Source organism: Rhizobium ecuadorense (genome assembly GCF_001187535.1).
Lineage (GTDB): Bacteria > Pseudomonadota > Alphaproteobacteria > Rhizobiales > Rhizobiaceae > Rhizobium > Rhizobium ecuadorense.
The window spans coordinates 1-55499 of record NZ_LFIO01001075.1 but is presented as its reverse complement, the minus strand read 5'-3'; the positions used below and the strand labels follow the sequence as shown (position 1 = coordinate 55499).

Below are 55499 nucleotides of genomic sequence, written 5' to 3'. Positions count from 1 at the left end.
AAAGGCGAGTCGAGATAGGCCTTGTTCAGCAGGCCGAGGAAATTCGTGTAGAAGCGGTTGAAATCGCGGGCGGTTTCGATGAGGGCGATATCGCGCATGGTGATCTCCAGATGGAGATCTGGCCAGACCTGATAAGGCTCGCTCCTCGCTCGGCGTCATCCTCGGCCTTGTGCCGAGGATCTGCTGTCCTATCGAACGGAGGCAGATGCTCGGGACAAGCCCGAGCATGACGGAAGAGAGGTTGGCGACTGTCCGCACAGCTGACTAAAATCTCCTGATGGAAACCTTTGTCATGCATTTGGTTGACTGGGTCAACTAAATTAACTGCGCACTCACGCTGCCGCTTCCGTTTCCGCGTCCTCCGCGCCAAGTGCGAACTCGACGGCCGCCCGGGCATGGATCGTGGTCGTGTCGAAGCCCGGCAATGGCAGGCGGTTAGGATCGAGGATCAGGCAGATTTCGGTGCAGCCAAGGATGATGCTGTCGGCGCCGTTATCCATGGCGCGGTCGATGATGTCGATCAGCTTTTCGCGCGAACTGTCGTGCACCCTGCCGGCGCAGAGTTCGTTGAAGATGATGTCGTGCACGGTGGTGCGGTCGGCGGCGTCGGGCACCATGATATCGAGGCCGTGGCTCTTCATGCGGTCTGCGTAGAAGCCGTGCTCCATCGTGTAGCGGGTGGCGAGCAAGAGCGGGCGCTTGCGGCCGGCGGCATGCAGCGATTTCGCCGTCTCGTCGATAATATGGATCAGCGGCACGGATACCTTGGCCGCAACCTCGTCAGCTATCAGGTGCATGGTGTTGGTGCAGATCAGAACGCAGCCGGCGCCTGCCGCCTCCAGGCGTTCCGCCACCTCGCCGAGGCGGCGGGCCGCTCCAGCCCAGTCGCCGGCCTTCTGAAGAGCGACGATCTCCTCGAAATTGACCGAATGCAGGATGAGTTCGGCCGAGGCAAGGCCGCCTTTGCGGGCGCGCACCATCTCGTTGATCAGGCGGTAATAAACCGCCGAACTTTCGAAACTCATGCCGCCGATCAGGCCGATCGTTTCCATCTCTTCATGCTCCTATGCATTGAACTTTCGAAAATGATGCCGCAATGACGGCGCGGGGTGTTTGCGTTGTTTGTCCTTCGTGGAGGATGCATGCTATGATTTTGCGCAATTTCGGCAAATTGCGCAAAATTGGCGCGTAAGGTTCGATTTATACACATGCTGGATGACCGCGACAGACGCATACTCGACATGCTGCAGAGGGATGCAGGCATATCCGTGACCGATCTGGCCGAGCGCGTGGCGCTGTCGGTCTCGGCCTGTTCGCGGCGCATCCAGCGGCTGGAGGAAAGCGGCCATATCCTTCGGCGCATCATCGTGCTCGACCGCGAGCGGATGGGCGTGCCGACGACGGTCTTTGCGCTCGTCAAGACAGCGCATCATTCCGACGAATGGACGGAAACCTTCCGCAGGATCATCGGCGACATCCCGGAGATCGTCGAGGCACACCGGCTGACCGGCAATCACGATTACATCCTGAAGATCGTGCTGCCGCGCGTCGAGCATTACGACGTCATCTATAAGCAGATCGTGCGCAAGCTGGAACTCTTCGACGTTTCGGCGTCGATCTCGATGGAAGAATTGAAACATGGGATGGCGATACCCGTGGGCTATGCCCGGTGATCGTTGCCCAGAACGGGATGATTTCAGGCCAGATCGGCCTAAATATGAATCCTGTTCTACATCAAATAGTTAGGGCATGGCGCCATCAGAAAACCGCTCACATTTTTCGGCATCATGCTCCAGAGGCGAAACCGATAGTTCTCCGCGACATCGATAGCGATTAATGCGTCGCTATATGGAACGTTTTTCGACATACTACGTTCACCTTTGGTTCAGGAGGAGGGGAGGATATTCTCTCCTCTTGGAGGAGTAGAGGAGGACAGTCATGAGAAAGCTAACCGTCGCTGCGTTATGCTTGATCATAGGGATCCCCGGCGTCACGCCGGCTCAGGCATTTCCGGCTATCAATCCACCCAGGATCGAACCTCAGCAGCAGATAGAGCAGGTGCAATGGCGTGGCCGAGGCGGCCACTGGGGTGGCGGCCATCACGGCGGCTATCATCATGGTCATGGATCGGGCTGGGGCTGGGCCTTAGGTGGTCTGGCCGTTGGTACGATCATAGGAGGCGCATTGGCCCAGCCCTATTACGGCTCGTATTACGGCTCGCCATACGGCTATTACGGTCGGCCCTACGGTTACTACGGTCGGCCCTATGGCTATTACGGTGCGCCCTACCGCTATTACGGCCGGCCCTATCGCGCCTATGCATCGTCAGCCTATTATGGAGGCGGCGGGAGCCACGAGGCTTGGTGCTATGCGCGCTATCGTTCGTACAGGGCTTATGACAATACCTTCCAGCCCTATCACGGGCCCCGTCGCCAGTGCGTCGGTTCCTATTGATCGGCGGGTTATGCATCTGCGCTGTGAACTGGTTCCAGGCTGCACCTCAACCGAGGCTCGGCCTGGGCAGCTATAACTCTTTCTGATCTCCGCTCCATAAGCTTCGCCGGACTCGATTACCTGAAAGCCAATAATCCTGAGTGCCCCGACTGCCGTCGGTGGCGCAGGGCAGGCATGCCGAAACGGCGGTTGCAACATTCGCGGCAAAAGCCACATTGGTTTCGAGCGAAATGGCGCAAAAGGGGCAGTGCGTGAGCGATCATCATGTCGTCGTTGTCGGTGGAGGTTTCGGCGGGCTGCAGCTCGTCAACGGGTTGAAGGGGGCGGGTGTGAAGGTCACGCTCGTCGACCGGCGCAATCATCATCTCTTCCAGCCGCTACTCTATCAGGTGGCGACCACCATCCTCTCCACCTCGGAGATCGCCTGGCCGATCCGCCGCCTCTATGCCGACCGGCCCGATGTGACGGTGCTGCTCGGCGAGGTCACCGGTGTCGACAGCGGCGCGAAGACGGTATCTCTCCGCAACGGCATGACTCTGGTTTACGATACGCTGGTGCTGGCGACCGGGGCGACGCATGCGTATTTCGGCCATGACGAATGGGAGCCGGTGGCGCCCGGCCTGAAGACGCTGGAGGATGCGACGACGATCCGCCGGCGCGTGCTGCTCGCCTTCGAAAAGGCCGAGATGGAGAGCGATCCCGCCGTGCGCGAGGCGCTGCTGACCTTCACCATCGTCGGTGCCGGCCCGACCGGCGTCGAGCTTGCCGGCATCATTGCCGAGCTCGCGCATTTCACCCTGCCCAAGGAATTCCGCAACATCGATACGCGCAAGACCCGCGTCGTGCTGGTCGAGGCCGGTTCGCGGGTGCTGCCGACCTTCGCCGAGGAGCTTTCGGCCTATGCTCAGACGGCGCTGGAGAAACTCGGGGTCGAGATCCATCTCGGCAGGCCGGTAACCGACTGCAATGCCGACGGCGTGAATATCGGCGAGACCTTTGTCGCCAGCCGGACGATCGTCTGGGCGGCCGGCGTCACCGCTTCGCCGGCGGCGCGCTGGCTTGACGTGCCGGCCGACCGGGCCGGGCGCGTCGTCGTCGAAAAGGATCTGAGCGCGCCGGGGCTGCCCGACGTTTTCGTCATCGGCGACACGGCCTCGGTCATGCGCGAGGACGGCAAGCCAGTGCCAGGCATTGCACCGGCGGCCAAGCAGCAGGGTGGCTACGTCGCCAAGGTCATTCGCGCCCGCCTGTCCGGCAAGCCCGCACCGGCACCCTTCCGCTACCGGCATCAGGGCAGCCTGGCGACGATCGGCCAGAGTGCGGCGATCATCGATTTCGGCCGGATCAAGCTCAAGGGCTGGATCGCCTGGTGGATCTGGGGCCTTGCCCATATCTACTTCCTGATCGGCACCCGCTCCCGCTTCTCGGTCGCCTGGAGCTGGCTGTGGATCTATCTGAGCGGCCAGCACAGCGCCCGGCTGATCACGCAGCGGGAGACGATGCGGGAGGAGGGGTAGGTGTTTAGTCCCGGCATTTGATGGTGCATTATTTTCCTTGGCATGGAGGGACGCACTATGGGCCGTGTTCTACACGGGAGCGCCACGACGACAGAGGGAAGCCGGAGGACAGCAAGAGAGGGCATGCCGTGGTAGCCCCCTCTGGCCTGCCGGCCATCTCCCCCACAGGTGGGGAGGTTGGCTGGGCGTAAAGGCTTCCCCAAACAATCAGCGTTCAGCGAAGTGAAACGATAGACGGGCCGGACGGGTTGAGCCGCTTGTAATCTCCCCACCTGTGGGGGAGATGCCCGGCAGGGCAGAGGGGGGCGGCCACGGCACGCCGGTACAGGAAGCCGGCCACGGCGCGTTTGCGCCGTGAAGGCATTACTCCCAACCTTGACACATCTCCCCACACCGCCTTAGCATCCCGCCCGCGTCTCCCCACCACCCGGGAATGCCGCATCCAGCCGTATCAACGGATAGAGGTTCCAATGCGCCGAGTCACTTCTCACGAAAATCACATCCGAATTTCTGAGAAGTTGGTGGTTTATGCGCACTTTGAATCTGGGCATCCTCGCCCATGTGGATGCAGGCAAGACTAGCCTTACCGAAAGACTGCTTTTTGACGCCGGAGTCATCGACAAGCTGGGCAGCGTCGATACCGGCAATACACAGACGGATACGCTCGAACTCGAACGGCAGCGCGGCATCACGATCAGGGCCGCGGTGGTGTCGTTTACGATCGGCGGCAGGACCGTCAATCTGATCGACACGCCCGGCCACCCCGACTTCATCGCCGAAGTGGAGCGGGTGCTCGGGTTGCTGGACGCGGCGGTCGTCGTCGTCTCGGCGGTCGAGGGCGTGCAGGCGCAGACGCGTGTGCTGGTGCGGGCGCTGCGGCGGCTCGGCGTTCCATTCGTCTTCTTCGTCAACAAGGTCGATCGCCTCGGCGCCCGGTATGGGGAGGTGATGGAGGCGCTTGCCGCGCAGCTTGCCGTCCGGCCGATCGCCATGTCTTCGGTCATCGATGCCGGCAGCAAGCTTGCCCGGGTGGAGGCCCTGGACCCGGGACGCGAGCCGCTCTTTTCGGCGCTCTGCGAGGCGCTCGGGGAAAACGACGAAGCGCTGCTCGACGACTATGTGCTCGCCCCGGAACGCCTGACGCGGGAAAGGCTCAGCCGCGCTCTGGCCGATCAGGCGGCGCGCAGCCTGGTGCATCCCGTCTTCGCCGGCGCGGCCATGACCGGCGCCGGCGTGCCCGCGCTGGCCTCGGCCATTGCGGCGATCTTGCCCGAGCAACATCCCGATCCGGATGGGCCGGTCGCCGGCAAGATCTTCAAGATCGAGCGCGGCTGGGGTGGCGAGAAGCAGTGTTATGTGTATCTGACATCCGGCACGGTGCGGCTGCGGCAATATCTCGATCTGCCGAAAGGCCCGGAAAGAGTAACCGCAATCCAGCTCTTCGGGCGCGGGCGCAGTCATGCCGCCGAGAGCTTTGGCGCCGGACAGATCGCGCGCCTCAGCGGACTTTCCGGGGCCCGGATCGGCGATGCGGTGGGTGGCGATCCGGGTGCGACCGGAAGGGTTCACTTCGCGCCGCCGACGCTAGAAACCCGCGTCCTTGCGCGGCGGCCTTCGGACAGGGCGGCGCTGTGGCTGGCGTTGAGCCGGATGGCCGAACAGGATCCGCTGATCAACCTGCACCGGAACGAAGAGACCGACGAGGTCTTCGTATCGCTCTACGGCGAGGTGCAGAAGGAGGTGATCCAAGCGACGCTGCTGACGGATTTCGGCCTCGAGGCGAGCTTCGAGGAAAGCACGGTCATTCTGGCCGAGAGGCCGGCGGCAACCGGAACCGGCCTGCAGATCCTCTTCAAGGAGCCCAATCCGTTTCTCGCCACCGTCGGCCTGCGGGTCGAACCGCGTCCTGCCGGGACGGGCAACAGCTTTGCGCTCGAGGTGGATGTCGGCCAGATGCCGGTCGCCTTCTACCGGGCGGTCGAGGCGACCGTGTTCGAAACGCTGAAGCAGGGCATTTTCGGCTGGCAGGTCATCGATTGCCATGTGGCTATGACGGCGGCGCGTCATAGCTCGCCGGCCAGCACCGCCGCCGATTTCCGGCAACTGACCTCCTGGGTGCTGGCATCGGCGCTCTCGGCCGCGCAAACTGTCCTCTGCGAACCTTTCGACCGCTTTCACTTGGAAGCGCCTGCCGAGAGCCTGAGCAGCGTGGTGACTCTGTTGGCGAAATCCGCTGCGGCGACGTCGGGTTCCGTGATCGCCGATGGCGTGGCGCGGCTCGAAGGCACTTTGGCGTCTCAGATGGTTCAAAGCGTCCAGCAGCAATTGCCGGGCCTGACGAGCGGGGCAGGGACGATGGAAACCGCTTTCGATCACTATGCCCCTGTGGCCGGGCCACCGCGCCTGCGCCGGCGCTCCGGGCCTGATCCATTCAACCCGGTCGAATATCTGTTGCGGCTGCGGGGGAGTGCGGCGGGCGTGTCGTGAGGCGATCAAGAAGTCCGCGTAAGTAGAGAGTGGCGGCCCCCGAAGGAGCCGCCTCTCATTCCTCAAGCAGCCAGTGAGGCGATATCGATGACGAAGCGGTAGCGGACGTCGCTCTTCAGGACGCGTTCATAAGCCTCGTTGATGTCCTGGATCTTGATCTTCTCGATCTCGGAGACGATGTTGTGCTTGCCGCAGAAGTCGAGCATTTCCTGGGTTTCCTTGATCGAGCCGATCATCGAGCCCGCAAGGCTCTTGCGCCCGCCGATGACCGAGAAGGCGTGGACCGGAACCGGGTGCTCGGGAACGCCGACCAGAACCATTGTGCCGTCAGACTTCAACAGGTTGAGATAGGCGTTCCAGTCGATCGCCGTGCCGACCGTGTTGATGATGAGGTCGAAGCTGCCGGCGAGCTTGGTGAAGGTCTCGGCGTCGCTCGTTGCATAATAGTCCTTGGCGCCGAGCTTGAGGCCGTCTTCCTTCTTCGACAGCGACTGGGAGAGGACGGTGATGTCGGCACCCATGGCAGCACCGATCTTCAAGCCCATATGGCCGAGACCGCCCATGCCGACGATCGCGATCTTCTTGCCGGGACCGGCTTTCCAATGCGCGAGCGGCGAATAGAGCGTGATACCGGCGCAAAGCAGCGGGGCACCGGAATCGAGCGGAATATTGTCGGGGAAGCGCAGCACATAACCTTCCTTGACGACGATCGAGTCGGAATAGCCGCCGAAGGTCGGGGTCGTGCCATCGGCTTCGTAGCCATTATAGGTCGGGACGAGGCCCGGCAGGAAGTGCTCGTAGTCCAGATCACGCGCGGCGCAGCCGACGCAGGAATCGACGAAGCAGCCGACGCCGACGCGGTCGCCGACCTTAAATTGCGTGACCTTGGAGCCGACGGCGGAAACGACGCCGGCGACCTCGTGGCCAGGTACCATCGGGAATATGGAATTGCCCCACTCGTTGCGGGCCTGGTGAATGTCGGAGTGGCAGACGCCGCAATATTGAACTGCGATGACGACGTCGTCATCGTTGGGTTCGCGGCGCTCGAAGGTGAAGGGGGTCAGCGGTTGCGACGCGTCGGTTGCGGCATAGCCTTTTGCGATAGCCATCTGAAGCTTCCTTTGGGTTGGGAGGGGTTGAGCGTGATGGCGGACTATTGCCCGGATGTTGGCAAAGGCGTTAGAGCGATCCTCTCAGCTTCTTGCACGATCCTGCAAAAGTGCGGCGCCCACCTGTTTGCGAAATCGCAAAGGCACTCTAGATAAGGGCGGTAGCGTCGGCATCAGACAGCTGACAGAAAGAGTTGCCGCATGACTTTGCCTTTCAGCCCCTACCAGGAAATCGTCGACATCGCGATGCGCTTCGCGCCTGGCGACGGCGAGTTCTCGACTACAATCGGCAATCTTCACGTCAGCCGCCGGTCCAGGCCCAGCGATCCCTCGTACAGTAGCTACCGGCCCTGTTTTGGCTTCGTGCTGCAGGGGGCCAAGAGCCTGCAACTCGGCACTGAGCTTATCAGCTACGGGACGGGGGACTATCTGCTCACCTCGCTCGACCTGCCGGTCGCCTGGCGCGTCACGGAGGCAAGCCCCGAGGTCCCGCATCTCTGCCTGGGGCTGGCGATCGATTCCGAAAAGCTATTGGAACTGCTCAGCCGCATCGATATTCCCCGCCCGGCTGCTCATACCGACGGGCAGCGCGGCCTGGTGGTGAACGTCGCGCCGCCGGAGCTTATGGATGCTGCCGTCCGGCTGCTGCGTTTGCTCGATCGTCCAGGCGATATTCCTGCCATGGCGCCGCTGATCGAGCAGGAAATTCTCTACCGGGTGCTGACCGGGCCGCATGGCGCCCGTCTGATCAACATCGCCACGTCGGACAGCCACAGCAACAGGATCGCGCGCGCCGTCGCCTGGCTGAAGGAGAATTTCGCCCGGCCGCTGCGGATCGAAGATCTTGCCGACCGCGTCAACATGAGCGTCTCGTCCTTCCATCACCACTTCAAATCGGTCACGGCGCTGACGCCGGTGCAGTATCAGAAGCAGCTCCGCCTGCATGAAGCGCGCCGGCTGATGTTCGTCGAGCGTCTCGATGCCGGCACGGCCGGTCATCGCGTCGGCTATCAGAGCCCGTCGCAGTTCAGCCGCGAATACAGCCGCCTCTACGGCGCTTCGCCGGCTCGCGATGTCGACGGCGTGCGCGAGATCATCGCGGCGGAATAGCTCGGGGGCGCTCAGGGGCTGCCATCCAGCCATTAAAGGATGTTTGACGTTTCCCGGCTAGGCTGGCGCCATCAATCAAGCAGGCACCGCCGTCCGCATGACGCAAGCACCGTTTCTTTCCATCGTCGCGCCTTGTCATAACGAGGAAGAAGGCCTGCGCGAATTTTGCCGCCGCGCTAGCGGTGCCGCGCAGAGCATCGCAGGCGACGCCTTCGAACTCATTCTCGTCGACGACGGCTCGTCCGACGGCACCTGGGAGATCATTTCGGAACTGGCCGAAAAAGTGTCGCAGGTCCTCGGCGTGCGTCTGTTGCGCAATCACGGCCACCAGCTGGCGTCAACGGCCGGTCTTTCCGCCTCGCGCGGCGAGCGTGTTCTTTTGATCGACGCCGATCTTCAGGATCCGCCCGAGCTGCTTTTGATGATGATGCCGATCATGGAGCGCGGCGCCGACGTCGTCTACGGCCAGCGCACGCGGCGCGAAGGCGAAACCTGGTTCAAGCTCGCCACCGCTTCGCTTTTCTATCGTGCGCTCTCCAGGCTCGCTTCCGTGACGATCCCGCGCGATACCGGCGATTTCCGGCTGATGCGCCGGCGCGTCGTCGATATCCTGCTGGCGATGCCGGAGCGCGATCGGTTCATCCGCGGCATGGTCAGCTGGATCGGCGGCAGGCAGGTCGCTTTGCCCTATGAGCGTGACGCCCGCTTTGCCGGCACGACGAAATATCCGCTGCGCAAGATGATCAATTTCGCGCTCGATGCGATCACCAGCTTTTCGACGACGCCACTGCGCATCGCCACATGGCTTGGCATGATCAGCGCCGGCGTCGCGATGGCGCTGCTCGTCTATACTTTCGTGCGCTGGCTGCAAGATGAAACGGTCACCGGCTGGTCGTCGATCATGGCCGCCGTCAGCGCCTTCAGCGCCATCCAGCTGATCTGCATCGGCATCATCGGCGAATATCTCGGCCGCCTCGTGCAGGAGAGCAAGAGGCGGCCGATGTTTATGATCGAGACCATCCTGCGCGGAGGCGAACATGCCGAGCTGCCGACGGCTTTTTCGGAAATGAGCGCCGGCGACAAGCGCGCCGCGCTGGATGCGGCCTTCGTAGCCGGTGAGCCGCCTGCGCAGCAGAAGAGCAGCTTGCAAAAGAACAGTCGGATCGGCTGATGGACCGGATTGCGGAGTCTCGTCTTGCCACGGCCGAGCCTGGGGAATTGATAACCCGACAGGATTCTACCGTTGCGATCCTCGTTTTCGTCGGGTTTGTTGCGATCCTTGTCGTGCTCTTTCCCTTCCCGCCGGTGCTCGACTATGCCAATCATTATGCCCGCATCTGGCTCCTTTCCGGCGGGATCAGCGAGCAGCCGTTTCCGGAGATCTACGCGATCGATTGGAGCCGCACCTTCACCAACGTCGGCATCGATCTTCTCGCCATCTGGCTGGGACCTATTGTCGGCGCCGATAGGCTGGCACGGACGTTGCTTTTCCTGGCGATCGTGCTGCCGTCGCTTGGCGCGATCAGCCTGCACCGGGCGCTTTTCGGCGGCCGCCACTATTGGCAGATCGCCATGCTGTCGCTTGGGTGGTGCGCCACCATGATCGGCGGCTTCATCAATTTCCAGATTGGCCTCGGCATGGCCTTGGTCTTCGGCTGCGTCGACCTGCGGCTGCAGCGCGGAAATCTCGCTCTGCTTTTTGCCTGGCGGCTTGCCGCCGCGCTGATGCTGACGGTGATGCATATCTTCTCGCTCGGCTTCTATATGGCGATCGTTTGCGGCCTGGAATTTTCCTGGCGTTTCGACATCTTGCGATCGAGGGTAGGGCTGCTGAGGCTCGCCGGCCGTTTGACGCTGGCGCTGGGCGCCTGTGTCCTGCCGCCGTTCGCACTCTATCTCCGTGCGCCAGCTTTACCGAATGCCGGTGGCAACGGCCTTGCCCTTGCCTGGAACGACGGCGTCCTCCTGATTGTCATGAATTTGCTCTCCGCCATCACCTCGTATATCCCGGTGGTAGACGTGGTGCTGGTTCTGCCGCTGATCCTCATCTGCACGCGTGCCGTACGCGCGGGCGATATCCGCATCCATGCCGGTCTTGCCGTGGCCGCCGGCGGCCTGCTGCTGCTCTCCTGTGTTTCACCTCGCCACATGCTCGGCACCGGATGGATCAGTTGGCGCTTTCCGATCATGACGGCACTCGTCGCCATGGCGATGGTGTGTCCTTTCGCCAATCTGCCACGCCGACAGGCGCTGTTGCTGGCGCTCGTCGTTAATCTCGCGGTTTTCGGCCGGACCGGCTGGATCGGCTGGAATTGGTGGCTGGGACAAAAGGACGTCGCCGCCGTCGAGACCGTACTCAAAAAGGTGCCGGTCGGCGCGGCCGTTCTGCCTCTGGGGCATGACCCCAAGATGGTGAGCGGCTTTGCCCACTCCAACCGGTATTTTTTCTTCAGAGAGGAGACCTTCTGGCACCTGCCGACGCTTGCCACGCCTTTCGCGCATGCGTTCGTGCCGACGCTCTTCACCGCGAAAGGCAAGCAGCCGCTATCGGTTCTGACACCATGGTCTGAGATCGCGGTTCCCGAAGGCAATCTGTTGTCGATCGGCGTGCTTTTGTGCCCGGCAATGATGCAGGTCTATGAAAATTTCACGCCCTATCTGTCGGACTGGCGCGGACGTTTCGATTTCATCCTCGTCGTCAATGCGGATACGTCCGACCGTTATGTTGGTACCTCGATGCCGGCAGGACTGATGCTGATCGAGGATGCCGGCTTCGCTAAGCTCTATGCGATCGAAAAGGCGGTGCCGACGGAGCCTCCTTCGGTGCCTGCCGGTTGCGCGGCCGCTCTATAAACCGCTGCCTATTTTGAGATCCAGCGCAAGCTGTCGCGCTTGCCGGGCCGTGTCTTCGTCGCAGATCAGCACATTGCCCAGACCCGACAGCAACACGGCAGCAATAGCCTGCGCCTTGTTCAGGCCCCCTGACGCGAAGATGACGTTCGGAATAGCGCGCAGGGCTTCGAGTTCGGGAGCGATCGCGCACCTGTTGATCGCGTGCTTGATCGGATGCCCGGTATTGTCGATGAACTGGCCGAGCACGTCACCACAGGCGCCAGCCGCGACCAGTTCCTCGATATTGATGTTGCTCGGCAGGCCGTAGCGCATCAGCAGCGAGCGTTCGGTCATGTCGCCGATGCTGAGCACGATGACGTCATTGGCCTCGATCTGCCGAAAGGCCGTCTCGAAAACATCCTGTCTGATAATCGCCATCCGCGACTCCGGACTGCCGGCATAGATCGGTGCAGCAAGATAGGAGCACTCGGCATTGAGCTGGCGGGCAAGATCGCTCGCAATGTCAAAAGTGTTGATTTCGATGCCGTGGGTCAGCCCTCCCATGACCGAGTTGACGCAGATATCAGGGCGTCGGAGTGACGGCATGTGACGCACCATTTCGCGGAGCGTCGCCCCCCAGCCGACGCCGACGCCGCGGATATTGCCGCCGTTCAGCAATTGCACGAGATAATCGGCGGCTGCCTGGCCGAGCAGGACAGGGATGAGTTCCGCATCCTCCGGCGTCGGTACGATGATCGCCCGGTTGAGCGAGAATTCTGCCGCCAACTGCTGTTCCAGGGCGACGCAGGATGTCAGCCGGGAATTGAGGGTGATCGTCACCAGGCCGGACCGGCGCGCCTCGGCGATGATCTTGTTGACGCGAAGCCGGTTGGTCGAAAGCGCTTCTGCAATCTCACCCTGGGTGCGTCCCTCCATGTAATAGAGCCAGACCACGCGCACCTGCATCTGCTCGTCGGGGAGCGCCATCGGCTGGAAAGAAGCACCTCTGTTTTGTGACATGCAATAATCTGCGCCTCCAATTCGATGGCCATGGATCTCAAATCCCTGACGCTTGTCAATCGCAAGGGTCAGCCGTCATCTGCTTCGCTCCCTCAATCGGTTCGCCGCCCTGTCGTCCTGTTGAAGAGATGCAGACCGTCCTTTCGTATATGACATGAAGTGCGATCGCCTTCCTGCAGACGTCGATCGGTGGGTACGCTCGCCACGATGCGCTTGTCGCAGCCATCGATGCGCAGATGGACGTTGTTCTCGTCACCGACGGTTTCGATCAATTCGACATGGGCGTCGAACCGGAGATCATGCGCCGATCCATCACCGAGGTTGATCGCACTTGGCCTGATACCGATGAGATCCGTGTCTCTGGGAAGTGCCAGGTCACAGGGTCCCAGCTCGTCGAGATCGACCAGGTTCATCGGCGGAGAGCCGATGAAGCCGGCAACGAAGACGGTCTCGGGACGGCGATACACCTCGATCGGTGTCCCGATCTGCTCGATCCGGCCGCCGTTCATGACGACCAGCCTGTCGGCGAGCGTCATAGCCTCGAGCTGGTCGTGCGTGACATAGAGGCTCGTTGTCTTGAGCTGCCGCTGCAGCCTGCGGATCTCGACGCGCATTTGCACGCGCAGCTTCGCATCGAGGTTGGACAGAGGTTCGTCGAACAGAAAAGCGGCGGGATCGCGGACGATGGCGCGGCCCATGGCAACGCGTTGGCGCTGTCCGCCCGAGAGCTGGCGGGGGCGCCGCTCGAGGAAGTCGCCGATTTCCAGGATGCCGGCGGCGTTGGCGATCCGCCGGTCGATCTCGTCGCGCGGCACGCGGCGATTCTTGAGGCCGTATTCGAGATTCTGCCGAACGGTCATGTGCGGATAGAGCGCATAGTTCTGGAAGACCATGGCGATGTTGCGGTCGGCCGGATCAACGTGGCCGACGTCGCTGCCTGCTATCCTGAGGTGCCCGGAGCTTATGGCTTCGAGGCCCGCGATCATCCGCAGCAAGGTCGATTTTCCGCATCCTGAGGGCCCGACCAGAACGATCATTTCGCCGTCGGCGACGGTGAGATTGATCCCCTTTACCGCCGGAACCGCCCCGTAATTCTTCTTCAGGTCGATCAGTTCGATAGCTGCCATGGCATCCTCCTCTAATGTCGTCATACATTTGTAACATGCTATTGACATTTGTAACAAGTGGCCCCAACCTTGTTTTATCGCCACTCTGGGAGGGGTTGACCGGCGCCGGGCGCGCCGGTCGGCGAACAACGGCAATGGAGAGGAAAACGAAATGACGGCAAAGTCTTCGATAGGCGCCCGCATGGGGCGGACGATCCGGTCGTTCGCGGCGGGTGTTGCACTGGTGACGCTCGGCCTGGCCAATGCGGGCGACGCCGGCGCGGCCGATCGCGTCAAGATCGAATGGTGGAATGCGGCAGGCGGCCGCCTTGCCGAGATCACCAACAAGCTGATTGCCGACTTCAACGCCTCACAGGACAAATACGAGGTCGTCGGCATCGGCAAAGGCAATTACGAGGAAACCATGGCGGCGATGGTGGCCGCCTACCGCGTCCACCAACAGCCGGTGCTGATCCAGGCCGCTGAGCGGGGTTTCCTGACCATGTACAATTCCGGCGCCATCATTCCGGTGCCGGCGCTCATGGAGAAGGAAGGCTACAAGATCGACTGGAACGATTTCCTCGCCCCGGTGGCCGGCTTCTATCTCGTCGATGGCAAGCCGGCGGCGATGCCCTTCAACAGCTCGACGCCGATCTTCTGGTACAATGCCGATCATTTCAAGGCAGCCGGCTTCGACAAGCCGGGCGAGACCTGGCAGGAGCTCGACAAGCAGCTCAGCGCTATCAAGGAGAAGGGAATTTCGAAGTGCCAGATGGCGCTTGCAAACGACTTCTATTGGAGCCTGATCGAAAACTACGCGGCCATCCAGGATCAGCCTTACGGAACCAAGGCGAACGGCTTCGGCGGTCTCGATACCGAGTTCATCTTCAACAAGAGCCCGCTGGTCGTCGCTCAGGTGACGCGCCTCAAAACATGGCTCGATGCCGGCATCCTGCAGATCGCAGGTCAGGGCCTCTCGCCCGACCAGCTGTTTACGTCGGGCACCTGCTCGACCTATGTGGCCTCCACCGCGGCCCATGCTGCCGTCGAGAGCGGCGCAAAATTCAATTGGAGCGCAACGTTCCTACCGCATGAGGAGGGTATCGAGCCGAAGAACAGCACCATCGGTGGCGGCGCGCTCTGGGTCCTGAAAGGCAAGTCGGAGGATGAATATGCGGGTGCTGCCGCCTTCCTGAACTTCCTCGCTTCGCCGAAGACGCAGGTCTGGTGGAGCAAGCAGACCGGCTATGTGCCGGTCACGAACGCCGCCTATGAACAAGCCAAGTCTGAGGGCTATTTCAAGGATCACCCGACCCGCGAGATCGCCATTCTCCAGCTGACGCGCGGAACGCCGACCGACAATTCGCGCGGCTTCCGCTTCGGCAATCACAACCAGTCGATGGCGCTTTTGGTGGAAGAGATCCAGGGCGTCTGGACCGGACAAAAGACACCACAGCAGGCGCTGGATGCGGCGGCGGCCCGCGGAAACCAGATCCTTCGCCAATACGAGCAGCTTCATGCAGCAAAGTAGGACTTTGGGAAAGATGGAGGGCGCCGCCAGGCGCCTTCGCATCCCGGATATTCTCTCGACTGGCCGGAGGAGCGCGCAGCCCTTGGAACCCGGGTTGAAGTCGGCTAATTTTAACAAGCCCTGGCTCGCTTTCGGCCTGGTCGCGCCGCAACTGCTGATACTGCTGTTCTTCTTTTTCATCCCCTCCTACAAGGCGCTGTCGCTGGCCTTCGTTCAGGTCGATCCCTTCGGCGGCACCGAAATTTTCGTCGGGCTGGAGAATTTCTACAATCTGTTCGCAAGTCCGGAATATCGCGCCAGTGCGCTGTTCACGCTGTGGTTTACCGTCGCGCAGAATGCCGCAACGCTTCTGCTTGCCGGCCTGTTTGCCTTCGCCACCGATTTCGTGATCAGGGGCAGGGGAATTTATAAGAGCATCATCCTGCTTCCCTATGCGATCGCGCCGGTCATATCAGGGGTGATCTGGGCCTTCCTGTTCAATCCGGCTGTTGGGCCGATCGCGCAGTTTCTGCATGGGTTGGGCGTCGAATGGGATCCGAACCGGCGGCCGTTCGATGCGCAGCTTCTGGTGACGATCGCCTCGGTCTGGAAGAATGTCTGCTACGACTACATTTTTCTCGTCGCTGCATTGCTGGCTGTGCCCGCTTCGCTGTTGGAGGCGGCAAAGCTCGATGGCGCAAGACCCGTGCGGCGCTTCTTCACCATCTCGCTGCCGCTGATTTCGCCGACGATCTTCTTCCTCGTGGTGATGAACTTCGTCTACGGACTGTTCGAAACCTTCGGCATCATCGATGCGGTCACCCGCGGCGGCCCGGCGGGAGCAACGAACAGCCTGGTCTACAAGGTCTATCAGGACGGCTTCGTACAACTGGACCTCGGTTCGTCGGCCGCCCAGTCCGTGCTGCTGATGCTGATCGCCATCCTGTTCACCGTCATTCAATTCCGCGCTCTCGAGCGCAAGGTCAATTACCAGGTGTAGTCATGCCCGAACGTCATCTCGGTCTTTCGATCTTCTGCCACGCGGTGCTGCTCATCGGCGCGGTCTTCGTCTGCCTGCCGCTCTACTTCGCCTTCGTCGCCGGTTCGCTCACCTTACAGGAGGTTCAGCAGACGCCGTTCCCGGTCATGCCGGGCTCGCATTTCTTCGAAAACCTGGCTGCCGCCTGGCAGCAGGGCGAATTCTCCCGGCTGTTCCTGAATTCGATCATCGTCACCGCCGGCATCGTCATCGGCAAGCTGGCGATCTCGCTGATCGCCGCTTTCGGTGTCACCTATTTCCGCTTCCCGTTTCGCATGACGGCGTTCTGGCTCATTTTCGTGTCGCTGATGCTTCCGGTCGAGGTCCGCATCATCCCGACCTATGAAGCGGTCGCCGATGCTGCCGGGCCGCTTCGCTGGCTGGCTGCGACGATCGGTCTGTCCGGTGTCGTCGAACAACTGACGGGATACAGCATGGAAGCCTCGTTGAAATGGAATATGGTCAACAGCTATAGCGGCCTGATCCTGCCGCTGATCGCCTCGGCCTCCGCAACCTTCCTGTTCCGGCAGTTTTTCCTGACCGTTCCCGATGAGCTTTGCGAGGCGGCCAAGCTCGACGGCGCCGGTCCGCTGAAATTTTTCAAGGATATCCTCCTGCCGCTGTCGAGCGCCAACATAGCGGCGTTGTCGATCATCCTGTTTCTCTACGGCTGGAACCAGTATTTGTGGCCGTTGCTGTTCACCACCGACAAGGAGATGGGAACGGCGGTGCTCGGGCTGAAGCAACTCGTTCCGGTCTCGGACTCGGCGCCGGCCTGGAACATTGCCATGAGCGCGGCGCTGCTCGTCATGCTTCCGCCTGCGGCGGTCATTCTCTTCATGCAACGCTGGTTCACCAAGGGGCTGGTGGACTCCGGAAAATAACACGAAGATCTCAAGGATATTTAGACGATGGTGCATATCATCGGCCACCGCGGTGGCCGTAATCTCTGGCCTGAAAACAGTCTTTCGGGCTTCCGAAAACTTGCGCAAATGCCGGTCGACGGCGTGGAGTTCGACATCCACCTGACACGATCGGGAGAAATGCTGGTCATTCACGACCCGACGCTCGAGCGCACCACGGATGCGCGCGGGCCGGTCGCCGACCTCAGCCTCGGAAAACACCGTGAAATCAGCCTCACGCAGAGCGACGGGGAGACGATCCCGACGCTGGAAGAGGTGCTTGCCGTTTTCAAGGATACAGCGCTCGAACTTCACATCGAACTGAAGACCCATGCCGATGGAACGCCGTATGAGGGGCTTGCCGCCAAGGCATTCGCCGCCGTCGAGCGGTTTGGTCTGGCCGAGCGATCGGTTCTCACCAGCTTCCATCCCGACGTGCTCGCCGACATTCGCAAGGTTGCTCCCGGCATCCGGACTTTGTCGTCCTTTGATGCCAAGTCGGCCGAGCGTCTTGGTCTGACGAGCGGCCTCAGCCTGATGACGCAATGCTCGGATATCATCGCCGTCGAAAAGTCGCTGCTTCAGGCGCACTGGGATGAGATAACCCAGCTCGTGCCGCTCGACCGTCTCGGCGCCTGGGTTCCGAACGAAATCAGCGATCTCGAATACTGGCTTGCCAAACCGATCCGGCAGATCACCACCGACCGGCCGGATCTCGCCTTGCGGGCGCGGGGGTGACGCATGCTCGATAACCGCATCGATCATCCCGGTATGACGGGCACCATGGACAGCATCGACCTCGTGATCTTCGATTGCGACGGCGTGCTCATAGACAGCGAGCCGATCGCCAGCCGCACTTTGGCGGAAACGCTGCAAGGCGCCGGCATCGCGATCAGCGCAGCGGAGGCACATGTCAAATTCACCGGCAATTCGGAAAGCATCATCGCCGAAATGTGTCGGCGCGATTACGGGATAGTCGATATCGCCGCGCTGTTCGAGACCTGGCATCTCAATCTGTTCGAGGAGTTCGCGCGCTCGCTGACGCCCATTCCTGGCATTTCCGCCATCGTCCATAATCTCAACCGGCCGAAATGCGTCGCGTCGAACAGTACGATGCAACGGCTTCGCAACAGCCTGGGGAAACTCGATCTGTGGAGCGCGTTCGGCGAGGACGTCTTCAGCGCCGAAGTCGTGCCGCGGCCGAAGCCGGCGCCCGATCTCCTGCTACATTGCGCTGAACGCTTTCGAGCCTGTCCCGCCAAATGCGTCATGATCGACGACAGCGCTCATGGCATTGCGGCAGCCGTAGCCGCAGGCATGACGGCGGTCGGATTCGTCGACCCGGCCGATCCGAGACCTGGCCGCCGTGCGGTGCTCGACGCTGCCGGAGCGGTCGCCGTTGCGACAGGGGCGGTGGAGCTCGCCGCCATTCTGGAAAATGTCGGAGAGAGGCTATGACGGCGATCGTCTCGCATGCGGCTTTGGCTCTCAATGCCGTCGGGCGTCGCTTGGCTCGCGCCTCGCTGTCCTTGCCATGCTGTCGCGACCGCGTAATGTCAGCGTCCCTGGATGGGCGATCTCTCCGGATATAGTGAACCTTTGAAATCGGCCGCGGCTGCCAATCAACCCCGATCCCTGGCGATCTGAAACGAGAGACCATGAGCGACACATCTCATACCCCGGAAGCCGGCGCCAATTATGTCGTCGGCGTCGATGTCGGCACCGGCAGCGCCCGGGCCGGCTTGTTCGATATGGCCGGCAGCATGCTTGCCTCCGCCAAGCGGAATATCAGCCTGTTTCATGAAGCCGGCTCCATCGTCGAGCAGTCGAGCCGCGAAATCTGGAGCGCCGTTTGCGCGGCCGTGCGAGAGGCGGTTTCCGCAGCCGGCGTCGATCCGGCCTCCGTGGTGGGGCTGGGATTCGACGCCACCTGTTCGCTCGTCGTCCTCGGCGAAGGCGGCAAGCCGCTGCCCGTCGGGCCCTCGGAAGATCCGGACCGGAATATCATCGTGTGGATGGACCACCGCGCTGTCCGACAGGCGGAGCGCATCAATGCGTTTGGGCATGACGTGCTGCGTTACGTCGGCGGCCGTATCTCTCCCGAAATGGAAACGCCGAAGCTTCTCTGGCTCAGAGAAAACCGTCCCGAGGTGTTCGCCGCCGCCTGGCAATTCTTCGATCTCGCGGATTTCCTGACCTGGCGGGCGACCGGCGACCTGTCGCGCTCGACCTGCACGGTCACCTGCAAGTGGACCTATCTCGCCCATGAAAAGCGCTGGGACAGCAGCTATTTCCATCAGGTCGGCCTCGGTGCGCTGGCAGACGAAGGTTTTGCCCGCATCGGCACGTCCATCGTCGAGCCGGGGTCGGCGCTTGGCCAGGGACTGACCGCTGCGGCAGCTGATGAACTTGGCCTGGTCCCGGGCACGGCCGTCGCGGCCGGGCTGATCGACGCCCATGCCGGCGGCGTCGGAACCGTCGGCGCCGATCCGCAGGTCAATCTTGCCTATGTCTTCGGGACCTCCTCCTGCACGATGACCTCGACGGCGGAACCGTCTTTCGTTTCCGGCGTCTGGGGTCCTTACTATTCGGCGATGGTGCCGGGCCTCTGGCTGAACGAGGGCGGCCAGAGTGCCGCCGGCGCGGCGATCGACCAGCTCCTCTCCTTCCATCCGGCGGCCGGCGAGGCGAGGGAGCTTGCGACGAGCGCGGGCACTGCGCTGCCGGTCCTGCTTGCCGACATTGCCGCCGGCAAGGCGGGCCGTGCTTCCGATGCGGTCAAGCTGGCGGCCGGGCTGCACGTCGTTCCCGAGTTCCTCGGCAACCGCGCGCCCTTTGCCGATCCGCACGCCCGGGCTGTTATCGCCGGCCTCGGCATGGAGCGGGATCTCGACAGCCTGGTTGCGCTATACATCGCCGGGCTTTGCGGCATCGGCTACGGCCTCAGGCAGATCATCGAAACGCAGGCCGAGGCGGGCGTCAACGTCGGAACCATCGTCATCAGCGGCGGCGCCGGCCAGCACGATTTCGTCCGCCAGGTGCTCGCCGATGCGAGCGGCAAGCCGGTGGTCGCCACGAAGGCCGAGGAGCCGGTGCTGCTCGGGGCGGCCATCCTCGGCGCCGTCGCCGGCCGCCAATTTGCCGATGTGCGCGCGGCGATGAGCGAACTCACCAGGGAGCAAACACGCTTTCAGCCGTCCGAGGGTGAGATTTCCGATCTCCACCGCAAGCGTTACGAAGCCTTCAAGGAACTTCAGACGCTGGCGCGCAAGCTTCGCGGCGATGGCTGACATTGCTGCGCGACGCTAATTATTGATGGCGATGATCGCCCAGTGGCTCTCTTGGCAGGCGTTGTCGTCGCAGACCGCGCCCATCCAGACGGCGCCGTTGGCGAGCATGACGCCGTCGCTGTTGACGAAGAGATCCTGATATTGCTGATGCCCGACGGCGCGGCGGGTCTCCGGCGTCACCAGATCGTCGAAATTCTCGACGAAATCCTCGGCGTTCTCGACATCATAGGTCTCGCCGTTGGCCTTGACGGTCAGCGGATATTCGGTAAGGCCGGCGATGGTCTCGGCGTCGCCGGAGCGCATCGCCACAACGAGCTGGCGCAGCGGCCGGTCGAAGCCCGCGGCATCGCCGTGTAATTCCTCGATGCGATTATAGACCTCGTTTTCCGACTGCGCGAAGGCGCCGGCGCTTAGGAGCGGTGCTCCCAGGACTATTGCTCCAGCAAAGAGAAGGGCGGCAGGCAGGCGCGACATGGAAAGCTCCCGGCAATGGCATGGGGTGACATTATGCGGTGCTGACGGATGCGCGCCTATCCCATTCTGGCGTCTGCCGGCGCTTTCCCGTATAAAAATCTGCCGGGCCTGCTTGACGGCTCGATTGGTTTGTCGCATAAACTTCACGAACCGTACCGTACGGTACGTATATGGGAGCCGTGACCGTGTCCGTCGATACTGCAGAGCCGAGCGAATTTTCGCCGCGCCAGAACGCCGTTCTGGAGCAGGCGCTGCGGCTGCTCGTCGATGGCGGCGAGAAGGCGCTGACGACCTCGGGGGTGGCGCGCGCCGCCAATTGCTCCAAGGAAAGCCTCTACAAGTGGTTCGGCGATCGCGACGGTCTGCTCTCGGCGATGATTGCCTATCAGGCAAGCAAGGTGCGCACCTTCGAGCGCAACGGCGAGCGGCTGACGGCGGCGAGCCTGCATGACCATGTGGTCATTTTCGCGCGCGACCTGCTGGAGGTTCTGGCCGGCGACGTCTCGCTGGCGCTGAACCGGCTGGCGATCGGCCAATCGAACCGCGACGGTTCGAAGCTCGGCAAGCTGCTGCTGGAGCGCGGCCGCCGGCAGATCGACCGCCGCGCCATGGCGCTGATCGATGCCGGAAAGAGGGCGGGGCTGCTGCGGTTTTCCGATGCCGATGAGGCTTATCACACGCTTTACGGCCTTGTTGTTTCCGACCTGCATGTGCGCATGCTGCTCGGGGAACCCGGCCTCAAGGATACCGCGCGTCAAGCGGAGAGGGCGGTGACCGCCTTCCTCCGGCTTTACGGCACGGACAAGGTTCTGGCGGAGATGCCGGTTCTCGGCTGATTTCGCCTTAATGACAGTCAACAAGACAAGCACAAGGGAAGGAACTTCAAATGCGCGTCTATTACGATCGTGATGCCGATCTCAACCTCATCAAGGCCAAGAAGGTCGCCGTCATCGGCTACGGTTCGCAGGGCCGTGCCCATGCGCTGAACCTGAAGGACAGCGGCGCCCAGAACCTCGTCATCGCCCTCAAGGCCGGTTCGCCCACAGTCAAGAAGGCCGAAGCCGATGGCTTCAAGGTCATGACGGTTGCCGAAGCTGCCGGCTGGGCCGACCTGATGATGATGGCGACGCCTGACGAACTGCAGGCCGACATCTACAAGGCCGACATCGCGCCGAACATCCGCGACGGCGCTGCCATCGCCTTCGCTCACGGCCTCAACGTTCACTTCGGCCTGATCGAGCCGAAGGCTTCGGTCGACGTCGTCATGATCGCGCCGAAGGGCCCGGGCCACACGGTTCGCGGCGAATATCAGAAGGGCGGCGGCGTTCCCTGCCTGGTTGCCGTTCACCAGAACGCGTCCGGCAATGCGCTTGAACTCGCGCTCTCCTACGCCTGCGGCGTCGGCGGCGGCCGCTCCGGCATCATCGAAACCAACTTCCGCGAAGAGTGCGAAACCGATCTCTTCGGCGAACAGGTCGTTCTTTGCGGCGGTCTCGTCGAGCTCATCCGCGCCGGTTTCGAAACGCTCACCGAAGCCGGTTATGCGCCTGAAATGGCCTATTTCGAGTGCCTGCACGAAGTGAAGCTGATCGTCGACCTGATCTATGAAGGCGGCATCGCCAACATGAACTACTCGATCTCCAACACAGCCGAGTGGGGCGAATACGTCACCGGTCCGCGCATCATCACCGAAGAAACCAAGGCGGAGATGAAGCGTGTCCTCAAGGACATCCAGACCGGCAAGTTCACCTCCGAGTGGATGCAGGAATACCGGTCGGGTGCGGCCCGCTTCAAGGGCATCCGCCGCAACAACGACAGCCACCAGATCGAGGAAGTCGGCGCCAAGCTGCGCGGGATGATGCCCTGGATCGGCAAGAACAAGCTGGTCGACAAGAGCGTGAACTAAGCGGTTCCGATGAAATAAACAAAAGAGGCCGGAGTGAAAGCTCCGGCCTCTTTTGCTATTGGTCCGTTGTCGAAGCTGCCATAGGGGATCTGACGTGCTTGAAACGATTGTGCTGACGGCAAAGCAGGACCTGGAAGATAGCCTTAAGACCCTCTATCCCACATTCTTCGAATATCCGTTTCCATCTTCGCTGGACGCTTCACCGCTCCGTGATGCCGAGAAAATTCTGGCGGCCCTTAGGTCGGCGCCTTTGCGAGAGATCGATGCAGCGGCACTCGGCCCGTATGCGGCAAGTGCGATAACGACCGTCGGCTCGGTCGATGATTTCAGGCACTTTCTGCCGCGTATTCTCCACTGCGCCGTCTTGGGCGCGTCAGCATATGGTTTCGAGCCGCCCATCATCGCTTCCAAGCTTCTATCGTGCGACTGGCAGCAATGGCCGGTAGCCGAGCGGACGGCAATCGCGAATTTCTTCTACTCGGCCTGGGCCTATAAGAGGTTGCAGGATCCCGATTTTGATGCATCGGCTTGGGACTGGATAGTCGCAATGGCGAAGCTCGATCTTCAGTTCCGGGCATGCCTTGATCTGTGGCTGAAGCAGCCGACGCCGAACGCCCTTCTGCAACTCGCCGGCGCTGATCTCAAAAGCCTCTACAGGGGCACGGGGTTCTGGCAGGACATCGCATCGGCAGATCGTCATCTTGTCCTCGAATGGATCAAGAGCGATATCGTTGAAAATGCATTTATCGGTCTGATTGATGCGATGCCGCCGCAGCGGCATTGGATCGTCGATCGCCTCCTCGACGAAATCGGAGAGTTGCGGCGTTTGCCTTTTCGCGTTGAAACGCTGGAGTGATAATCTCGGGAGGCCTCCGATCCTTGCACAGCGAGCGTTTTTCGGTTCAAGGTCGTGAAACAGTTCCGATCAAATGGTTTCGGACCTCTGCCTCTACCGCTCCGCACTGATTGTCAGCCAGCGGGTCGGCTTGCCGTCGTAGCCGCCGCCGTCGTGTTCGGCGATGGCGAGGTTGCGCCAGCCGTCCTTCGTCAGAAGCTCCGACAGCCACTCGGCGGAGGGGTAGTTGTAGTAGCGCCCGAAGCCGTCATGGCCTTCCGCGTCTCCCGCCTTGAAACTTGCGTGAAGGAGGCCGCCGATTTTCAGCGCCCGGCGGATGCGGGCGAAGACATCGGGCAGCTCAAGCCTCGGGACATGGAGAAGGCTTGCATGCGCCCAGACGCCGTCGAAGGCGCTGTCGGCGTCGAGCTCCTGGAACAGCATGACCTTCACAGGCCTGCCGATCAGCGCTTCCGCCTGTCTGGCAAGCTCGGCTGAGCCATCCGTCGGTGTCACGTCGAAACCCTGCGACAGCATGTAGGCGCTGTCCTGGCCGCCACCGCAGCCGAGTTCGAGGATTGCGCCACCCGATGCAATACCGGCGAGGAAGGCATCGAGCTGCTGCTTCGGCAGGCTGCGCGCCCGGTTGGCGTATGTCTCGGCGTTTTCTTCGTAAAAGGCGGAGGTGCTGTCACTAGGCATGCGGGTCGGCCGTCGGGGAGCGTCGTTTGGATTGAAGATGTCTTTCGGGAAGCCGGTCGGCGCCGATGATATCGATGACGAGGATACCGTCCGGTATTTCGCGGTAGAAGGCGACGTGGCGCATGTGGAGGAGGCGGCGGAGGCCGGCGCCGAGTTCGTCGCACTCATCTCCCATGGAGGGCACGCGCGAAAGAAGCACGAAAATCCTGTCCCAATCGAGAAGATAGGCATCCGCCTGCGCCTCGCCGAAATGCAGGCTGGCATATTCGTCGATGCCCGACAGCACGGCGTCTGCGGTTCGGGTCAGCCTATAGGTGGTCACGCAGCTTCGCCTTTGTTTCCATCAGAATATCGGCAATGCGCCGGTCGCTGATGCCGCTTTCCTCAGCCAGCCTCAGAATCTCGCGCACTTCTTCGTCATCGAGCTTGCGGTGGTTCTGATCCTTCAGGACGAGTTCCGCCAGATAGGCGCTGGCGCTGCTATATCTGCCGCTTGCAACACGGCGTGCGACGTAGTCCGTCAGATTATCCGGAAGGGAGATCGTCATTTTCGCCATTGAATTCAGTGCCGTCCGTCCATGCCGGTTTCGGCGTCCCCGATGCCAGATTACCATTTCCCACTTTATGATAGAAGCGTTATGCGCCGCCGTCGAACACTTGGGTCACATCGAGGTCAGTCTTTTTTATCGATATAGACGCCGCGTTCGAAATCCTTGAAATCGGCGTCGCAGGTCAGAATATCCGCATCATGGTGGTAAGCTCGAGCTGCACGATCGTCGGTACGATACATTGATCGCTCCGGCGAGAACGGACTATATCTCCTAGCCCGACGGCTTTGCGGGCGACGGAGAGCGGCGCCCACCTGTCGGTGTTGACGCCGCCGGTCGCGTGGAACGTCCGAAGTTCAGCTCGGGATGAGGCGCGTCCAGTCATGCTCATCGTTCGTTACGCCCTTCTGCAGACTGACGAGTTGCTGGCGCAGTTCGCTGGTCAACTTGCCGGTCTGTCCGTCTCCGACCAGAAACTCACCGCCGGCATGTCGAACCAGGCCGATGCCCGCCAGGACTGCGGCAGTGCCGCAAGCGAACGCTTCGACGAGCCTGCCGCTGGCAGCGTCGTCTTGCCATTCCGCGAACGAGTAGGGGCGCTGCTCGACACGCAAGCCCCTTTCTTCGGCGAGCACGATCACGGAAGCCCGGGTGATGCCCGGCAGGATCGTGCCGCCAAGGGGCGGGGTCACCACCGATCCATCGTTCATCACGAAGAAGACGTTCATGCCGCCGAGTTCTTCGACCCAGCGATGCTCTGCGGCATCAAGGAAGACCACCTGATCGCAACCCTTTTTGGTCGCCTCGGCTTGCGCCACGAGGCTGGCTGCGTAGTTTCCGCCGCATTTTGCGGCGCCTGTGCCGCCGGCGGCCGCACGGGTATATTCGGTCTCGACCCATAGGGAAACCGCCTTCGCGCCGCCCTTGAAGTAAGCGCCGACCGGAGAGGCGATGATGCAGAAGACATATTCCTGAGCCGGACGAACGCCGAGAAACGCCTCGTTGGCGAACATGAAGGGGCGAAGGTAGAGGCTGGCGTCGCCTGTGGGTATCCAGGCCTTGTCGACACGGACCAGTTCTTCGACCGCCTTCAGGAAGAGTTCTTCGGGCACGGGAGGCATCGCCATGCGGGTCGCCGATTGCGCGAAGCGGCGTGCGTTCTCTTCAGGCCGAAAGAGCAGAATCCGGCCATCATCCGCCTTGTAGGCTTTCATGCCCTCGAAGATTTCCTGAGCATAGTGCAGCACGGCGCTCGCAGGATCGAGCTCCAGGGGTCGCCTCGGCGTAACCTTTGCATCGTGCCAGCCCTTGTCCGCAGTCCATCGTGCCAGGACCATATGATCCGTGAAGAGCTTGCCGAAGCCGGGCGCTTCGAGTGCCTGAATGCGATCGGCGTCCGGGACGGGAGACTTGTGGAGTTCGATTTTGATTTCAGGAGAGGCTGACGTCATTTCTGGCACCTTGATAGTAAATTGAATAGTGGCGGCGACACTACCGCCGCCGAGCTGGTCTTGGAAGGGTCTGAATCAGCCGGTTTCGACTTTGATCAGAGGAATAATCGCTTGATGTGGCTGACGTCGAGCAGCAAATTCGCAACCGGGCGCCTTCGATATCGGATGGCGGTTGCATCAACTGAAATCCCGATCATCCAAAGGCTTTTGAATATACGATTCCAACATGTCACCATGACAAGAAAATAGGTCAGTATTGTTGACATAAATTTCCTGGCGTGGTCATCTGTCAGGAATAGAAAATACGAGGAAACCCCATGCTGAACTGGGACACCATGTTTGCGTCGCGCTCGTCGCGCATGCGCGCATCCGAGATCCGCGAGCTCCTGAAACTTCTCGACCGGCCCGATATCATTTCCTTTGCCGGCGGCATTCCTGATCCGGCGCTGTTTCCCGATCGGGAGTTCAAGCAGGCCTATGCCGATATCTTCGACGGCGCTGCCGTCAATTCTGCGCTGCAATATTCGGTCAGCGAAGGCTACAAGCCGCTGCGCGAATGGCTGATCGGGCAGATGACCGATCTCGGTATCCCCTGCGAACTCGACAATGTCTTCATCGTCTCCGGCTCGCAGCAGGGGCTCGATTATCTCGGCAAGCTGTTCCTGTCGCCTGGTGATACCGCGCTGGTCACATGGCCGACCTATCTCGGTGCGCTGCAGGCCTTCAACGCCTATGAACCGGCCTACGACCAGCTGACGCCGAACGGCAACCGGACACCGGAGTCCTACCGTGCGGCTGCAGCGGCAGCCGGCGGCAAGGTGAAATTCGCCTATCTCTCCGCCGACTTCTCCAATCCGACCGGCGAAACGGTCGATCTTGAGGGCCGCCGGAAGGTTTTGGCACTGGCCGAAGACCTCGACGTCGCCGTCATCGAAGACGCGGCCTATCAGTCGCTGCGTTACGACGGCGATCCGATCCCGCCGATCCTGGCGTTGGAGATCGCCGAAAAGGGCCATATCAACGATACGCGCACGATCTATTGCGGCAGCTTTTCCAAGACGCTGGCGCCCGGCCTTCGTGTCGGCTTCATCGTCGCCAATGCCCCCGTCATCCGTAAGCTGGTGCTGATGAAGCAGGCCGCCGACCTGCATTCCTCGACGATCAACCAGATGGCGATATCGGATGTCGCCGAGTGCGGCTTCGACGCGCAGGTCGCGAAGATCAAGGCCGCCTACAGCAAGCGCCGCGACTGCATGCTGGCCGCGCTCGAGAAATACATGCCCGAAGGCACCAGCTGGACCAAGCCGGAAGGCGGCATGTTCATCTGGATCACGCTGCCGGAGAGTATGGACGGCGCCAAGCTTCTGGCGAAATCGCTCGAAACCGCCAAGGTCGCCTTCGTGCCCGGCAAAGCCTTCTTCGCCGACGGTTCCGGCGCCAACACGTTCCGCGTCAGCTTCTCCTGCGCCAACGAGCAGATGATCGAGGACGGTATCGGCCGCCTGGGCGCGCTGATCTCGGCCGAGATCGGCGGCTGATTGTTGTAGGTTGGGCGATACGCTGCCACGAGTCCCTTCTCCCCAGCGGGAGCCAGCCAGCGCCAATCAGAAGATCGTCGTCCACCGTTCGCCGTTTCGCTCTTGCCGTCACCGATACTGCCGGCCACGGTGCCGTGGTGACCGTCTATCGCTGGAGATGCGGGCCGAACAGCTCGAGATCGGCTTCACCAAGCCTGTCGCTCGCCGTGTTCAGCTGGTGCCAGTAGGGATAGATCACCGGCGGCAGGCTGACGGCATCGAGGCGTTTGCGCTCCTCGTCCGTGAGCTTCAGTTCGGCGGCGGCGATGTTGTCGCGGAACTGGGCTTCGGTGCGGCCGCCGATGATGACCGAGGTCACCGCCTTGCGGCCGATCAGCCAGGCGAGCGCCACTTGAGCGGCCGAGACGCCGCGTTCTTCACCGATCGCCACCAGCGTCTCGACGATGTTCCAGAGGCGGTTCTCGTCGCGGATCGGCGGTTCGGTCCAGCCGGCGAACTGGCGCGTGCCTTCGGGTGCGGCCTGGTTGCGGCGGTGTTTGCCGGAAAGCAGGCCGCCGGCAAGCGGGCTCCAGACCAGCACGCCGAGGCCCTGGTCGATCGAGATCGGCAGCAGCTCATATTCGGCGTCGCGGGCTTCCAGCGTATAATGGATCTGCTGGCTGACGAAGCGCTGGTAGCGGTGCTCGTTGGCGATGCCGAGCGCCTTCATGATGTGCCAGCCGGAATAGTTCGAGCAGCCGACGTAACGCACCTTGCCCTGCCTGATCAGCGTGTTCAAGGCTTCCATCGTCTCTTCGAGCGGGGTCTGGCCGTCCCATTCATGCACCTGATAGAGATCGATGACATCGGTCTTCAAGCGTTTCAGGCTGGCTTCGCATTCGCGGATCAGGTGGTAGCGCGACAGGCCCTGGTCGTTCGGGCCGTCACCCATGCCGAAACGGGCCTTGGTGGCAAGCAGCACGCCTTGCGGCCGCTTGCCGGAGAGCACGTCGCCGATGATGTTTTCGCATTCGCCGTTGGAATAGGCATTGGCGGTGTCAATAAGGTTGATGCCGGCATCGATGCACATATCGATCATCTTGCGCGCCTCGGAGACGCCGAGGTCCCCGACGGTCTTCGCCCATCCGACGCCGCCGAAGGTCATCGTGCCCATGGTCAAAGTCGAAATCTTGAGGCCTGAACGGCCGAGCAGACGATATTCCATTGAAATTCCTCCTCCATCGAAAACACGATTGACGTACCTCGGCGCGGCGGAATGGCAATGGCGGCGCGTTCACGCCTGCGTGAGGCTTAGGCAAAATTGTGAGCGCCGGCATCTTCCGGCCGTACGGCGGCCGCGGTCGACGCGCGTCCGGCGGCGGGGCGCCGGCAGACGGATCGTACAATATGCCATCGGCTTGTCGACGGAAATCGTTCGGGCTTGGCGATGACGCGCGGGCGCCGCGCCGCGTCAGGTCTCTTCCTTGTTCTTCTTCTGAATGTTGTCGCGGATGGACGCGATCGTTTCCCGAATCGTGTTGACGGTCGTGGCGTCGAGACCGACGGCTTTTCCGATGCAGTCGAACACATGGGCGGCACGGCTCTTCAAGGCGTGCCCCTCCTTCGTCAGGCGCAGCAGGACCTGGCGCTCATCGGCGGGATTTCGGTTGCGGGTGACGAGGCCGGCATTTTCCAGCCGCTTCAACAGCGGGGTGAGGGTGCTCGAGTCAAGAAACAGCGTCTCGCCCAGATCTTTCACCGTGCGGTCGTCATGCACCCATAAAGTGGTCATCACCAGGAATTGTGGATAGGTGAGATCCAACTCGTCGAGCAGCGGGCGGTAAAGCTGGTTAAAGGCATGGCCTGCCGAATAGATTGAAAAGCAGAGCATTTCATCCACCTTCGGCAGGTCGGCGAGATCATCTGGTGTGGCGTCGTTCATCACCTTACTCCTCAGGCATCAATATAATTTGTGCGCGATCTATTTGCAAGCTATTGACGTCTCGGCTTCGCTGGCCTATTTAGATCGTGCACAAATAAATAGCCTGCAAACTATACGATATCGAGAATGCGAGCGGCCTGCCGCGTCGGAGATGCGGAAACGAGTGATCGCCTTCCCCGAATCTAAGTCAAACCGAACCGACGAAAGGAAATGACCAATGTTGAAGTTTGCTGCTGTCGTCGCCCTGGCGGGCGCGCTTCTTTCCGGAACTGCCGTTGCCGAGCCGGCCAAGCCGACCGTCGTCCTCGTCCACGGCGCCTTTGCCGATTCCTCCAGCTGGAACGGCGTGGTCGAAATCCTGCGCAAGGACGGTTTCCCGATCGTGGCTGCCGCCAACCCGCTGCGCGGCGTTTCCAATGACGCCGCCTATGTTTCCGACGTGGTCGCCAGCATCGCCGGTCCGGTCGTCCTCGTCGGCCATTCCTATGGCGGGCAGGTGATCTCGACTGCCGCAAACGGCCACGACAACGTCAAGTCCCTGGTCTATGTCGCGGCCTTCGCACCTGATACAGGGGAATCGGTTGCCGATCTCGCCGGCAAGTTTCCCGGCGGCACGCTGGGTGCCGCGCTTGCGGCGCCGGTGAAGCTGAGCGGGGGCGGCGTTGATCTTTATATCGACCAGGCGAAATTCCATGACCAGTTCGCCAGCGACGTGCCGGCTGAACAGGCTGCCCTGATGGCGGCGGCGCAACGGCCGGTCACCGACGCGGCTCTCAACGAAAAGTCGGGCGAGCCCGCCTGGAAGAAGCTGCCGTCGTGGTTTGTCTACGGCACCGACGACAAGAACATTCCGGCGGCAGCCCTCGGCTTCATGGCCGAGCGGGCGGGGTCCAAGCGGACTGTCGTGGTCGAGGGCGCTTCCCACGTCGTGATGGTTTCGCAGCCGCAGAAGGTGGCAGACCTCATCGAGGAGGCCGCAAAATAACGTTCGATCAGGACCACGGCGCGCAAGTGCCGTGGCTCGATTTTTGGCAGGCATGAGCCTGCATGCGAGGCCGCGATCGACTGGGTTTGCAAGGATGGCTTGTCGGCGGCAGCGGCCGCAGTGAAACTTGACAATATAAGATTGAAAATTGCGGCTATCTTCTTTCGAATCGTCCAAAAGTTGAATATCCCTTCTGACTTCGATCTAGCCGTCCACGATGTAAGGCAAACGGCTAAGTTATTGCGAGCGCAGTGGATCAAGCAAAAACTGCGCGATAATCAGTCTATTAAGGGACCATATTTGCATGCCAATTCAAGTAAGGCGTCGATCCGTGTTCGCGCTTTCGGGAGTTCTTTTGATTGCCGCGAGCGTGCTTCAGGGATGCCCATCTTTAGAGCGGCAGAAACAGGACGGCGAATGGAAAACTCGAACGTTTAAGCCAAGCGAATTACATGGCAGTTCGAGCAACGGGAGTTCGTCGAGCAGTCCTGATGGCGGGCACAGCCAACCTCACGACGGCGCCACCTCAAGTCCGCCCAGCCATATTTAGGGCGTAGAGGGCATTTGTCCGCATATTTCTTCGCCCCGCCGTCTTTTACTCGTGCGATTGCCGGATAAGGTACTGCCCGCAACCGGACTCTCGCCATGTCGCTTCGCCTCGCCACCTTCAACGTCGAAAATCTGCTGACCCGATTCGATTTCACCGGCTTCCGCAACCAGCTGCGCCAGGATCGCGTCATCAAGCTTTTCGATGTGTCGAGCGAGGGCGTCTATCAGCAGCTCGAGCAGGCGCGGGTGATCGCCGCCACCGACGACACGAGACAGATGACGGCGCTGGCGATCGCCGATGCGGATGCCGATATCCTCTGTCTGCAGGAAATCGACAACATGGCCGCGCTGCAGGCCTTCGAATACGGCTATCTCTTCCGCATGGTCGGAAACGGCTATCGGCAGAAATTTCTGGTCGAGGGCAATGACAGCCGCGGTATCGATGTCGCGGTGCTGATGCGCGAGGAAACGCGCGACGGCCAGAAGATCGAGGTCAGGGATATAAGAAGCCATGCGATGACGACTTATCGCGATCTCGATCTCTTCGACGAAGAGCTGGCGCTCACCAACCGCATCGACGATAAGATCTTCAAGCGCGACTGCCTGGAACTCGATCTCCTGATCGGCGGTCGGCCGTTCTCGCTCTATGTCGTGCATTTCAAATCGATGGGCAATCCGCGCGACGGGCTCGACGGGCGGCAATCGACAATGCCGATCCGCCGCGCCGAGGCGCGCGCGGTGCGCCGCATCATTGAGGACCGCTTCGGCGCCGGGCACACGGCCAAGAACAGTTTCGCCATCTGTGGCGACATGAACGATTACCAGGAGCGCGTCGATGTCATCGGCCGACGCGGTACCGATTACCGCTTCGAGCATCACGACGAAGCCGAAAGCGCCCTCGACGTCTTCAGTCATGACGGCTTTGCCGAAAACGTCGTGCGCCGCCGTCATCCCCTCGACCGCTGGACGCTCTACCACGCCCGCGGGCCGCAGGAGCAGTGGCTCTGCCAGCTCGATTATCTCTGGCTTTCGCCGGAGCTCGCCGCCCACAATGCCGGCCGGCTACCGGAAATCATCCGCAGCGGCCAGCCCTATCGCACTATCTTCCCGCCGGGGCAGGAGGTGGAGCGTTATCCGCGCACAGGCTGGGACCGGCCGAAGGCGTCCGATCACTGCCCCGTCGTCATGACACTGGATCTCCCCTGAAAGCGAACATGAAAACCAATTTGAACCTGAATATCGCAAACAGCGATTTTTCCGATGATTTCGCCGGCTGGCCGCCTGAAGCCACCGTCTTCCCGATCGCCGGGGTCGATCTGCGCGTCCTGCCCGGCATTCATCCCTTCGTCCTCGCCGAGGAGGCGGCGATCCGCGAAAACTGGGCGAAGGAAACCGCCGCCAACCCGGCGCTGTTCGACGGCCGCCTGGTGTTCCAGCAGCAACTGTCGTTCAGCGAAGAGGGGATTGCGGGCGAGGGCTACGTCACTCCCTTTTCTGCCTTCATGTGGTGGCGCCGGCAGCCGCAGCGTCAGGGCGGCCTGCATATCTTTGCGTATCCGGTGCTGGAAAGCGCCGACGGCGCGCTGGTGGCGATCCGCATGGGCGCCCATACGGCCAATCCCGGCCAGGTCTATTTCGCCGCCGGCTCGCTGGAACAGGAGGATATCGTCGACGGGCGCTGCGACATCGAGGCCAATATGCGCCGCGAAGTCCACGAGGAGACAGGCCTGGACCTCGCCGACGCGGCGGCGGGGCAGGGGCTCTACGCCAGCTATTCCAGACGCACGGTAGCGCTCATGCGGCTCTTCCGCTTCGACATGACGGCGGCCGAGATGGTGAAGCGGATCGAGGCCCACATGCTGGTCGCCGAGGACAAGGAGATCGCCGGTGCGGTGGCGATCCGCTCGGCCGATCCCTCGGCCCATCCGTATAACATCGCCATGCTGCCGGTGATTAGCTGGTATTTCGGCAAGGCGGGCGCATAAGAGGCACGAGGGCGGAAGGTCAACCTCGTCCTTCGAGGCCACTTCGGGGACGGATGAGGTTGGAGAGAGGTGCGGTATTCTCCAACGTCCCATACTGAGGCTTGCAGGCCGAAGGCCGGAGCCTCGAAGGACAGGCTCCAGTTTGGCTCCTTGCATCCATCTGACTTAGCGCCTTGCACTCGGCCGTTTGGTCGGGCAGGTTGGCGGCGCGATGACCGATTCAAGGAGGCCGATGTGGCGCGAAGCTACAGCGTCTATGACGTGTTCACCGATCGAAAGCTTGCGGGCAACCCGCTGGCGGTGATCTTCGACGGAGACGATCTCAGCGACGAGGCGATGCAGGCGATCACCCGGGAGATCAATCTCTCCGAGACGGTGTTCGTGCAGCCTTCGAGCAATCCCGCCTATGCGGCGAAGCTCAGGATCTTCACGCCCGGGCGTGAGCTGCCGTTTGCCGGCCATCCGACGGTCGGCACGGCGGTAGCGCTGGCCGAGCGGGCGCATGGCGCGTCGACGCTCGATCTCGTGACGGTGCTTGAGGAAAATGTCGGGCCGGTGCGCTGCGCGGTGCGGCTGAGGGAGGGCGAGGCGAGTTTTGCCGAATTCGACCTGCCGCGGAAATCACAGCCGGCGATCATGCCGCTCGACAAGCTCGGCATGGCCGATGCGCTGTCGCTGAAGGTGACCGAGATCGGCTTCGAAAATCACGTGCCGTCGGTCTGGAGCGCCGGCGTACCCTTCCTGCTCATTCCGGTGCACGATGTCGGAGCCGCACAGCGGGTGGAATTCGATCCGCAGCTTTGGGAAAAGATCGTGCCCTTCGTCGAGGGTGCGCTTGCTTCGGCCTATGTCTATTGCCGCGGCGGCGTCAATCACGTGGCGAAGTTCCATGCGCGAATGTTTGCAAGCGGCATGGGGATCGTCGAAGATCCGGCCACCGGCTCGGCGGCGGCCGCACTCTCCGGCGCGATCCATCATTTCGACCGACTGACGGACGGGCATCACCCGATCATGATCGAGCAGGGTGTCGAGATGGGGCGGCCCTCCTTCATCCATCTGCATATCGATGTCGACGGCGGGGCGATCTCCAATGCCCGGATCGGCGGCCAGGCGGTGCGGCTGGCGAGCGGCACGCTCGACCTTTAATTTCATCAGAGGGCCGCGCGCCCGACAGGCGGGTGGCCCTCTATCGCTTTGAATCTGCGCTTAATCCTTGCCGAAAACCGCTTCCGGTTTGCGGGCTTATGCCCTGCATTTCAGCCATGCCGAAAAATCTTCGCGATTAACCAAAGAAAATTCGCCGATGCGCTGGACAAGCCTGCCGATCCTGTTTATACGCCCCGTCACACCGCGCAGCCAAGCGCGGACGGGTGATTAGCTCAGTTGGTAGAGCAGCTGACTCTTAATCAGCGGGTCGTAGGTTCGAGCCCTACATCACCCACCATTTTTTCTTGTAAATCAAAGTGTTGAGCTGATTGTTTCAATCAGCGTGTGGAACACGGACACCTCGCCAGATCACCATTGGATCACGTGGGGTAAGCGTGATCGCCATGGTGGAAAGCCGCACCGAGCGGGCTGGCAAGGGTCGAGACTTATCCGTCGTCAGCGAAACCCCATCCGAATACCTTCGCCGCCGCCGTCCGGCATCGTGCGGGAGTCCGTTGCTGTATGTCCAGACGTAAAGGCCCGGACGCCGACGTAAACCGGTAGGGATTTACGGTAACGTACTTCCTTGGCTGTCAGGCGCGGGCATAATCCATCGACCAACTTTGGGCCGGGGGCCGACAGTCCGATGGATAAACAAAGCGATGCCGATAGGAACTGTTCTGGAGACGCCCGGAGAGGGTTATGGCGGCTCATGCTGAGGCTGCCGGCCATGCGCGGCCGACTCCAGCTTCTGGCGGCAAAATCGTCGTCATTGAATGATCTCTTCGAGGCCTATGACGAAGCAATAGCAACCGTGGAACGCATGTCCAGGGACCGCTCCGGAGAGCAATGTCCGCTTCTTGAAGAATACGAAACCGTTTGCGCCGAGATCGAATCCGACGTCATTCATTACGTTCTCAAGCACCCTTTAAACGTGCCGGACTGAAGCGGAGCTCGTGCTGCAAATGATCAAGTTTTGGTTTTATTAGCGTTTTATATTGCAACTTATTGTCATTTGGGCGATAAATCGCTCCGTTCTACTTTGGCTTAGACACGGTGTGCGGGGGGGCAGCCATGAATGCTGAAGTGCACGACTTGAAGGCTTGTGAAGTTTCTGCGGATGAAGCCAGGGCCGAACTTGAACGGCTGTTTTCCGACACCCGCTTCCGTGTCACCGAGCGCCAGAAGGACATCCTCAGATATCTGGCGGAGCGCCGCTTCAACGGGTGCGACGACGGTGCGAAAGCCTATTCCGTAGCGCTTGACGTGCTCGGTCGGCCGAGCGATTTCGACGCATCGACCGATCCGATCGTCCGTATCGAGATCAGCCGTCTGCGGTCGGCTCTCGATGCCTACTACCAAGCATTCGGCGCGGCCGGCAGCGTTACCATTCACATCCCGAAGGGTATGTACATCGCTCTCTTCTCCGGGATGCCGATCCCGCACGAGTTCCACGGCGGACTGGAGGCAGCGGTCGAAAGCCGGCAGTTTCCTCCTGTATCTGACGCTGCCCCGGTTCCGGTACGCCCGCGACACGGATATCGCATTGCGGCCGCAGCGACGGCGGTTGCCCTGATCCTGGCGGCTGTCGCCGGCTTTGAGCTGTTTTCCCGTTCGCCTGCGATGACGACGAAGCCCACGGTCTACATTATGATGGAAGCTGCCGAGGGCCGATTGCAGGGTGAAGCCAGCCAGACACGTGACGCGCTGACGACGGCGCTCACACAATTCACGACGCTGACGGTCGCCAAGGCTGGTTATGCCAATGTCCGCTCCGGGGCGCCTATCGGCAGAAGCTACGAGATCGACATCAAGTATTATGGCGATGCCGATGACCGGAGCGTCTGGTGGCAGATCGCCGACAGCAACACGGGTGACGTGCTGAAATCCGGTCTTGAAAAGGTGGACATCAGCGGAAAAAGCCCGGCCTTCGTGCGGGAAGAGATGGCCGGAGAACTGGCGCAGCGCTTTGCGGCCACACGCGGCGTTATCAACAATATCGAGATCCACGACGGTCCCGATGACGCGCTCGGCAATGCTTGCGTTTTGCGGGCGGAATATGCGCTCGATGAAGGCGGGTTGGATCGCGTGCTTGGCAGCCGGGATTGTCTGGAGCGGGGGCTTGCGATCGCTCCGGGCGATCCGGATACCAATGCGCTTCTCTCCCGGGTGCTTCTTGTCGGCAAGAATGTCTCGATCGATCCGGCTGTCCAGTTGCGTGCACTCGCGCTCGCTAAGGGGGCCGTGTCGGCGGCTCCAATGTCGGACAGGGCTCAGGTCGCGCTGATGGTAGCGCAATTTGCCGCCGGCCGGGTAGAGGCGGCGGTTCAGGCCGGAAATCGCGCAGTGGAGCTAAATCCCAACAACGGCGACGCCGCAGCCAAGCTCGCATTGGTGCTTTATCTGGCAGGCTACAAGGACGCCGGCGTGGCGATGGTCCATGACGCGGGCCGCGCCGTCGATGTTGCGCCGCGGGATGCGATACTGGTGCTTGCGCTCGATGCCTATAGCAGCGGCCGCTATTCCGAAGCGTCGCTGCTTTCGGAACAAATCAGTTGCACGGATTTCATGGTCGCGACGCTGAGGGTGGCTGCGTTTGGCCAGCTTGGCTCGCCGGAAGCACATGAACGGCTCTCGGAAATCACAGCCAAGGATCCGGACTTCGAGCGGACCTTTCGCGACAGGGTGGCAGCCTGGCGCCTGCAGCCGGATATTGCCACGCAGTTGGAAGTCGGCCTGATCAAGGCTGGAGCGCAGGTCGATAAAAATGCTGTTGCCAGTGTAACTACGCCGTAAACGGCCGATTTGTTGCAACGTACTCGTGCGCAGACGACGTTCCGCCAAGACCAAACCATGAATACAGGTTCGCGAGCCCCCGGATCACTTCGTCATCCATCGTGCTGGGCGGCAGGCCCGCAATATGCGTGAACCCGGCCCGCGACTTCGAGCGCCGGATACTGGGCAGTTCGGCCGGTTGATGGTGGCGCAACGCGACTGCGCCGGCGGTAAAGGCTTGTCGGAACAGCGTAATTTACGTGCCGTTTACTGTAACGTACTTCCGGTGGGCTACCGGCGATGTTCCTATGCCAGCGCGAGACCCGAGACTGAAGAGGAAGGAACATCTGCGATGAGATCGACTGCGGTCTACCTGTCACTGCTGCTGTTTGCGGTTCCCTCGGCTGTCAGGGCCGCCGATATCGCGCCGGTTATCGCTCCCCAGCCGAAAGTCGAGGATCCGGACCGCTGGACCTTTTCGTTCTCGCCATATTTCTGGGCTGCGGGGATCACAGGCGACACTGCGGTCTTCGGCTTACCCGAGGTTTATACCGACCAGAGCTTCGGCGACATTCTGCAGGATATCGACTTTGGCTTCATGATGGCCGGCGAGGCGCGGTACGGGCCTTACAGTATCGTGGGCGACATGACCTATGCGAGGATCACGACGGACTCGGCGACGCCACGGGGCGTACTGGCCGACGAGGTCGATCTCAAGAGCGAAACCTTCACCGCCATGCTCGGCATCGGCTACACTGTTCTCGAAGACGAGAAGGGCAGGCTCGACGTCATCGGGGGTATCAAACTCTGGTCGGTGGAGACGACGATCTCCTTTGGCGGCGGGCCTCTGGGCGGTGTCTCCAATCGGGATGATGCGACCTGGGTTGATGCCATGGCCGGCATACGCGGCGTCTACTCGATCACGCCGACCATCTATCTCACCGGATGGGGGCTGATCGGCGCCGGTGGAGCAGATCTCGACTGGGATGTCATGGGAGGCGTCGGCTACAAGTGGAACGACACCGTATCGGCTTTCCTCGGATATCGCGCGCTCGGGGTGAACTATAGCAATGACACGCTGACCAACGACATCGTCGAGCACGGTCCCATCATGGGCGTCGTTCTGCATTTCTAAACCGCTCGCTCCCGCAGCCGCGTCATGCGGCCTCACCGCTCGAAGGCAAAAACCTTTCTCCAGTCGTTCTTCATATCGACGACCAGCCAGTTGCGGCGTTCGGCCTCGTCGAGCGCCTTATCCAGCTTGCCGACGGGTGACTGCCGGTCGTAGGCATATTCGCGGTCGCCATCGGTGTGGTGGACGATCATGGCAAAACCCGGTTTCGTGGCGGCGGTCGTCCAGCGCAGCATCTCGTAATCGCCATCGGAATTGCCCGCGACGAAGATCGGCTTGCGGCCGATGAACTTGTTGATGCCCACAGGCTTGCCAGGCCCATCGTCGACGAAATCGACCTTCGGCAGACGGTTGAGAACCGGGACGTCGCCGACAATCGCATATTGCGTGGCGATCGTGCTCCCGACCACTTGCTGCGGTGGGATGCCGTAAAGCTTTTCCGTAACCGGCCGCATGAACTCGACGCCGCCGCCGGAGACGATGTATGTGGCAAAGCCGTTGGCTCGCAGATAGTCCAGCAGTTCGCGCATCGGCAGGTAGGTCATATCGGTATAGAGCTTGCCGGTCTTCGGATGCCTGGCCGCAGCAAACCAGTCACTGGCGATCTGGTTGAACTGATCGGTCGTCATGCCGGCATGCGTCGCCATGCCGAGCTCGACGAAACCCATCTCGCCGCCCTTTGCGATTGCCTTGAGGTCACCGTCGAGGATGCTTTTGAAGGGCTCCTTCGTCTTCCATTCGGGATGCTGAGGCGCAAGCGTCTTGACGCGATCCAGCATGAAGGCGAACTGGATATAGAAGGGTTGCTCGCACCAGAGCGTGCCGTCATTGTCAAAGACGGCGATCCGGTCCACCGGCGCAACATAAGCTTCGCCCCCCTCCGTCACCGTCGCCTTGACGAAATCCCTAATTCGGCTCTTTGCGCCCGTTTCGTTCCAGGAAGGAAGGGCTTGCTGGGCCGAAGCAGGCAGCACGCTGACGACGATGAGCATGAAGGCGGCGGCCAACGACGCCGGCAGCGCGTCAGCAGCGCGAAGCACTCTGTTCATCGGCGTCTCCTCAGGCGTGAGCTCTCTTGATGCAGCGAAAGCCGACATGGCCGGTGGATGTGTCTTCGGGTTCGGCGTGGCGTGCCGCCGGCCGGTAGCGGCGGCAATAGTTGGGTGCGCAAAGATGTGAACCGCCCTTCAGGACACGTCTCGCGACACGTATCTGCGGCTGGCGGGGATCGTAGCTCGCCTCGGCATCGCCGCCCCGCGGGTTGTTCGGAATACAGCAGGCCTTGGCAGCAGGTTCGGGATGCCGCGTGCTCCAGTAATCGCCGGTCCATTCCCAGACATTGCCGATCATGTCGTAAAGGCCGTAGCCGTTCGGCGGGAAGGAGCGTACCGGCGATGTGCGTTCGTGGCCCTTGGGCTTGGTCGAATGTGTCGGGAAGGTTCCCTGCCACGTATTGGCCATTGCCTTGCCGCTGGGCATCAGTTCCTCACCCCAGGCGAATTCCGTGTCTTCGAGCCCGCCGCGTGCTGAGAATTCCCATTCGGCCTCGGTTGGAATATCCAGGCCTGCCCAATCGGCATAGGCCTTGGCGTCGGACCAGGCGACGTGCACGACGGGATGGTCGAGCTTACCGCGCAGGTCGCTCAAACCGCCGAGCGGCTTGCGCCAGGTCGAGCCGAATTTGAATGTCCACCATTGGGAAATCTCAGGGCCGCTGACGCCCTTCGGCTGAACGAACAGCAATGAGCCGGCTCTCAGCATTTCCGGGCGCGCGCCGGGATAGTCCCGGGGGTCGGGGGCTTTTTCCGCCATCGTGACGTGGCCGGTCTCAGTGACGAACGCCATGAACTTGCGGTTTGTCACCGGTGTCTCGTCGATCCAGAAGCCGTCGACCTTCACGCGATGAGCGGGCGCTTCCTCCGGATAGTGATGGTCTGAGCCCATGGTGAAGGTTCCGCCCGGAATCCAGATCATGCCGGCGGGTGCCGCGCCAGTTGTTGAAGCGTGGTCGAATGCCAAAGCCATCGTCGCCTCCGGTTTCATGCGCGGGCATATTCGCGCGCGGCTGATCGCGGGGTAAGTATGCAACGGTAAATGCCGCCGGAATTTACGCTAGAACGGGATGATCTCAAGTTGGCCTAAAATCTAAATCCTGTTCTACATTAAAGAGTTAGAGCATGATGTCATGAGAAAACCGCTCACACTTTTCGGCATCATCTCTAGGTGTCCTGACCGATGATGGATCGGCCGATACGCTGGCCGAGGGCGAGGATACCATCACGTGCGCTCCGCGATTTCAAGGGCCAAGCGCGACTGTCAATCGCGCCCGGCTGTCTCACAGCGGGAGGTTATTGCGCGCCCTGCGGGTTCTGACTTAGCGAGCGCATCAGCGCCTCGATCATCTGATCGACGCTGAAGCTCGCCACCCGCTGACTTGGCGGGAAATCGCGGAAGGTCTGCAGGAAGGGGGCCACGCGCCAGACGCCGTACTGGACGATGTAGGCGTTCTTGGCAAACCAGTCATAATACTGATCTGACACCACGTCTGCACGTTCAAACGGATCCATTCGAAGATTGAAGAACTTCGGGGCTCGCAAGCAGGTGAATGGGTTCGCCCAGACCTGCATTCCGCCGGGTTCTCTCTGCTCGCAGAAGACCAGCTTCCAATCCCTGTACCGGTAGGCGACCAGATTTCCGTCATCGTCGAAATAATAGAAATCCTCCCGGGCAGATTTCGGCTCTTTGCCCGTCAAGTAGTCGAGCTGATTGTAGCCATCGAGATGGACCTTGAACTGGTTGCCGTCGATCGTCGTGCCCTTGAGCAGTTGGTCCTTGATGTCCGGATTGCCTGCCGCAGCAAGCAGTGTCGGGAACCAGTCCAGTCCGGACACCATCTGGTTCGAGATATCGCCAGGCTTGATGCGTCCCGGCCAGCGAACCAGTGCCGGCACTCGGAACGCGCCTTCCCAGTTCGTGTCTTTCTCGCTGCGGAACGGCGTGGTCGCCGCATCCGGCCAGGACCATTGGTTCGGCCCGTTGTCGGTCGTATAGACCACGATCGTATTGTCGGCGATCTTCAGGTCGTCGAGCGCCTTCAGCAGTTTGCCGACATCTCCGTCATGCTCGATCATGCCATCGGCATAATCATTGCCCGGCATGCCGCTCTGGCCCTGCATGGATTCGCGGATATGCGTGAAGGCATGCATGCGGGTTGTGTTCATCCAGGTGAAGAAGGGTTTGCCCGCCTTGGCCTGGCGGCTGATGAAATCGACGGCGGCTTCCGTGGTTTCATCATCAATGGTTTCCATGCGCTTGCGGTTCAGCGCGCCGGTGTCCTCGATCTTTCCGTCCGCCGAAGCCTTGAGCACGCCGCGCGGCGAATTCGTCCGAACGAATTCTTGATCGTCCTTCGGATAGTAGGGCCGCTCCGGCTCTTCCTCGGCGTTTAGATGATAGAGGTTGCCATAGAATTCGTCGAAGCCGTGCTTGGTCGGAAGGAATTCGTCACGATCGCCGAGATGGTTCTTGCCGAATTGGCCGGTCGTGTAGCCGAGCGGTTTGAGCGCCTGGGCAATGGTGATGTCGCGCGACTGCAGACCGACGGTGGCGCCGGGGATGCCCACCTTGCAGAGGCCGGTGCGCAGGCAGACCTGGCCGGTGATGAAGGTCGAGCGGCCGGCAGTGCAACTGTTCTCCGCATAGTAATCGGTGAACATCAGGCCTTCCTTGGCGATCCGGTCGATGTTCGGCGTCTTGTAGCCGAGCACCCCGAATGAGTAGGCGCTGATATTGGTCTGGCCGACGTCGTCGCCGAAGATCACCAGGATGTTGGGTTTTGACGTGTCTTGAGGTGTGGAAGCTTCTGTGGCCGGCGCCGGCGCAGCGGGTGCGGCTTGCTGCGCCTTGGCCGCGGTGAGAAAGGTTGTTGCTGTGAGCGTGAGGACGGCTGCGGCCGTCACCGTCAGCAGTCGCCCGGAGAGTTTCGTGCCCATCACGCCCTCCAGCTTTTCAGGTCGTTCAACATTGCGCTCTCCCTTGTGTCGGCAGGCAAAGCCATGCCGGACTGGATCGTGGTTAGTCGACTGGAAGACACTTCTCTCTAACGTGCGCTTGCGGAAGTACGTTACGGTAAACGCCCGTGTTGCGGCCCGTAAATGCCGTCGTAAAAGCGTCCGCTCATTGTGCAAGCGGCTTAGAATCCGGATGTTGGGAGGGGGGCGCCGACATTGGCCGGCCGCTTCGGCGGCACCGGCTGCTCGATCACGGTCAACAGTGCGGCAACGGCCGTGCCTGCGACGGTGCCAACGGCGCGCACCGTGCCGCCGACCACTGCGGCAACACCTTCACCCAGCGTGATATTCGAATCGGTGCGTGGCCCCTGGACATGCTGGCGAACACGGCATCAGCTTTTATGGCAGGGACGTCGGGATTTCGTTGAGGACGATCGTCGGGCCGACCCTCTTCTCTCTGGCAACGCTTTGTGCATATATTTGCTGCTCGGCTGAGCGCACCGCGCCGAACGGGTCGCGGTCGCTGCAAAGATTCCGGGCATTGCCAAACCGGCGGGTACATTCTGTCGTGAGCGCTACAAGGTATTTGCTGATCTTGCCGCTGATGGCGGTCACCGCCTACATGGCGCTCGTAAGCCTCGTCTATCTTTCTCAGCGAGCCCTGCTTTATCCCGGCGCCGGCGCCACACCTACCCCGGAGCGCGTGAGTTGGGGCGAGACGGTCCACGTCAAGACGCCCGACGGAGAGATGCTTCAGGGACTGTACAGCCAGGGCGACAGCGACAAGCCCTGCGTGCTGCTCTTTTTCGGAAACGGTGACCGCGTCGACAATTACGCGTTTCTCGCACAGGCGCTGGCCACGCGGAGCATTGGATTGCTGGCGATTTCCTATCGCGGCTATCCGGGATCGACCGGTTCACCCAGTGAGCAGGGGTTGCTGACAGACGGCATCGCGGCGTTCGACTGGCTTTCGGCACGCGCCAGAAGCGGGATCGTTGTGCTGGGCCGGTCGCTTGGCACTGGCGTCGCTGTCAGCACGGCTGGGAAGAGGCCCGCCGTTGGCGTCATTCTTGTGTCTCCGTACCTGTCGGTTCTGTCGGTTGCGCAGACGCGTTATCCGTTCCTCCCGGTCGAGCTTCTTCTCAAGGATCCCTTTCGCTCGGACCTCAACATAGGCAAAGTAAAACAACCGAAGTTGTTCCTCCACGGCCGGCTTGATGACAGCATCCCGCTTTCTTCAGGTCAGGCGTTGTACCGCATCGCGCCCGAGCCCAAGCGGATGTTGATTTATGATGGCGTGGGTCACAACGATATCTTGAGCGATAGCATGGTCGGGGACGTGATCGGTTTTGTGGAAGCGCTGAAAGGAAACGGGTCCTAAACCCATCATGGACGGGAGCGGTTTCCAGGGCGGCGTCGTTCGTATCGTCAGCAAGGCTCGTCGCATCGACCACCACGCCCTATCTCCCTCTCATAAACCGGGGGTTCCATGAGAAGCATCATTCTAATTGTCGCCTTGTCTCTGCCGTTGCCGGCCTTTGCCGCCGGGGTGAAGGAGGTCAAGGCAAGCGAGTATAGCTGCAGCGAGCTTGCGCAAATCATCCGCCAGAACAAGAAGGTCTTCGTCCGCGTCGGCTTCGGCGGCCGTAGTTTTCGCTATCCGCCGGCGCAATGCAGCATGGGCGACAAGCGCACCGGCACGAGTTTCCGCGATGCTCAGGGGAAGCAGTGCATTCTCGACTATGCCTGCGTCTTCGACCCCGCATCGCCCTATAATTTTCCATAGAGCGGGATGATCTTGGGCCGTCCAGCCAAAAGCGTCCTCCCATATTCAGGAGTTTTCATGAAAAGCATTATTCTGGCAGTTGCGCTGCTGTTTCCGTCCGCAGCCCTTGCCGTCGAGGCGGTGGAGGTCAACGCCAGGAATCACAGTTGCGATGAGCTTGCTCAGATCATCCGCAAAGACAAGGCGGTGTTCGTGCGCATGGGTTTTGGCGGCCGCAGCTTTCGCTATCCGCCGGCCAGGTGCAATCTCGGCGACAAGTACGACACGGCGAGGATCAGGGATGCCAACGGCAAGATTTGCCTTCTCGACTACGAATGCGTGTACGACCCCCAATCCTTCTATAACCGGATCCCGCAATAATAACCCATCAAAGGGGGCGCAGGATTCCAAACGCCGACTTCGGTTCATCGATGATGAGATCAAGAAAAAAGGCCGGGCGAAACTCGCACCGACCCTTCCTCAATCTGTCTCGATAACGTCTGCCAGTACCTCCGTGGTCAGCCGTCAGAGACAAATTCGATATCTCTAAAATAGTCGCTATTTGACGATGTTCAAGAGCTTACGGCAGAAAAGGAAGCCGGCATTGACCGGCTTCCTCTCGCGGAGCCGCGCTTACTGCTGGGCAGGGGCAGCCGGCGGAGTGGCCGGTGCTGGTGCCGGTGCGGGCGTTGCGCTGTTGTCGGTCGGGGCGATCGGCTTGACCGGTGCCGGAGCCGGTTCTGATTGGGTCGTGGAGGCTGTCGTATCCGGGGATGTGCCGGGGGTGCTCCACTGCGAATAGGCGAATGCAGCGACAGCGATCACGGCCAATGCAGCGACCCAGACAACCCACGTATTATTGCTGCGCGCGCTCGGCGTGGTGCGCAGATCCAGATTTGGGTTCAGCGGGCGGTTCGGATCGTTGGCATTATTGGGGTCGTACGTCATGGTACTTTCTCCTCTTTCGGTGAAGGAAGAATGCCGAAGTGCGCATTTTGTTCCGTGGGCGCGCCGGGAAGCGGTTGAGATCAGGGGTTTCCGGGCCGCACCGGCCTGAATCGGCTGTGCGTCTCTGTTCCATCCAAGCGCCGTCTTGACACGATGGGGTCTGTTTGCGCATGGTTTTGCCTTGGGGTTGCGATCACCCCACGAGGCGCCATGCTGAAGAATCGCGTCCAATATTGCCGATCAACGGAGGGACGCGTCATGCCGTCATTTCTTGAAATATCCGCCGAAAAATTCAGCCGCCTCATCGGGACCCCCGGGGCGCCTCTCATTATCGATGTCCGGACCGAAGAGGACTTCGCACTCGATCCGCGCCTGGTTCCGGGCTCGATCCGGCGCGACCATGCCGAGGTCGCGTCCTGGATGGGCAGCGTCGATGCCGATGCCGTCGTGGTGGTCTGCCAGAAGGGCAGCAAGCTCAGCCACGGTGTGGCGGCCTATCTGCGCCATAGCGGCATCAACGCCGAAAGCCTCGAAGGCGGCTTCGAAGCCTGGATCGCCGGGGGAGCGGCGGTGCCATCGGAAAAGCTGCCGCGTCGTGACGCGGAGGGACGCACCGTCTGGGTGACGCGGGCCCGGCCGAAGATCGACCGCATCGCCTGTCCCTGGCTGATCCGGCGCTTCGTCGATCCGAACGCCGTCTTCCTGTTCGTGCCGGCGCCGGAGGTTTTAGCAGTCGGCGAGCGTTTCGGGGCGGTTCCCTTCGATATCGAAGGGGTGTTCTGGAGCCATCGCGGCGAACTCTGCACCTTCGACGTTATGATCGCGGAGTTCGGCCTGACGTTGGAACCGCTTCAGCGTTTGGCGCGGATCGTCAGGGCGGCGGATACCGCCAGGCTCGATCTCGCGCCTGAGGCGCCGGGCCTGCTTGCCGCTTCGCTCGGCCTGTCGAGGATGTATTCCGACGATCTGGAGCAACTCGAGGCCGGAATGCTTCTCTATGATGCCTTCTTCCGCTGGTGCCGGGACGCGACCGAGGAAACCCACAACTGGCCCGCGCCGAAGAAGAGGGCATGAGATGGCCGAGATGATGGACGACGGCCCGGCGGGTAAAATGATGGAGAGACATGCGGGCGAGGGTCATCACCACGGCGTCTCCTTCGGCGAAGCCCTCAAGGTGTGGCTGCGCGTCGCCGCCTTGAGCTTCGGTGGCCCGGCCGGCCAGATCGCGGTCATGCACCGCATCGTCGTCGATGAGAAGCGATGGATCGGCGAGCACCGTTTTCTGCATGCGCTGAACTATTGCATGCTGCTCCCTGGACCCGAGGCGCAGCAGCTCGCCGTCTATATCGGCTGGCTGATGCACCGCACGCTGGGCGGTCTGGTCGCCGGCATATTGTTCGTGCTGCCGGGATTCCTGTCGATCCTCTGCCTCAGCTATATCTACGCAGCCTATGGCAGCGTCGGCATCGTCGCCGGTCTGTTTTTCGGGCTGAAGGCGGCAGTGCTTGCCGTCGTCGTGCAGGCCGTTATCCGCATCGGCAGCCGCGCGCTCAGAAATAACGTGATGCTTGCCATCGCGGCGGCCGCCTTCGTCGCCATCTTCTTCTTCCATATGCCTTTCCCGCTGATCGTGCTTGCCGCCGCCATCGCCGGCTTCCTCGGCGGCAGGTTCGGGTTGGCCGCCTTTCAAACCGGCGGTGGGCACAAGGCCGGAAGCGGTTCGGTGCTGTCGGATGCCGAGTCTGCGCTGGGCGAAGGCATCCCTGATCATGCGCGCCCCAATCTCGGTTGGTCGCTGCGCATATCGGCGGTGCTGCTTGCACTCTGGCTCGTGCCTGTCGCCGTCCTCTATGCAGCTTTCGGGGCGCACGACGTTTTCACCGAGATCGGTCTGTTCTTCAGCAAGATGGCGGTCGTCACCTTCGGCGGTGCCTATGCTGCGCTCGCCTATGTCGCGCAGGAGGCCGTACAGCGGTTCGGCTGGCTGAAACCCGGCGAGATGCTCGATGGTCTGGGGATGGCCGAGACGACGCCGGGACCGCTGATCATGGTCCTGCAGTTCGTTGGCTTCATGGCCGCCTACCGCAATCCCGGATCGCTCGATCCGATGCTCGCCGCCACGCTTGCCGCGATCCTGACGACCTGGGTAACCTTCGTGCCCTGTTTCCTCTGGATCTTTCTCGGCGCCCCCTTCATCGAAAAACTGCGCGGCAATGTGGCGCTCGCCGGCGCGATGTCGGCGATTACGGCAGCGGTTGTCGGGGTCATTCTCAACCTTGCCATCTGGTTTGGCCTGCACACGCTGTTTGCCGAAGTCACGACCGTCCATCTTGGCGGCTTGCGGCTCGACATTCCGGTGCTGCAATCGGCCGTGCCGGCGGCAATGGCGTTGTCGGTCGCCGCCGCCATCGCGATCTTCCGGTTCAGGACGTCGGTTATCACGACGTTGCTTGCCTGTGCGGCTGCGGGGATGTTCTGGACGCTGCCGGTAGGTTAGAGCTCTTTACTTTATGCATGTCGTTATCCCGGAACCGCTGCACACTTCCGGGCGACATGCATTAGCCTTCCGCCCCGTCCGCGGGGATGCGCGTCGCCAGCATCTTGTCGATGCGCATGCCATCCATATCGAGCACTTCGAAGCGCCAGTTATCGAACACGAAGGTTTCGCCGGCTTCGGGGATGTGCTGGAGCTGGTGCAGCGCGAAGCCTGCAAGCGTATGGAAATCGGCATCCGGCCGATCGCGCAGCCCCAGCCGTTCGAAGGCGTCGAAGGCCGGCATCATCGCGTCGATCAGCAGCGACCCATCCTCGCGGACGATGATGTCGGGCTCCTCGTCGGATCCCGGCAGGTCGCCGGCGATGGCTTCGAGCAGGTCGGTCTGGGTAACGATGCCTTCCAGGCTGCCATATTCGTCGATGACGATGGCGAGCCGGACAGGTGAGGCCTTGAAACTGTCGAGCACGCGCACGACCGAGGTGCCCTCATGCAGCACCAGCGGCTGCTTGATCACCGCCATCGGCCGGACCTTGCCGCCGTCGAGAACCTGGTCGAGAAGGTCCTTCTTCAACACCATGCCGATCGGTTCGTCGATCGAGCCTCGGGCGACCAGCAACTGCTCGTGGCTGCATTCGCGGATGGTCTTCAGGATCTCTGCCTCGCTGTCGTCGGCGTCGAACCATTCGATATCGAGACGCGGGGTCATGATGTCGGAGATCGGTCTGTCGCCGATGTTGAACACCCGCTCGACGAGCTGCTGCTGCACCTGGTTGAGAAGGCCGGCTTCCTGGCTTTCGGCGACCAGCAGCTTCAGCTCCTGCGGTGAATGAAACGATGATTCCCCGGTTCCGGCGCGAAGGCCGACGGCCCTGAGCACAAGATTGCCCATGCCGTTCAGGGTGAAGATCGCCGGCTTGAACAGCACCAGGAAGAGCCCGAGCGGACGCACCACGGCAAGCGAGGTGGCTTCGCTGCGCTGAAGCGCCAGGCTCTTCGGCGCAAGCTCGCCGAGCACGATGTGCAGTGCCGTGATGATGACGAAGGCAATGACGATGGCGACGGTATGCGCGCCGGTTGTCGCCCATTGCCCAGGCAGCCAGGACAGCAGAGGTTCGATCAGGTGGGCAAGCGCCGGCTCGCCGACCCAGCCGAGCGCCAGCGACGAGATGGTGATGCCGAGTTGGGTGGCGGCAAGGTTGGCGTCGAGATTGTCGACGGCGCGCTGGAGGGCGGAGGCATTCATGCGGCCTGCCGCGGCAAGTTCGGTGACACGGCTGCGCCTGACCGACACCAGCGCGAATTCAGCAGCGACGAAGAAGCCGTTGGCGGCCACCAGAAGAAGCACGGCTAGTATCCCGACATAGTCGAAGACGCCGCCCGCGGATTCGGACATATTTTCCCTACCTTTGAATTACTGCTAGTCCGAAACTACACGCTCGCACACAGGTAGCAAGGCGCGGCGCCATTCTTCCAGTCGTGAGACGATGCTGGCCCACCGCGTCAGATGATATGCGCGGTTCCTAAGTGTGGCGCGAAAGATTGCGCAGTCGAACGCATGATTGATGCGCTTCGCGTTTATCTCTTCGGCGCTTCAAAGAGTTCGATCGGGTTTCCGGCCGGGTCCTCGACCAGGATCTGTTTACCGCCAATGCCCTGCACGATCTCGTTGCGAAAACGCGCGCCCGCCTGGCGCAGCGTGGCGACTTCCGCCTCCAGGTCCGGGACTTCGATCTGGATGCGATTCCATCCGCCGGGTTCAGGTTTCCGCCCGTCGGGCGTTGCCTGGGATGCTCCGCCCGGACCGGTCGTGCCGCTAATGAGCAGACGAAAACCATCTCTTGTGAGGATGGCAAAGGTGGGCGCGGGATGAAGAGCGACCGAGAAGCCAAGATGTTTCGTGTAGAATTCCAGGGCGGCGTCGACGTCGTCGACGATGTAGCGCATGCTGATGCCGGGCATGGTTTCCTCCATCATCTGTTGTATCGAGCGATCCCGCACAACGATCCGACAGTGCCGGGCAAAGGACGCTCCGTAAATTGAATCTGCGCCCAATCCTTGCGAAAATCGAATCTGATCTTCTGGGGTGCTTTTGCCGATCGCGGTTTCTGTTCCTCGTGAAGGTGCATAAGTCTAACCTGAAATATAAGACTTACGCGTCAGGCATCGGATTCCATTACGAAAGTTTAATTTAAATTTCAGTTTCGGTTCATCTTTTCGGGCCTAATTTTCTCCCGCGCCGAACATCAAGGAACCCCAGATGAAAAAGATTTTTGCAGCTCTCCTTTCCGCTTCCTTCCTTCTCTCCCCGCTGGTTGTCTCCCAGGCCAGCGCCGATGATTATCGCCGTCCGCCTGTCGTCGTGCAGAAGAAGGTGATCGTCGAGAAAACGGTGGTGCGGCCGCACTGGAAGAAGGGATACCGCGTCAATGCCAGCGAGCGCCGCCGGTTTCACGACGTCAACGACTACCGCCGCTACCGGCTGGCGCCGCCGCCGCGCGGCTATCGCTGGGTCCGCGCCGACAACGACTACCTGCTGATCGGCGTCACCAGCGGTGTGATCTCCAGCATCATTGCTGGTCGTTGATGGGTGACAAGGGAAGGGTGGCTTTGGCCGTCCTTCGCTTGTTTGCTAAGCCTTGCGTACTCGACGTCATCCCGGTTTTGTGCCCCGGCTGTGCGGTTCTTGGCCAAGAAGTTGCCCCTCACCCTAACCCTCTCCCCGTTCTGACGGGGAGAGGGAACGTGCCCTACGAGACGTTAGTGAGGGACCGAGAGGTTGCGGTTTCTGCCTTCGCCCCGTTTACGGGGAGAAGGTGGCGGCAGCCGGATGAGGGGCGCGTCTCGCCGATCTCTTGGGCCGGCATGTCGCGTGACAAAGATCGTCAATCCCGCTGGCGTGAAGGCATGACCCGCTCGGCGATGATGCCAAGAAACCCCCTCGATCTTCCGGCATCAACCTTCACATCCTCCTCATGCGTCAACGGATGAAGCCCCTCGATCGGCGGCAACGGAGCACACTCCGTGCAGATGCAGCGGAAGCGTTTGATTGCCGTCGCCGTCATGCCGCCTGCCTGTTCCAGCTGGCGAAAGGGTCGGGCAGGTTGCGCCAGCGCTCGGGCGTGAAGGCTTCGGTTTCGACGAGACAGGCGTCGAGTTCTCTCCTGATCCAGGCCTCATCCATCGGGTCGGCGCCGATGAAGACGATTTCCTGGCGGCGGTCGCCCCAGACGGGGTCGAGATAGGGGCCGATGGCGCTGAGGAAACCGGGTTCTTCCGGCCATTGTTCGCGCGGCACCGCCGCCCACCAGAGACCCATCTTGCCGGTGCGCACCAGCGCGCCCGCCTGGCTGATCTCGCCGACATGGTGCGGGCGCGTCGCCAGCCAGAAGAAGCCTTTGGCGCGCACAACGCCCGGCCATGTCCTGTCGAGAAAGGCCTGCAGTTTTGCCGGATGGAAGGGCCTCTTTTCGCGATAGACGAAGGAGCGGATGCCGTATTCCTCGGTTTCCGGCACATGGTCCTTGAAGCCGTGCAGCTCCTTGTACCAGAGCGGATGGGTCTCGGCTTTGTCGATATCGAAGCGGCCGGTGCCGAGCACCTCTTTCAGCGCCACCTTGCCGAAATCTGCCTCGATCAGCTGCGCATCCGGGTTGAGGCCAGTGATGATTTTCCGTGCGGCATCGCGTTCCGCCTCGCTTGCCGTGCCGATCTTGTTCAGCACCACGACATCGGCGAATTCGATCTGTTCGACAAGCAGGTCGATGATAGTCCGGTTGTCGTCGTCATCAGCCATTTCTCCGCGGTCGGCGAGGAAATCGGCGGAGGCATAATCGGCGAGCAGATTGGCAGCGTCGACGACGGTCACCATCGTATCCAGCCTTGCGATGTCGGAAAGGCTTTCTCCGTTCTCGTCGCGGAATTCGAAGGTGGTGGCGACCGGCAGGGGCTCGGCGATGCCTGTGGATTCGATCAGCAGGTAATCGAAGCGGCCCTGATCAGCGAGCTGGCGCACTTCCTTCAGCAGGTCGTCGCGTAGCGTGCAGCAAATGCAGCCATTGGTCATCTCGACCAGTTGCTCGTCGGTGCGAGAGAGATTGGCGCCGCCATCGCGCACGAGAGCGGCGTCGATATTCACCTCGCTCATGTCGTTGACGATGACGGCGACGCGCATGCCTTCGCGATTGGCGAGCACGTGGTTCAGCAGTGTCGTCTTGCCGGCGCCGAGAAAGCCGGAGAGCACCGTGACCGGAAGTCTGTTGTCCATGAAACCTCGCATATTTATGTTATATCATTACATCGACTGAGCCGAAAAAAGGCGGAACGGGGTCATCCGCCTCTTTCCGCCTCAGCTCTCCCCGCAGCGCCGCATGAAAATCATGCGCTGGAGAGGCAATCCTTCATGCTCTCGGCGATGCCGCGCATGAGGGTGAAGTAGAGATCGGGGCCGGCCTTCAGAGTCGCCGCTTCGGGATCGAGCACGCCGGATCTGGCGTTGGTGCCCTCGGTGACGACATTGACGAGGCGCGGCTCGAATTGCGGTTCGGCAAAGACGCAGGTGGCGCCGAGTTCGCCGACCTTGCGGTGGATTTCCGAAACGCGCTCGGCACCGGGAATGGTTTCCGGGCTGACGGTAATCGAACCGGCGACGCGGATGCGGTAGCGGTGTTCGAAATACTGGTAGGCGTCATGGAAGACGATGAAGGGCTTGTCCTTGACGGGAGCGACGGTGGCGGCGATCTCCTTGTCCAGCGCCGTCAGCTTGTCGTCCAGCGCCTTGGCATTGGCCTGGTAGGTCAGCGCATTGGCGGGATCGGCGGCGACGAGCGTCGTGGTGATCATGGCGGCCATCGCCTTGGCATTCATCGGGTCGAGCCAGAGATGCGTGTCGAAGGCGCCATGGTCATGGTCACCGTCATGTCCGTGATCATGGCCACTATCATGCCCTGTGCCGGCGGCATGATCGTGCTCCTCACCTTCGGCGGAAGCGCCATGGTGCTCGTCACCATCCTCATGCGGCTCGAAGGCGCCGCCTTCGCGGAAGGGCAGCTTGACGAGGCCGGGGGCATGGTCGAGTTCGGCGATGCTGGCCTTCGAGCCCAGCGCCTCAAGCGGTTTCTCCAGGAAAGCCTCGAGGCCGGGGCCGGTCCAGAAGATCACCTTGGCTTCCTGCAGAGCGCGCGCATTCGACGGCTTCAGGCTGTAGGTATGCGGGGAGGCGGCGCCATCGACGATCAGTTCCGGTTCGCCCACACCCTGCATGATCGCTGCAACCAGCGAATGGATCGGCTTGATCGAGGTGACGACGACGGGCGCGTCGGCTGCCCGCATGGTGCCGGCAAAAAGCAAGGCAGGCACCGCCAGCGCCGGGAGGGCGAAGGCGGCCGGAATTCTAAAGGCCGAGGTCTTCAGGGCTGGGCCCAGGGCGCGTTTCATCGGATGCTCCGCTTGAATTGCAGATGTTATGTTATTACATCAATTGCGTTATGCTATAACGTGTGCAATAGCAGGATGCAACAGCGCTGTCGGAAAATTTGATGCTCTCTCCCGCAAATACGAAGGGCGAACCGCTGGTTTCGCTTGAGAATGTCGGTGTCCTTCGCAACGGCCGCTGGCTGGTGCGCGGAGTCGAATTTTCCGTCTCGCGCGGCGAGATCGTCACGCTGATCGGGCCGAACGGCTCCGGCAAGTCGACGAGCGCCAAGGCGGCGATCGGCGTGCTGAAGCCGAATGAGGGCAGGGTGGAGCGTCTGGCCGGCCTGAAGGTCGGCTATGTCCCGCAGAAGCTTGCGATCGACTGGACGCTGCCGCTTTCGGTGCGCCGGCTGATGACGCTGACCGGCCCGCTGCCGGAACGCGACATGCGTGCCGCGCTCGAAGCCGCCGGCATCGACCATATGCTCGATGCCGAGGTGCAGCATCTCTCCGGGGGCGAATTCCAGCGGGCGCTGATGGCGCGCGCCATTGCGCGCAAACCCGATTTGCTGGTGCTCGACGAGCCGGTGCAGGGTGTCGATTTCTCCGGCGAGATCGCGCTCTACGACCTGATCAAATCGATCCGCAATGCCAGCGGCTGCGGCATCCTGCTGATCTCGCACGATCTGCACGTCGTCATGGCGGAGACCGACACGGTCATCTGCCTCAACGGCCATGTCTGCTGCCGCGGCACGCCCGAAGCCGTCAGCCGCAGCCCGGAATATGTGCGCCTGTTCGGCAGCCGGGCCGCGCAGACCCTCGCCGTCTACAGCCATCATCACGACCATACGCACCTGCCGGACGGCCGCGTGCAGCATGCCGACGGCACGGTGACCGATCATTGCTTCCCCGCTCGTGGTCCCGAACGGGACCACGAGCTTGACGGGCATCATGCGCATGACGGTCATGCGCACGACCATGCTCATACCCATGATCATGACGATCACCATGGACATGAGCACGCGCATGCCCATTCCCACACTGGGGAGGGCCGCCATGCTTGACGATTTCTTCGTGCGCGCCATCCTCGCCGGCGTCGGGTTGGCGTTGACGACGGGGCCGCTCGGCTGCTTCATCATTTGGCGGCGGATGGCCTATTTCGGCGATACGATCGCCCATTCGGCGCTGCTCGGCGTCGCGCTCTCGCTGCTCTTCGAACTCAATCTGACGCTGGCCGTCTTTGCCGTCGCAGCCCTCGTATCGGTGCTGCTGCTCTTCCTGCAGAAGCGCCAGGCGCTGTCGGCCGATGCGCTGCTCGGTATCCTCTCACATGCCACACTGGCGATCGGTCTCGTCATGGTCGCCTTCATGAGCTGGGTGCGGATCGATCTCATCGCCTTCCTGTTCGGCGATATCCTTGCGGTTTCAACGACCGACATCGCGCTGATCTGGGGTGGAGGGCTCTTCGTGCTCGTAGCGATGGCCTGGCTCTGGCGGCCGCTGCTGGCGGCAACCGTCAATGCCGAGCTTGCCGAGGCCGAGGGGCTGAAGCCGGAGCGGGCGCGGCTGTTTTTCATGCTTTTGATGGCTGTCGTCATCGCCATCGCCATGAAGATCGTCGGCATCATGCTGATCACCTCGCTGCTGATCATCCCGGCGGCTGCGGCGCGGCGCTTTTCGCCGACTCCCGAGATCATGGCGGTGCTCGCCTCGGTCATTGGGGCGGCCGCCGTCGTCGGCGGGCTGTTCGGCTCGCTCACCTACGACACGCCCTCCGGTCCCTCGATCGTGGTCGCGGCGCTGATCCTCTTCATTCTCAGCCTGCTTCCCCTCAGGCGGCACCGCGCAGTCATGCAAGGACAAGGCTCATGACGACACCGCAACTCACCAAGAACCAGTCGCTGGTCTTCGACGTGCTCGAAAAGGCCGAAGGGCCGCTCAGTGCCTATACCATCCTCGACAAGCTGCGCGATCACGGTTTCCGCGCGCCGCTGCAGGTCTACCGGGCGCTGGAAAAGCTGCTCGAATACGGAGTCGTGCATCGGCTCGAAAGCATCAATTCCTTCGTCGCCTGCGCCCATCCGGGCGACGACTGCCACAGCCACGGCATCGTCGCCTTCGCCATCTGCGAAAGCTGCGGCCAGGTGATGGAGTTCCACGACCACGAGGTCGACCATCGGCTGATGGGCTGGGTGCGCGGCCAGAAGTTCAAGCCCGCGAAAACGACGATCGAGATCCGCGGTTTGTGCGAGGCCTGTGCGGCGTAAGCTTCGTTCGCAAGATCGGTTGTCCAGGGGCTTGCCGCGGCATCTGGCCTTGCTCCGGTGTTGGACACCAATCGATCCATAAGCAGCAATCCAAAAGGTGAGGCCGGAAACCCGGCCTCACCACTCGCTTTCGTTTCGCCGATCGGGTTAGTCCGGCTTGGATTCAGAGCCGCCCTTGCCGGAGCCGCCATTGTCGCCCTTGCCGGAGCCGCCATTGTCGCCCTTGCCGGAGCCGCCATTGTCGCTCTTGCCGGAGCCGCCATTGTCGCTCTTGCCG

At 61.5% G+C, this 55499-nt stretch carries 54 protein-coding genes and 1 tRNA gene (1 of these 55 running past the window's edge); 34 read left to right on the top strand and 21 right to left on the bottom strand.

Features of this window, described 5'->3' with window-relative positions; all coding sequences use genetic code 11:
- Together AF337_RS20695 and AF337_RS20690 are read right to left on the bottom strand one after the other, a co-directional pair.
- Positions 1 to 98, bottom strand: the 5' portion of a protein-coding gene (locus tag AF337_RS20695; protein ID WP_049733563.1) for a bifunctional helix-turn-helix transcriptional regulator/GNAT family N-acetyltransferase. The gene continues 820 nt to the left of window position 1, outside the view; only the first 98 of its 918 coding nucleotides appear in the window; it begins with the start codon at positions 96 to 98; its stop codon lies beyond the left edge, outside the window.
- Between the two features lie 234 nt (positions 99 to 332).
- The gene (locus tag AF337_RS20690; protein WP_049733562.1) at positions 333 to 1052 is read right to left on the bottom strand and encodes an aspartate/glutamate racemase family protein; all 720 of its coding nucleotides are present in this window, start codon (positions 1050 to 1052) and stop codon (positions 333 to 335) included.
- Positions 1053 to 1208: 156 nt separating this feature from the next.
- Here AF337_RS20690 and AF337_RS20685 point away from each other — a divergent pair, with 156 nt between their 5' ends.
- The 4 genes from AF337_RS20685 (at position 1209) to AF337_RS20675 (ending at position 6458) form a co-directional block, all read left to right on the top strand.
- Positions 1209 to 1673, top strand: coding sequence for an Lrp/AsnC family transcriptional regulator (locus AF337_RS20685; protein WP_049733561.1), 465 nt, complete (start codon positions 1209 to 1211; stop codon positions 1671 to 1673).
- A gap of 265 nt (positions 1674 to 1938) precedes the next feature.
- Complete coding sequence (locus AF337_RS40695; protein ID WP_082336840.1) at positions 1939 to 2454, top strand: BA14K family protein; 516 nt, start codon at positions 1939 to 1941, stop codon at positions 2452 to 2454.
- A 251-nt stretch (positions 2455 to 2705) separates the two neighbouring features.
- Positions 2706 to 3971, top strand: a complete 1266-nt coding sequence (locus AF337_RS20680; RefSeq protein WP_049733712.1) for an NAD(P)/FAD-dependent oxidoreductase — start codon at positions 2706 to 2708, stop codon at positions 3969 to 3971.
- Between the two features lie 528 nt (positions 3972 to 4499).
- Positions 4500 to 6458 (top strand): elongation factor G, encoded by a 1959-nt coding sequence (locus AF337_RS20675; RefSeq protein WP_049733560.1) that lies wholly within the window; start codon positions 4500 to 4502, stop codon positions 6456 to 6458.
- Between the two features lie 62 nt (positions 6459 to 6520).
- On the opposite strand, the gene AF337_RS20670 is transcribed toward AF337_RS20675, so the two are convergent.
- Positions 6521 to 7567 (bottom strand): NAD(P)-dependent alcohol dehydrogenase, encoded by a 1047-nt coding sequence (locus AF337_RS20670; RefSeq protein WP_049733559.1) that lies wholly within the window; start codon positions 7565 to 7567, stop codon positions 6521 to 6523.
- A 201-nt stretch (positions 7568 to 7768) separates the two neighbouring features.
- On the opposite strand from AF337_RS20670, the gene AF337_RS20665 reads away from it, so the two are divergent.
- The 3 genes from AF337_RS20665 (at position 7769) to AF337_RS20655 (ending at position 11530) form a co-directional block, all read left to right on the top strand.
- Positions 7769 to 8677, top strand: coding sequence for an AraC family transcriptional regulator (locus tag AF337_RS20665; protein ID WP_049733558.1), 909 nt, complete (start codon positions 7769 to 7771; stop codon positions 8675 to 8677).
- A 97-nt stretch (positions 8678 to 8774) separates the two neighbouring features.
- A complete protein-coding gene (locus AF337_RS20660) occupies positions 8775 to 9848 on the top strand; it encodes a glycosyltransferase family 2 protein (RefSeq protein WP_049733557.1) in 1074 nt (357 codons plus the stop codon).
- Positions 9848 to 11530 carry a hypothetical protein gene (locus AF337_RS20655; RefSeq protein ID WP_049733556.1) on the top strand — a complete coding sequence of 561 codons (1683 nt, stop codon included), beginning with the start codon at positions 9848 to 9850 and terminating at the stop codon, positions 11528 to 11530. The genes AF337_RS20660 and AF337_RS20655 overlap by 1 nt, the downstream gene beginning before the upstream one ends.
- Here the strand turns inward: AF337_RS20655 and AF337_RS20650 are convergent.
- Together AF337_RS20650 and AF337_RS20645 are read right to left on the bottom strand one after the other, a co-directional pair.
- Positions 11525 to 12529, bottom strand: coding sequence for a sugar-binding transcriptional regulator (locus AF337_RS20650; protein ID WP_049733555.1), 1005 nt, complete (start codon positions 12527 to 12529; stop codon positions 11525 to 11527). The two genes, AF337_RS20655 and AF337_RS20650, sit on opposite strands and share 6 nt — an antisense overlap.
- 92 nt (positions 12530 to 12621) lie before the next feature.
- On the bottom strand, positions 12622 to 13656 hold the full coding sequence (locus AF337_RS20645; protein WP_049733554.1) for a sn-glycerol-3-phosphate import ATP-binding protein UgpC: 1035 nt from the start codon (positions 13654 to 13656) through the stop codon (positions 12622 to 12624).
- Positions 13657 to 13807: 151 nt separating this feature from the next.
- On the opposite strand from AF337_RS20645, the gene AF337_RS20640 reads away from it, so the two are divergent.
- The 6 genes from AF337_RS20640 (at position 13808) to AF337_RS20615 (ending at position 20376) form a co-directional block, all read left to right on the top strand.
- On the top strand, positions 13808 to 15166 hold the full coding sequence (locus AF337_RS20640) for an extracellular solute-binding protein (protein WP_049733553.1): 1359 nt from the start codon (positions 13808 to 13810) through the stop codon (positions 15164 to 15166).
- Positions 15167 to 15179: 13 nt separating this feature from the next.
- Positions 15180 to 16145, top strand: coding sequence for an ABC transporter permease subunit (locus AF337_RS20635; protein ID WP_193393649.1), 966 nt, complete (start codon positions 15180 to 15182; stop codon positions 16143 to 16145).
- 2 nt (positions 16146 to 16147) lie between these two features.
- Positions 16148 to 17068 carry an ABC transporter permease subunit gene (locus AF337_RS20630; protein WP_049733551.1) on the top strand — a complete coding sequence of 307 codons (921 nt, stop codon included), beginning with the start codon at positions 16148 to 16150 and terminating at the stop codon, positions 17066 to 17068.
- Between the two features lie 27 nt (positions 17069 to 17095).
- Positions 17096 to 17824, top strand: a complete 729-nt coding sequence (locus tag AF337_RS20625; protein WP_049733550.1) for a glycerophosphodiester phosphodiesterase family protein — start codon at positions 17096 to 17098, stop codon at positions 17822 to 17824.
- Between the two features lie 3 nt (positions 17825 to 17827).
- Complete coding sequence (locus tag AF337_RS20620) at positions 17828 to 18544, top strand: HAD family hydrolase (protein WP_049733549.1); 717 nt, start codon at positions 17828 to 17830, stop codon at positions 18542 to 18544.
- Positions 18545 to 18744: 200 nt separating this feature from the next.
- On the top strand, positions 18745 to 20376 hold the full coding sequence (locus tag AF337_RS20615; RefSeq protein ID WP_049733548.1) for an FGGY-family carbohydrate kinase: 1632 nt from the start codon (positions 18745 to 18747) through the stop codon (positions 20374 to 20376).
- Positions 20377 to 20391: 15 nt separating this feature from the next.
- Here the strand turns inward: AF337_RS20615 and AF337_RS20610 are convergent, their stop codons facing one another.
- Positions 20392 to 20850, bottom strand: coding sequence for a hypothetical protein (locus AF337_RS20610; protein WP_049733547.1), 459 nt, complete (start codon positions 20848 to 20850; stop codon positions 20392 to 20394).
- Positions 20851 to 21020: 170 nt separating this feature from the next.
- On the opposite strand from AF337_RS20610, the gene AF337_RS20605 reads away from it, so the two are divergent.
- The 3 genes from AF337_RS20605 to AF337_RS20595 all read left to right on the top strand — a co-directional run bounded on the left by AF337_RS20605 (position 21021) and on the right by AF337_RS20595 (position 23612).
- The gene (locus AF337_RS20605; RefSeq protein WP_012558289.1) at positions 21021 to 21686 is read left to right on the top strand and encodes a TetR/AcrR family transcriptional regulator; all 666 of its coding nucleotides are present in this window, start codon (positions 21021 to 21023) and stop codon (positions 21684 to 21686) included.
- 50 nt (positions 21687 to 21736) lie between these two features.
- Positions 21737 to 22756 carry a ketol-acid reductoisomerase gene (gene ilvC / locus AF337_RS20600; protein WP_004668557.1) on the top strand — a complete coding sequence of 340 codons (1020 nt, stop codon included), beginning with the start codon at positions 21737 to 21739 and terminating at the stop codon, positions 22754 to 22756.
- A gap of 94 nt (positions 22757 to 22850) precedes the next feature.
- Positions 22851 to 23612: a hypothetical protein gene (locus AF337_RS20595; protein WP_152971144.1), complete on the top strand. Its 762-nt coding sequence runs from the start codon at positions 22851 to 22853 to the stop codon at positions 23610 to 23612.
- Positions 23613 to 23705: 93 nt separating this feature from the next.
- Here the strand turns inward: AF337_RS20595 and AF337_RS20590 are convergent, their stop codons facing one another.
- The 4 genes from AF337_RS20590 to AF337_RS20575 all read right to left on the bottom strand — a co-directional run bounded on the left by AF337_RS20590 (position 23706) and on the right by AF337_RS20575 (position 26292).
- Complete coding sequence (locus tag AF337_RS20590) at positions 23706 to 24293, bottom strand: class I SAM-dependent methyltransferase (RefSeq protein WP_049733545.1); 588 nt, start codon at positions 24291 to 24293, stop codon at positions 23706 to 23708.
- A complete protein-coding gene (locus AF337_RS20585; RefSeq protein ID WP_049733544.1) occupies positions 24286 to 24615 on the bottom strand; it encodes a type II toxin-antitoxin system RelE/ParE family toxin in 330 nt (109 codons plus the stop codon). Before AF337_RS20585 ends, AF337_RS20590 begins: the two co-directional genes overlap by 8 nt.
- Positions 24602 to 24850, bottom strand: coding sequence for a ribbon-helix-helix domain-containing protein (locus AF337_RS20580; protein WP_049733543.1), 249 nt, complete (start codon positions 24848 to 24850; stop codon positions 24602 to 24604). Before AF337_RS20580 ends, AF337_RS20585 begins: the two co-directional genes overlap by 14 nt.
- A 347-nt stretch (positions 24851 to 25197) precedes the next feature.
- The gene (locus AF337_RS20575) at positions 25198 to 26292 is read right to left on the bottom strand and encodes a branched-chain amino acid aminotransferase (RefSeq protein WP_049733542.1); all 1095 of its coding nucleotides are present in this window, start codon (positions 26290 to 26292) and stop codon (positions 25198 to 25200) included.
- A 317-nt stretch (positions 26293 to 26609) separates the two neighbouring features.
- Between AF337_RS20575 and AF337_RS20570 the strand changes: the two genes are divergently transcribed.
- On the top strand, positions 26610 to 27830 hold the full coding sequence (locus AF337_RS20570) for an aminotransferase-like domain-containing protein (RefSeq protein WP_049733541.1): 1221 nt from the start codon (positions 26610 to 26612) through the stop codon (positions 27828 to 27830).
- A gap of 145 nt (positions 27831 to 27975) precedes the next feature.
- On the opposite strand, the gene AF337_RS20565 is transcribed toward AF337_RS20570, so the two are convergent.
- Together AF337_RS20565 and AF337_RS20560 are read right to left on the bottom strand one after the other, a co-directional pair.
- Positions 27976 to 29034: an aldo/keto reductase gene (locus AF337_RS20565; RefSeq protein WP_049733540.1), complete on the bottom strand. Its 1059-nt coding sequence runs from the start codon at positions 29032 to 29034 to the stop codon at positions 27976 to 27978.
- Positions 29035 to 29280: 246 nt separating this feature from the next.
- Positions 29281 to 29751 (bottom strand): MarR family winged helix-turn-helix transcriptional regulator, encoded by a 471-nt coding sequence (locus AF337_RS20560; protein WP_049733539.1) that lies wholly within the window; start codon positions 29749 to 29751, stop codon positions 29281 to 29283.
- 217 nt (positions 29752 to 29968) lie between these two features.
- Here AF337_RS20560 and AF337_RS20555 point away from each other — a divergent pair, with 217 nt between their 5' ends.
- The 8 genes from AF337_RS20555 (at position 29969) to AF337_RS20520 (ending at position 38326) form a co-directional block, all read left to right on the top strand.
- Complete coding sequence (locus AF337_RS20555) at positions 29969 to 30736, top strand: alpha/beta fold hydrolase (RefSeq protein ID WP_049733538.1); 768 nt, start codon at positions 29969 to 29971, stop codon at positions 30734 to 30736.
- A gap of 645 nt (positions 30737 to 31381) precedes the next feature.
- Positions 31382 to 32491 (top strand): endonuclease/exonuclease/phosphatase family protein, encoded by a 1110-nt coding sequence (locus tag AF337_RS20550; protein ID WP_049733537.1) that lies wholly within the window; start codon positions 31382 to 31384, stop codon positions 32489 to 32491.
- 8 nt (positions 32492 to 32499) lie between these two features.
- Complete coding sequence (locus AF337_RS20545; RefSeq protein WP_049733536.1) at positions 32500 to 33270, top strand: NUDIX hydrolase; 771 nt, start codon at positions 32500 to 32502, stop codon at positions 33268 to 33270.
- A 234-nt stretch (positions 33271 to 33504) separates the two neighbouring features.
- Positions 33505 to 34416, top strand: a complete 912-nt coding sequence (locus AF337_RS20540; RefSeq protein ID WP_049733535.1) for a PhzF family phenazine biosynthesis protein — start codon at positions 33505 to 33507, stop codon at positions 34414 to 34416.
- Between the two features lie 222 nt (positions 34417 to 34638).
- A tRNA-Lys gene (locus AF337_RS20535) sits at positions 34639 to 34714 on the top strand.
- A gap of 348 nt (positions 34715 to 35062) precedes the next feature.
- Positions 35063 to 35362, top strand: coding sequence for a hypothetical protein (locus AF337_RS20530; RefSeq protein ID WP_049733534.1), 300 nt, complete (start codon positions 35063 to 35065; stop codon positions 35360 to 35362).
- Between the two features lie 128 nt (positions 35363 to 35490).
- The gene (locus AF337_RS20525) at positions 35491 to 37212 is read left to right on the top strand and encodes a tetratricopeptide repeat protein (protein ID WP_049733533.1); all 1722 of its coding nucleotides are present in this window, start codon (positions 35491 to 35493) and stop codon (positions 37210 to 37212) included.
- 331 nt (positions 37213 to 37543) lie between these two features.
- The gene (locus tag AF337_RS20520) at positions 37544 to 38326 is read left to right on the top strand and encodes an outer membrane protein (RefSeq protein WP_049733532.1); all 783 of its coding nucleotides are present in this window, start codon (positions 37544 to 37546) and stop codon (positions 38324 to 38326) included.
- Between the two features lie 32 nt (positions 38327 to 38358).
- Here the strand turns inward: AF337_RS20520 and AF337_RS20515 are convergent, their stop codons facing one another.
- The 3 genes from AF337_RS20515 to AF337_RS20505 all read right to left on the bottom strand — a co-directional run bounded on the left by AF337_RS20515 (position 38359) and on the right by AF337_RS20505 (position 42315).
- Positions 38359 to 39372 carry an HAD family hydrolase gene (locus AF337_RS20515; protein WP_049733531.1) on the bottom strand — a complete coding sequence of 338 codons (1014 nt, stop codon included), beginning with the start codon at positions 39370 to 39372 and terminating at the stop codon, positions 38359 to 38361.
- A 10-nt stretch (positions 39373 to 39382) separates the two neighbouring features.
- Positions 39383 to 40348, bottom strand: a complete 966-nt coding sequence (locus AF337_RS20510) for a formylglycine-generating enzyme family protein (RefSeq protein WP_049733711.1) — start codon at positions 40346 to 40348, stop codon at positions 39383 to 39385.
- A gap of 323 nt (positions 40349 to 40671) precedes the next feature.
- Entirely contained in the window at positions 40672 to 42315 is a 1644-nt protein-coding gene (locus AF337_RS20505) for an arylsulfatase (protein WP_049733530.1), read from the bottom strand.
- 586 nt (positions 42316 to 42901) lie between these two features.
- Between AF337_RS20505 and AF337_RS20500 the strand changes: the two genes are divergently transcribed.
- The 3 genes from AF337_RS20500 (at position 42902) to AF337_RS20490 (ending at position 44479) form a co-directional block, all read left to right on the top strand.
- Positions 42902 to 43714, top strand: coding sequence for an alpha/beta hydrolase (locus tag AF337_RS20500; RefSeq protein WP_049733529.1), 813 nt, complete (start codon positions 42902 to 42904; stop codon positions 43712 to 43714).
- A gap of 108 nt (positions 43715 to 43822) precedes the next feature.
- Positions 43823 to 44119 (top strand): hypothetical protein, encoded by a 297-nt coding sequence (locus AF337_RS20495; protein WP_049733528.1) that lies wholly within the window; start codon positions 43823 to 43825, stop codon positions 44117 to 44119.
- Positions 44120 to 44176: 57 nt separating this feature from the next.
- Entirely contained in the window at positions 44177 to 44479 is a 303-nt protein-coding gene (locus AF337_RS20490) for a hypothetical protein (RefSeq protein WP_049733527.1), read from the top strand.
- Positions 44480 to 44731: 252 nt separating this feature from the next.
- Here AF337_RS20490 and AF337_RS20485 read toward each other — a convergent pair whose 3' ends face one another.
- A complete protein-coding gene (locus AF337_RS20485) occupies positions 44732 to 45046 on the bottom strand; it encodes a hypothetical protein (protein WP_049733526.1) in 315 nt (104 codons plus the stop codon).
- A 258-nt stretch (positions 45047 to 45304) separates the two neighbouring features.
- Between AF337_RS20485 and AF337_RS20480 the strand changes: the two genes are divergently transcribed.
- Together AF337_RS20480 and chrA are read left to right on the top strand one after the other, a co-directional pair.
- Complete coding sequence (locus AF337_RS20480; RefSeq protein ID WP_049733525.1) at positions 45305 to 46120, top strand: chromate resistance protein ChrB domain-containing protein; 816 nt, start codon at positions 45305 to 45307, stop codon at positions 46118 to 46120.
- A 1-nt stretch (position 46121) separates the two neighbouring features.
- Entirely contained in the window at positions 46122 to 47543 is a 1422-nt protein-coding gene (chrA, locus tag AF337_RS20475; protein WP_049733524.1) for a chromate efflux transporter, read from the top strand.
- Between the two features lie 61 nt (positions 47544 to 47604).
- On the opposite strand, the gene AF337_RS20470 is transcribed toward chrA, so the two are convergent.
- A complete protein-coding gene (locus AF337_RS20470) occupies positions 47605 to 48936 on the bottom strand; it encodes a hemolysin family protein (protein ID WP_049733523.1) in 1332 nt (443 codons plus the stop codon).
- A gap of 182 nt (positions 48937 to 49118) precedes the next feature.
- On the bottom strand, positions 49119 to 49502 hold the full coding sequence (locus AF337_RS20465; protein ID WP_049733710.1) for a VOC family protein: 384 nt from the start codon (positions 49500 to 49502) through the stop codon (positions 49119 to 49121).
- 298 nt (positions 49503 to 49800) lie between these two features.
- On the opposite strand from AF337_RS20465, the gene AF337_RS20460 reads away from it, so the two are divergent.
- On the top strand, positions 49801 to 50127 hold the full coding sequence (locus AF337_RS20460) for an RcnB family protein (RefSeq protein ID WP_049733522.1): 327 nt from the start codon (positions 49801 to 49803) through the stop codon (positions 50125 to 50127).
- Between the two features lie 298 nt (positions 50128 to 50425).
- Here the strand turns inward: AF337_RS20460 and AF337_RS45550 are convergent, their stop codons facing one another.
- The 3 genes from AF337_RS45550 to AF337_RS20445 form a co-directional block, all read right to left on the bottom strand.
- A complete protein-coding gene (locus AF337_RS45550) occupies positions 50426 to 50605 on the bottom strand; it encodes a hypothetical protein (RefSeq protein WP_049733521.1) in 180 nt (59 codons plus the stop codon).
- Positions 50602 to 51807: a zinc metallochaperone GTPase ZigA gene (gene zigA / locus AF337_RS20450; RefSeq protein ID WP_049733520.1), complete on the bottom strand. Its 1206-nt coding sequence runs from the start codon at positions 51805 to 51807 to the stop codon at positions 50602 to 50604. Before zigA ends, AF337_RS45550 begins: the two co-directional genes overlap by 4 nt.
- A gap of 110 nt (positions 51808 to 51917) precedes the next feature.
- A complete protein-coding gene (locus AF337_RS20445; RefSeq protein ID WP_049733519.1) occupies positions 51918 to 52976 on the bottom strand; it encodes a zinc ABC transporter substrate-binding protein in 1059 nt (352 codons plus the stop codon).
- 101 nt (positions 52977 to 53077) lie between these two features.
- Here AF337_RS20445 and AF337_RS20440 point away from each other — a divergent pair, with 101 nt between their 5' ends.
- The 3 genes from AF337_RS20440 to AF337_RS20430 are packed head-to-tail and all read left to right on the top strand — an operon-like array spanning position 53078 to position 55222.
- On the top strand, positions 53078 to 54019 hold the full coding sequence (locus tag AF337_RS20440; protein ID WP_049733518.1) for an ATP-binding cassette domain-containing protein: 942 nt from the start codon (positions 53078 to 53080) through the stop codon (positions 54017 to 54019).
- Positions 54012 to 54827, top strand: coding sequence for a zinc ABC transporter permease subunit ZnuB (znuB, locus tag AF337_RS20435; RefSeq protein WP_049733517.1), 816 nt, complete (start codon positions 54012 to 54014; stop codon positions 54825 to 54827). The genes AF337_RS20440 and znuB overlap by 8 nt, the downstream gene beginning before the upstream one ends.
- The gene (locus tag AF337_RS20430) at positions 54824 to 55222 is read left to right on the top strand and encodes a Fur family transcriptional regulator (RefSeq protein WP_049733516.1); all 399 of its coding nucleotides are present in this window, start codon (positions 54824 to 54826) and stop codon (positions 55220 to 55222) included. The genes znuB and AF337_RS20430 overlap by 4 nt, the downstream gene beginning before the upstream one ends.
- Positions 55223 to 55499: the final 277 nt, after the last annotated feature.

What these genes read in the sequence shown, in the direction of transcription:
- AF337_RS20690 (WP_049733562.1), bottom strand. Translation starts at nt 1,052, where the DNA reads ATGGAAACGATCGGCCTGATCGGCGGCATGAGTTTCGAAAGTTCGGCG.
- AF337_RS20685 (WP_049733561.1), top strand. Translation starts at nt 1,209, where the DNA reads ATGCTGGATGACCGCGACAGACGCATACTCGACATGCTGCAGAGGGAT.
- AF337_RS40695 (WP_082336840.1), top strand. Translation starts at nt 1,939, where the DNA reads ATGAGAAAGCTAACCGTCGCTGCGTTATGCTTGATCATAGGGATCCCC.
- AF337_RS20675 (WP_049733560.1), top strand. Translation starts at nt 4,500, where the DNA reads ATGCGCACTTTGAATCTGGGCATCCTCGCCCATGTGGATGCAGGCAAG.
- AF337_RS20670 (WP_049733559.1), bottom strand. Translation starts at nt 7,567, where the DNA reads ATGGCTATCGCAAAAGGCTATGCCGCAACCGACGCGTCGCAACCGCTG.
- AF337_RS20665 (WP_049733558.1), top strand. Translation starts at nt 7,769, where the DNA reads ATGACTTTGCCTTTCAGCCCCTACCAGGAAATCGTCGACATCGCGATG.
- AF337_RS20660 (WP_049733557.1), top strand. Translation starts at nt 8,775, where the DNA reads ATGACGCAAGCACCGTTTCTTTCCATCGTCGCGCCTTGTCATAACGAG.
- AF337_RS20655 (WP_049733556.1), top strand. Translation starts at nt 9,848, where the DNA reads ATGGACCGGATTGCGGAGTCTCGTCTTGCCACGGCCGAGCCTGGGGAA.
- AF337_RS20650 (WP_049733555.1), bottom strand. Translation starts at nt 12,529, where the DNA reads ATGTCACAAAACAGAGGTGCTTCTTTCCAGCCGATGGCGCTCCCCGAC.
- AF337_RS20645 (WP_049733554.1), bottom strand. Translation starts at nt 13,656, where the DNA reads ATGGCAGCTATCGAACTGATCGACCTGAAGAAGAATTACGGGGCGGTT.
- AF337_RS20640 (WP_049733553.1), top strand. Translation starts at nt 13,808, where the DNA reads ATGACGGCAAAGTCTTCGATAGGCGCCCGCATGGGGCGGACGATCCGG.
- AF337_RS20635 (WP_193393649.1), top strand. Translation starts at nt 15,180, where the DNA reads ATGGAGGGCGCCGCCAGGCGCCTTCGCATCCCGGATATTCTCTCGACT.
- AF337_RS20630 (WP_049733551.1), top strand. Translation starts at nt 16,148, where the DNA reads ATGCCCGAACGTCATCTCGGTCTTTCGATCTTCTGCCACGCGGTGCTG.
- AF337_RS20625 (WP_049733550.1), top strand. Translation starts at nt 17,096, where the DNA reads ATGGTGCATATCATCGGCCACCGCGGTGGCCGTAATCTCTGGCCTGAA.
- AF337_RS20620 (WP_049733549.1), top strand. Translation starts at nt 17,828, where the DNA reads ATGCTCGATAACCGCATCGATCATCCCGGTATGACGGGCACCATGGAC.
- AF337_RS20615 (WP_049733548.1), top strand. Translation starts at nt 18,745, where the DNA reads ATGAGCGACACATCTCATACCCCGGAAGCCGGCGCCAATTATGTCGTC.
- AF337_RS20610 (WP_049733547.1), bottom strand. Translation starts at nt 20,850, where the DNA reads ATGTCGCGCCTGCCTGCCGCCCTTCTCTTTGCTGGAGCAATAGTCCTG.
- AF337_RS20605 (WP_012558289.1), top strand. Translation starts at nt 21,021, where the DNA reads ATGGGAGCCGTGACCGTGTCCGTCGATACTGCAGAGCCGAGCGAATTT.
- ilvC (WP_004668557.1), top strand. Translation starts at nt 21,737, where the DNA reads ATGCGCGTCTATTACGATCGTGATGCCGATCTCAACCTCATCAAGGCC.
- AF337_RS20590 (WP_049733545.1), bottom strand. Translation starts at nt 24,293, where the DNA reads ATGCCTAGTGACAGCACCTCCGCCTTTTACGAAGAAAACGCCGAGACA.
- AF337_RS20580 (WP_049733543.1), bottom strand. Translation starts at nt 24,850, where the DNA reads ATGGCGAAAATGACGATCTCCCTTCCGGATAATCTGACGGACTACGTC.
- AF337_RS20575 (WP_049733542.1), bottom strand. Translation starts at nt 26,292, where the DNA reads ATGACGTCAGCCTCTCCTGAAATCAAAATCGAACTCCACAAGTCTCCC.
- AF337_RS20570 (WP_049733541.1), top strand. Translation starts at nt 26,610, where the DNA reads ATGCTGAACTGGGACACCATGTTTGCGTCGCGCTCGTCGCGCATGCGC.
- AF337_RS20565 (WP_049733540.1), bottom strand. Translation starts at nt 29,034, where the DNA reads ATGGAATATCGTCTGCTCGGCCGTTCAGGCCTCAAGATTTCGACTTTG.
- AF337_RS20560 (WP_049733539.1), bottom strand. Translation starts at nt 29,751, where the DNA reads ATGAACGACGCCACACCAGATGATCTCGCCGACCTGCCGAAGGTGGAT.
- AF337_RS20555 (WP_049733538.1), top strand. Translation starts at nt 29,969, where the DNA reads ATGTTGAAGTTTGCTGCTGTCGTCGCCCTGGCGGGCGCGCTTCTTTCC.
- AF337_RS20550 (WP_049733537.1), top strand. Translation starts at nt 31,382, where the DNA reads ATGTCGCTTCGCCTCGCCACCTTCAACGTCGAAAATCTGCTGACCCGA.
- AF337_RS20545 (WP_049733536.1), top strand. Translation starts at nt 32,500, where the DNA reads ATGAAAACCAATTTGAACCTGAATATCGCAAACAGCGATTTTTCCGAT.
- AF337_RS20530 (WP_049733534.1), top strand. Translation starts at nt 35,063, where the DNA reads ATGGATAAACAAAGCGATGCCGATAGGAACTGTTCTGGAGACGCCCGG.
- AF337_RS20525 (WP_049733533.1), top strand. Translation starts at nt 35,491, where the DNA reads ATGAATGCTGAAGTGCACGACTTGAAGGCTTGTGAAGTTTCTGCGGAT.
- AF337_RS20520 (WP_049733532.1), top strand. Translation starts at nt 37,544, where the DNA reads ATGAGATCGACTGCGGTCTACCTGTCACTGCTGCTGTTTGCGGTTCCC.
- AF337_RS20515 (WP_049733531.1), bottom strand. Translation starts at nt 39,372, where the DNA reads ATGAACAGAGTGCTTCGCGCTGCTGACGCGCTGCCGGCGTCGTTGGCC.
- AF337_RS20510 (WP_049733711.1), bottom strand. Translation starts at nt 40,348, where the DNA reads ATGGCTTTGGCATTCGACCACGCTTCAACAACTGGCGCGGCACCCGCC.
- AF337_RS20505 (WP_049733530.1), bottom strand. Translation starts at nt 42,315, where the DNA reads ATGGGCACGAAACTCTCCGGGCGACTGCTGACGGTGACGGCCGCAGCC.
- AF337_RS20495 (WP_049733528.1), top strand. Translation starts at nt 43,823, where the DNA reads ATGAGAAGCATCATTCTAATTGTCGCCTTGTCTCTGCCGTTGCCGGCC.
- AF337_RS20490 (WP_049733527.1), top strand. Translation starts at nt 44,177, where the DNA reads ATGAAAAGCATTATTCTGGCAGTTGCGCTGCTGTTTCCGTCCGCAGCC.
- AF337_RS20485 (WP_049733526.1), bottom strand. Translation starts at nt 45,046, where the DNA reads ATGACGTACGACCCCAATAATGCCAACGATCCGAACCGCCCGCTGAAC.
- AF337_RS20480 (WP_049733525.1), top strand. Translation starts at nt 45,305, where the DNA reads ATGCCGTCATTTCTTGAAATATCCGCCGAAAAATTCAGCCGCCTCATC.
- chrA (WP_049733524.1), top strand. Translation starts at nt 46,122, where the DNA reads ATGGCCGAGATGATGGACGACGGCCCGGCGGGTAAAATGATGGAGAGA.
- AF337_RS20470 (WP_049733523.1), bottom strand. Translation starts at nt 48,936, where the DNA reads ATGTCCGAATCCGCGGGCGGCGTCTTCGACTATGTCGGGATACTAGCC.
- AF337_RS20465 (WP_049733710.1), bottom strand. Translation starts at nt 49,502, where the DNA reads ATGCCCGGCATCAGCATGCGCTACATCGTCGACGACGTCGACGCCGCC.
- AF337_RS20460 (WP_049733522.1), top strand. Translation starts at nt 49,801, where the DNA reads ATGAAAAAGATTTTTGCAGCTCTCCTTTCCGCTTCCTTCCTTCTCTCC.
- AF337_RS45550 (WP_049733521.1), bottom strand. Translation starts at nt 50,605, where the DNA reads ATGACGGCGACGGCAATCAAACGCTTCCGCTGCATCTGCACGGAGTGT.
- zigA (WP_049733520.1), bottom strand. Translation starts at nt 51,807, where the DNA reads ATGGACAACAGACTTCCGGTCACGGTGCTCTCCGGCTTTCTCGGCGCC.
- AF337_RS20445 (WP_049733519.1), bottom strand. Translation starts at nt 52,976, where the DNA reads ATGAAACGCGCCCTGGGCCCAGCCCTGAAGACCTCGGCCTTTAGAATT.
- AF337_RS20440 (WP_049733518.1), top strand. Translation starts at nt 53,078, where the DNA reads ATGCTCTCTCCCGCAAATACGAAGGGCGAACCGCTGGTTTCGCTTGAG.
- znuB (WP_049733517.1), top strand. Translation starts at nt 54,012, where the DNA reads ATGCTTGACGATTTCTTCGTGCGCGCCATCCTCGCCGGCGTCGGGTTG.
- AF337_RS20430 (WP_049733516.1), top strand. Translation starts at nt 54,824, where the DNA reads ATGACGACACCGCAACTCACCAAGAACCAGTCGCTGGTCTTCGACGTG.